Origin of the sequence: Actinoplanes sp. NBRC 103695 (assembly GCF_030269485.1) — a bacterium.
Taxonomy (GTDB): domain Bacteria; phylum Actinomycetota; class Actinomycetes; order Mycobacteriales; family Micromonosporaceae; genus Actinoplanes.
The window spans coordinates 1-57,671 of sequence record NZ_BSTL01000032.1; the positions used below are offsets into that span (position 1 = coordinate 1).

Below are 57,671 nucleotides of genomic sequence, written 5' to 3' on the forward strand. Positions count from 1 at the left end.
CAGCAACACGGAGGAACCCGGCCGAGCGCCGGGCCCTCACCATGCCTACAGAACAGCTAAAAGCACGCGAATCGCATTCATCGAATCATAGCTATGGGCCGACGGCCAAGCGAAAGACTGAGGCTAGGCGGCGTCGAGCTGACCCCCGCAGGCCGACATACCGCCAGGCTAGCGCGGACCTCGGCTTCCAGGAACGCTCCGGTACTCATGGATCCCATCCGGATCAACGCGACAGCCCGGGAAGCCTAAGAGGATCCTTCGTGGGGCCGGGCAACCCATCGTCAGCTGGTGCCGGCGCCGCGTTCGTGCTGCGGGAGCGATCATCAGTCAAGGTGCTCCGCGAGTTCCCCAGTCTCCGCAAATCTGCTTGAGTGCAAGATGCCATGGGAAGCTATCTATCCTCTCGTCGCCCGTGCCAGGCTCGTGAGGTTCCCATTGACCAGGACCGAATACGATGCGGACACCTTCTTCGCGCAGCGCACGTACGGCGTTGCGGAATGGATGCCGTGTGGCCAACGCCGTGTTGACAAAGGGTATGACCACGACGGGTCGACCCCGTCCGATGGCTTCGGCAACAACGTTGAGCGCATAGGTGTCGTTGATTCCAAATGCGAGCTTATTGATGGTGTTGTACGTCGCTGGTGCGACAATGACTGCGTCAGCGGTGCTGGATCGTGGCCCGGACTCACCGGCCGCACGGTAGCCGCTCCGGACTGCCGCGCCTGACTGAGCTGCCAACGCATCGACGTCGACGAAGCCTGCACCGGTGGGCGTGGCGACAAGTCGGACGGTCCATCCATCATGTTGCGCAAGCTCGACCAGGCGACCTACCCGGTCCGCAGGACCGGCACCACAAACGACAATGCAGAGGATTCGCTCGTTCATGCGCTAGTTCTGACCCGGGCGGCATACTGCTGAACTCGGCGACGCAATGCGGCAGGGCTTCGTTGGGCGAGCTCGTCGATAAGCTGATGGACCGCTGGACGGCGGCGAACCTCCTCAGGGGCGTATCGCTCGGCCTGGCGGATTGCGCCGAGCGCGTTGTCTGCCTTCCCCCATTGGGTGTATGCCCGGGCTGTGTCCAGAAGAACCATCGCCTTGCGCTCAGGCAGCTTGAGTGCCGCTAGATCGATCTCTTTAGCGTAGGCCACCGCGCTTCCCGCGTCGCCGAGTTCGACGGCAACGGCTACACGATGCGCCGTCACGTTCGTCGGTCCGAAGGCGGTCCACAGTAGGTTGCCGTCCATACCCAAATGTTCTGCGGTGCCTGCGGCGAAGTTCAGCAATTCGTATGCCTGATCGCGGTCCTCCTCCCGGGCGGCCGCGATGGCTCCGCGCAGCAGGAGAGCGCCGTAGACGGACATGGCCGCTGGCTGGTCCATGTTGACGCTCGCCGAGAGCCTGTCGGCCGCACTAATCGCGAGCCGCACACCTTCTCGCGCGTGCCCGGAGGCCATCAAGCAATGCGTGAAGGCGCGTGCCCCACATGCGATCAAGACTTCGTCGCCTGTGCGCTCGGCGGCGGCGGTGCAACGCTCGGCCGCTACCGCGGCAAGAACTGGTTTGCCTCCCTTGAGAAGGAGGCCACTAGCGACCTGATAGGCCTCTGCTTCCAGCGCGGCCAATCGCCGATCGTTCAACGTCTTTTTCGAAGAACGGATGCCAGCGAATACTGTTGGCAGGGTGGCACTCGCGGCCGCGTATTCACTGTGCTGATATGCCCTACGGCTTTGCGAGACGGCGGCCGCCAGCTCATCGGCTTCTATAGGCCTCTCGGCTGCGTTTGGAGGGTCTCGATCGAAAGGGCTAACCATCACATCGATGAGTGCCGCAATGGCGGGGCTCACAAGGCCAGCAACTACCCGGCGCCGTTTCATCATGAAATCCGAATCCGCGAACCCTAAGTCTCCCACGCGAGGCACGTCCTCGTCCGCAGGCCCGACCGGTAGCTCTCGACTGGCAACATTATGAACGATACGTGTGCGCTGTCGTGGCGGCGCTGAGCTCGTCGGAGTTCGACGTTCGGCGATAAGGCCGATCATAGCGGGATTGTCCACCTGCAGCGCGGTGCAGAGGCTCGCGAGGCGCTCTTCGCACATACCGCCACCGACACGGCCTTGTTCAACTCGGCCGATATAGTTTTCGTCTAGCGGCACATGCTCACAGGCACCCATCACCGGCTGCCCGTTTGCGATGTCGGCTACCTCAGGCCGCGATAGGCCTAAAGCTGCACGCCTCTCCCAGAAAAAGTCGTTGCGCGTGAAGTGCTTCTTGGCCACCGTTGCACACCCCCCGGACCGGCTCGCTCTTGGTAGATCAGCGACGTCATCTTCCCAACACCGTCAGCAACCTTGCAACCTGCGCGTGCCCACCAGGCGGCCGACCTCGACGGCGGCTCTGAGTGCTGGTGCGGGCTCGTACGGAGCACGACGACGGAACCATCGCCCTAATACCGGGCACCTTGGCGTTGATCCGTATGACAAGGCGGGCACTTCGCAGCGCAAACGCGGCGTTGTTCGCAAGCCGCAGCAATACGGCGTCCTCGACTCGAGCATCGACTTTGCAGCGATTCGACGCGTCGCGAGCCACAAAGTTTCTCGGCGAACCGGCCGACGTCACCCATGCAGCTGTCTACTCCGCGTGCTGACGCAACTGGGAGATTCGGCCGAGATCTGCACCATTCGACCTGTACGTGATCTTGTCTGCCATCGGAGCGACACCGAGCTTTTTGTAGAACATCTGCGCTTCGATATTTAGTGCATCGGTTTGCCATTCCACCCGACTGCAACCAGAATCTATCGCAATGGTGTGCAGGCGCGACATGAGGTCGATACCGATCCCGCGGCGCCGATGGGGATCACGTACGTACAGTTCTTTTAGGAACAATGACCGGGAGACGCCAGCGGCCGGCCACAGAAAGTTGTAACTTGCAAGACCTAGCGCCTCGGCCGCTTCCATGGCCAGCAGCACGCGAGCCGCTGGAAACGGGTCGAAGAGCGCTGCTTTGATGTCGCGTTCCCAGTCCTGGCGCGGCGGGAATTCTTCCGTGCCATAGAACCGTTCCACCTCGATCATTAGATCTGCCACCGTTGAAAGGTCGCCGGGTTCGGCGTGGCGAAAAGTGATCACTGAGAGAGCTCCGCACCTGTCGACTTGATCATTTCCAGGAACTCATGGACTTCACGGACCGCTGAAGAGTCTGCGTCAGCGGGCAGGGCCGGACCGACGATCGCCTCGGCTCGCGCGATAACGAGACGGTCGAGTTGCTGAGGGGGAAGCGCGCTGAGGACATTCACCACGTGACGGCTTCCCCCTTTGAGGTCGCCTTCCTGGATCAGACACGCTGCCTGGTCCAGGTAGATCAGCGTCCGGTCCAGATAGTTCGCCGCCGGGTAGAGCTCCAGAGCCCGCTTCTGTGCTGTCCGCGCCGACTCGCTGTCGCCGAGGTGCGTGAACGCGTTCCCTGCGTGGAAGCGCAGTTGCGCCTCGTCGTACCCCAGCGCCGACGCTGCAGTCTCCACGGGGCTCAAAGCGGCTAGCTGTTCCTCAGCACGGCCGAGCGCCGTCCGTGTGCCCGCAGCGTCACCGATCGCCGCTCGTGCTCGAGCTTCTAGCGCCGAGGCCAGCACCGGGCCGACACCGCCCGCCTTGACCTGTTCCTGAGCGCGTTCGGCTGCATCGATCGCGGCGCCCCAGTCGTCGGCGTAGAAGTACCGGTGCGCTTCCTGTGCCCACACCCATGCCTTGGTCGCGGGATCACCGCATCCCGCGGCAGCGATACGCGCGGTTCGACCCCACTGTTGCGCTGCCGCGAACTCGTTGAGTTTGAGCAGCGTCAAGCTCAGCAAGCCGGCCATCTGGGCGGTGATTCGCGTGGCGCGCTGCAGGCTGTGCGCGGTGTGCCGGCGGTACAGCAGTTGCTGGGCGTCATCGGCGTCGACTAGGAGGTCGGCGCACAGCACAGCAGGAGGGCGATAACGCGTCGCCCGTGCGTGCCGGGCGACGACGCCCTCCCAGTCGTCCAGGCTTTCCGGTGCCACGTCGCTGTCGCCTAGGGCGCTTTCGACACGTAGCCGGATCTCCTCGGCCGCAGCAAGCACTGTGGGCGCCTCGTCGTCCCCCGCAGCACGAGACGGCCGGGACAGATCAGCTGCCGAAGGCGCGTCGCCGTAGTCCTGTCTCGGGGCGACTATGCGTGGCTTCCGGCGTCGGGCGGGGCCTGATCGGGTTGGGCGCCGTCGCTCAGCAACCAGCCCGATGTCGGCCGGATCCGCGACGTTCAACACCGCACAGAGGGCCGTCAGTCGCTCGGGGCAAATGCCGCCGCCGATGCGGCCTTGCTCGATCCTGCCGATAAAGTTCTCGGTCATCAGGGTGTGGTCACACGTTCGCATGACGGGCTCGCAGTTGGCCGCCTCCGCCAGCTCGCTCCGTGACAGTTTCAGCCGTTGCCGAGTGTCCGAGAACAGCTCGTTGCTCTCGAAGTCTGTCTTCGCCATCGCCGTGCCCCCGGCCGACTCATCGCTAAAGGACCAGATTGGTCATCATCCCAGCGATCACCGCTACAGCGCAACCGCCCGGACGCCTAACCGGCAGCGCAGGGAACAGCGAAATCGGCTCCGCCTGTGGCCGTACGAGCCGACTGAATTCGCCGTCTGCGCAGCCTGGGGAGCCGTAGTATGGCCAGCCAGTTTCTATTGGGGATGGTCGAAGACACCCGTCCTGATAGCTACCAGGAACTGACCGAACGCGGATGGCGTCAGTTCGAGAACCGGACCAGTGGGATCCTTCGAATCCCTGATCGCCACAGTGCCATCATCAGCCACACCGATTTCAACACAGTTACCCGTCCCCGTGCTCTTGGACGACTTCCGGAACAGCCGGTACACCCGGCCGGAAAAACTGATGTAGGGACTCACGCTGATCTCCTATATTCTGACGACGAAGCTTCAACCTCGGCAACGAGGAAGTCCAGGGTGTCGGACGGACTCAACGCAGCGGATCGTAGCAATTCGTAGCGGTCGCGATACGCTGCCGACTTTGCCGATTCGGTTATGAATAAATCGCTGTCGTCCGTTTCCACCGCCACGACCTGGAATCCCTCGAGTTCAGGATATCGGTATATCGAGAATGATGTTGCCGGCACGGCCTCACCCGGCAACCGGGTCCCTAGGCGAAGGACACGAACGGTCACCGCCGGGGACTGTACAGCGACGTCGATGATGCGGTTGATTTGGTCCTCGATTACCGCTGGGGTGGCCACTCCGCGCCGCAGCACGGCCTCGTCGATAACTACGTCATAGCCGCGGGCTTGCTGGCCCGACAAGACTTTCTGACGGAGGATTCTCGCCTCGACACCCCTTTCCGCCGTGAATCGCTTCGACCAATAGCGGCGGTCCGCGACCGCCCGACCCATGGCGTATTCAGTGGTCTGGAGCAAGCCCGGAAACAGTGTCTGGGTGAATTCGCAAATTTCGGCGCCGGCTTCCAGGTCCGCGTACGTCGCCTGCCGCGAGCCCATCTCAATGCTGTAGCGATCCCACCACCCGCCCCGCTCAGCAGCCGCAGCGGCCTTGAGGAGAGATCGCCGATGATGTGTCGACACCTGCAGATACTTCAGGATCTTGGTGACGTCCTCCGCGTTCGACCTTCGTTCCGCCTTCAGGAGATAGCTGATCTTGCGCGAATCCACATCGGACCTTTGGGCAAGATCCCTGGCGGTACACCCCGAGCGCTTCAAGAGCTCGGCTAGCTCGGCGGCCAGCCAAATACGGCTGGCGAGTGGGCTGATCAATGGAACCTCCGGCGCGGACACTGCCTCGCGGCCCCATGCACGAGACCCCGGTGGCGGCATCGTATCCCGTCCACTCGCGATCCGGATGTCAGGTTTTCGAGTGAAGCTAAATCTCCGCAGGTGGAGCACGTGTGCACCTAAATGTGCACCGTGATGTGCACCTGCAATCAGGTGCACATCGTTCAGTGAGGTGCACACGACGGTGTAGTTCCCCCCGTCTCGGCTTTCCGCGATTGTTTCAACACGCCAGTAAGGACGGACGCGCCGACAAACGTCGTTGACGCCCTCCGTACCGCGTCGTCGCGAACTTCAGGGAGGCGAGCATGGCCGCAACGCGTACCAAAATGACGGCACCATGCTACCGCCTCCGGAACCTTCCGATTCTGACTGCGTCGAAATCACTATTGATTGTTCAGCAACTATGCTTTTTCCGGCTCGAATACGCGTTAGCACTATGCGCGACCAGGCCACTGGAAGACACGATGACGACTCCGGGGCGGGTGCTGCGACTGACTCGCCGCCCGCCTCGGAGTACATCGCGCCCGCGTCACGTACCTCCTGCACGCCGATGCCGGCAGACGCCGCTTACATCGACGCGGCGTCGACACCGAGCGCAAGGGAAGCCGATCCACCCGATACAGCCAGCCGATCAGCTTCCTCTGCACGACGTGCAGGTCCCCGGTGGTGTGCCGGCCCTCATCACCCTCGTGGCCGGCCGGCACACCACCCCAGCTTGGCGTCGTTCCCCTCTTCCTCCTCGCGACGAGAGACCTTCACTCATGCCCTCTTCCCAATCGGCGAGCGTCCTCTCGAGCCCGGCGCGCGTCTACGACCGGCCTCTGTGGATCGCCGGGCAGCAGCTGATGGCCGATCATCTGCCCGTGCCGGCAGACGGGAACCGCTGTCAGAATCCCCGCTGCACTGGCCGGGTCTACCCGTGCACGCCGGCGCGAACAGCCGCGCGGCTGGCCCTAGCGAGCCAGATGCCCTTCCACAAGCGGATGACGGCACTGACGGACGCCCTCACCTGCTCCGTGCCGCCGCCCTCCTACCTCAGCTCAATCGCCTTCCTCGACGCCGACCGCGTCGAACGGTGGCACCTAACGGCTGCGGCAAGCACCGGTACGGTCGCGGAACCCGCGCTGGCCACGGCGGCAGTCGCATGACCGCGGCCCCGGGAATCTCCCCGCCGGCCGGGAGTAAGCGGCGCTGGCTTCGCCTAGCCGACCGTCGGATCCGCACGAAGCTGACATTGCTCGTCGGCCTTCCTGTGGTGCTGGTTCTGCTGCTGGCCGGATATACCGCCTCGACGAGCTTGTCGGCCACCGCGCAGACGGGTACCGCCCGGCAGCTGGTCGACGTCGGCACTGCCGGCGCCGGGCTGACCGGACAGCTGCAGCAGGAACGAGCCGCGGCCGCGTTGGTACTCACCCAGTACAGCCCGGCGAAGGCCGCCGACGCCTACCGGCTACAGAACACCGCAACCGACCATGCCCTCGCCGTGTACTCGGCTGCCCAGGACGGCCTTGACTACGCCAATGGTCTCGCGGCGCCGTTGCGGCGGCTCAACGACCAGCTGGCGGCATTGCCGCTGCTGCGCCAAGACGTCCGCAGCGGTAACGACGCCACCGAAAGCTCGGTCGTCTTCCGCTACAGCGCGCTGATCTCCGCCCTGCTCGGGTTTGGGCAGTCGCTGAGCCAGGCCGACATCGACGCCGACACCGCCGACCAGCTACGCGCCGTCTCGACGCTGTCGCAGGGCATTGAGGCGCTGGGCACCTTGCAGGTCACTGTGGTCCCGGCGATCGCCGCCGACACGTTGACCCCGGCCGCGCAGCAGCAGGTCATCGCGGCAGACGCGGCGTTCGCCAGTAGCCAGGAGAGCTTCCGGCAGCTGGCCCCGGCCTCCTGGCAAGCGCTGATCACCTCGCAGCCCGGCAGCAAGCAGATCCTGACCGGTGAACGGCTGCATTCCACGGTCGTACGGACCGATGCCAACACCGGCCTCGAGCTCGGCGTGAGCCCTACCGGCTGGGTCGCCGCGATGACCGCGCGCATGCGGCAGCTGCACCAGGTCGAAGGCCAGTTCCTCGCCGAGGACCTCGCAGCGGTCACCGTCCAGCGCGACCAGCAGCGCCGCAACACCGTCGTGCTCGGCCTCATCGTGCTGGTGAGCTTGCTCGGGGTCGGAGCGATCGGCTGGTGGGTGACCCGGTCGATGACCGCGCCGCTGGCCCGGCTGGCCGCAGAGGCCACCGAGGTCGCCCAGCGGGTGCTGCCGCGGATGGAAAGTCAGCTCAACAAACGCGGAGTCACCCGTCAGGAACTGGACGAGGCGCTCGAAGCCGCATCGCGGCCGCTGCCGGTGCCCGGCAACGACGAGATCGGCCAGGTCATCGCCGCGTTCAACGACGCGCGCGGCTCAGCCGCCCGCGTCGCCGCAGGGCAGGCGGAGTTCCGCGAGATCGTCGCCGCCGCGTTCAAGACGCAGGCATACGAGCAGGGCAACCGCATCGACGCCATCACCTCGACACTGGATCGCCGCGAACGCGAGGACTTCGACAATCCCCAACGGCTCGACCACTGGTACGAGCTCGACCAGCTCGTCACCACACTGCTGCGCAGCGTCGGCACCATGCAGCTGTTCTCCGGCGGCCGCGTCGGACAGCCCCGCAGCGAGCCGCTACGTCTGCCGGACGTCGTGACCGCGGCCGTCAGCCGGGTCGAGGAGTACCAGCGGGTCGAACAGCACCGCATTCCCCTCGAAGTCATGATCGACGGAGACCTGGTCGACGAACTGATCCACCTGCTCGTCGAACTGCTGACCAACGCCATCCGCATGTCGCAAGGCCCCGTCGAGGTCACCGCGAAACCCACCCGCGAGCGGCTCTACATGGAGATCCGCGACCACGGCCTCGGCCTGAACGAGCAGCAACAACGCGAGATGCAACAGCGCATCGACCACTTCATCCTCGACGAATTCACCGCCCGGCACTACGGCTTGGCCGCCGTCGGGTTGATCGCCACCCGACGCGGCATCAAGGTCGAGCTGGACTCGCTGGCCAAAGACGGCACCAGCGTCAACATCGCCGTGCCGGCAGGCTCGTTCTGGCATCAGCCGGTCCTGCTGCCGCCCATGGACGAGCGGGCCGCGCCGACACCAATGGTGGCCGCGCCCGCGGCGATGCCCGCCCGCCCGGTCACGCCAGCACCTCCCGCCATGCCGGCACCAGCGGCCGTCGACGCGCGGCCCCTGGACACGAGGGCGCTGACCGCGGTTGCCGGCCAGCCACCGGCCGCGGACGCGCTGGACGCCACCGTCGTGCTCCCGGCGCTGACGGGGGTCCGCGCCGGAATGCCGCACGGCCCGCAAGCCGGGCGGCCGTTGCCGATCTACGAAACCGTCGCCGCCAGCCATCCCTTGTTCGACCCGCACGCCGACGTCGAGCAGGTGGTGCAGTCGGTCACCGTCGACTGGGTCCGCGCCGAGCCCGAACAGCCGCACCCCCAACAGGAACTACTCACCGCCAGCGGCCTGCCGGTCCGGGTGCCGGGGCGCATGACCCCGGCCGAGCCCGTCCCGGTCGCACCCCCGGCGGTGCCCCGCCCAAGGGACGCCCGCGCGGGCCGGGCCCAGTGGTCCTCGTTCGGTAAGAGCGGCGCAGCGTTCGTCAGCTCCCGCTGACCCCTCCTCCATGCCCCTTTCACAGATTGGCTGCTCATGACGGCTCCGACCGCACCTGCACTCGGGTTGCGACCCGATCTGTCCTTCCTGCTCACCCAATTCGAGGCCCGCAACCGCGGCGCCGTGCGCACGGTCGCGGTGTCGGCCGACGGGCTGCTGCTGTGCGCCAGCCCGTCGGTCGACAGCCAGCCGCAGGCCGAAACCCTGGCCGCGATCTGTTCCGGCATGACCTCGCTGGTCGTCGGCCTGGCCAAGCAGCTGCGCGCCGGCCCGGAAGCCGACATCGGCATCGTCATGGACATCGGCTCCACCATGATCGCCGGCCCGTTCGGCAACGCCTATCTGATGACCCTCGCCCCGCCGAACGCCGACATGGGCGCCATCAACGAGGCGCTGCTCAAGCTCGGCGAATCCGTTCACGTCCAGCTCAGCCCCACCACGCGCTGACGCCGATCGCCGATCACCGGATCCCTCCATCCGGTCCGGGAACCCGCCGCGACCTATTTCACCCGGGCGCTGTACCCGGCCCGAGCGTCACCACCCTTCACGCACGCTACGCAAGGAGAACCGTGACCACCCGAAACCTGCGCCGACAGCCCACCGGCCGAGCTGTCCGCCTAGCAAGGACCATCGCCGCCACAACCGGCGTCCTGATGCTGACGGCCGCGGCCGGCTGCGCCGGCTCCAGCCTCGACACCACCGCCAACGACACGCCGTCCGGCGACACCATCACCGTCGGGCTGATCCTGCCCAAGACCGGCCCATACCAATCGCTCGGCGAGGACATGGCCGAAGCGTGGGACCTCTACCTGGAACTGCATGGCGGTAAGCTCGGCGGCCACACCATCGTCACCAAAACCGCCGACGAGGGCACCGACGAGGCCACCGCCCGCAAGTCGGCCCTCAAGCTGCTCGACCAGGACCACGCCACGGTACTGGTCGGCTCCGCGTCCGCGGTCCCGTCCGCCGTGATCGCCCCGCTCGCCGCCGCGCGGCACGTGCCGTTCATCGGCACCGGCGGCCGCCCGTCGGACAAGGTGATGCCCGACGTCAGCTACGTGTGGCACACCTCGTGGCAGTCCCGCGAGACCGGCGCCGCCATCGCCCCCTACCTGGCGAAGACCATCAAAGGCAGCGTGTACGCGATCGGGCCGGCGTACACCGGCGGCTACGACCAGCTGGGCGGCTTCACCGACGCGTTCGTCAAGGCCGGCGGGAAACTGGCCAACCCCGAAGGCGGCAACGCCCCCGGCGGCAACGCGTTCGCCGAAACGCCGTTCCCCGGCACCAAGGATTACAAGCCGTACCTGAACAAGGTCCGGGCCTCCGGCGCCAAGGCGGTCTACACGTTCTACGCGGGCGCGGACGCGATCCAGTTCGTCAAGGACTACCGCGACGCCGGCCTGTCCGACGTCCCGCTGTACGCGGCCGGGTTCCTTACCGAGGGCGACGCGCTGGAGTCCGAAGGCGCGAACGCGGACGGCATCTTCACCGTCCTGAACTACTCACCGACCATCTCGAACCAGGCCAACGCCGAACTGGTCCAGGATTTCCAGAAGAAGTTCAACAAGACCCCCACCTTGTACAACGTGACCGCATGGGACGCCGCGCAGGTCCTTGACCTGGCCATCGCCAAAGCCTCCGCCACGCCCGCCGGCAGCCCGTCGTCGGCGCCTGCCACCGGTCCTTCATCGGCGGGCGCGAGCCTGGCCGCGAGCAGCCCTGCCTCGGCAGGGCCCACCGCGAACGGCAGCGGCAGCGCCTCCGCGACCACCTCGGCAGGGTCGGTACCGCCGGTCACCGGGCAGGCCATCAACACCGCCATCGCCGGTCTCGGGCAGATCAACAGCCCGCGCGACACGTTCCGGCTCGACCCGGCCAGTCATGCCCCCATCCAGCCGTTCTACCTGCGCAAAGTCCAATCCGACGGCCGCTCGCGCAGCAACGCCGTCATTGCCACCCTCATCCCCGCGAACTAGAGGACCCTCCCATGCCCACCGCATTGGCTTCCGACGACCGGTACGGCTTCGACAACAGCACCAGCGACGCCCGTGACCAGGTCGGCCACCTCGCCGACTACCTCGACCCGCACACCTTCGCCGTCCTGGAAAGTCTCCGCCTGCCCGTCGCGGGCCGCTACGCCGACATCGGTGCCGGCGCCGGCACCATCGCGCAGTGGATGGCCGAGCATGGCGGCAGGAACGGCAGCACGCTGGTCATCGACCTACAACCGCAACACGTGCCCCCGCACCCGCGCATCGAGATCCTGAACCAGGACATCGCCACCGTGGCGCTGCAACCGGCCAGCTTCGACGCCATCCACGCCCGGCTGCTGTTCATGCACCTGCTGCAACGCGAGCAGATCCTGACCAACCTCGTCGACGCCCTAAAGCCCGGCGGGAAGCTGATCATTTCCGACTGGGCCACCGACCACCTCGACGACATGTTCATCGACGGCCCCGACACCGTCCGGCAGGTGTTCGGCACGTTCCAGCACACGCTGATCAAGGTGCTGGACGGTCATGGCATGGACTCCACCTGGGCACGCCGCGTCCCGGCCGTCATGCGATCCGCCGGCCTGTCCATCCACAGCGGACAGACGTACAACCGGGTCCTGCGCGGCGGCGACCCGGGCATGCTCCTGCACGCCTCCAACAGCCGCCAAAAGGAAAAGGAGCTGCTGGAAGCCGGCATGACCCCACCGCAGCTCACGCTGCTGCGGCAGGCGATGACCAACCCGGACGTGCTGACGCGCAGCTGGCCGATGCACACCACCATCGGCGTCCGCCCCGCCGCCTAACCCAGCCACCCCGTTTGAGGAAGGAACGCGTCGTGGGATCCACATCAGCGACCGTCGCGGTCACCGGGCTCGGCGGCCTCGCGTACGGGCTGCTGCTGTTCGTCGTGGCCGCCGGGCTCAAGCTGATCCTCGGCGTCATGAAGGTCATGAACCTCGCCCACGGCGCTTCCTACCTGGCCGGAACCTGGCTGGCCTACCTGTTCGCCGACGGCACGCTCACCGGCCTCGCCCTCGCTCTGGCCGCCGGCCTGGCCGCCGCCACCGTGGGCGGGGCCGGGCTGGCCGCCCTGCTACGCCCCCTCGCGGGGCACACCGAGCAGGCAGTCGTCACGCTGGGGCTGGGCGGCATCATCGCGTGGCTGTTCAGCCGAATCTCCGGCGGTAGCTCCCTGACCGTGCCCCGCCCGGGCCTGCTCGACGGACACCTGAGCTTCGCCGGGCACGGATACCCGATCTACCACCTGGCCTTCATCGCCGTCGCCGCGTTGATCGCCGTCGCCATGCACCAAGTCCTGCACCGCAGCATGGCCGGGATCGCGCTGCGAGCCGCCATCGACGACCCGCCGATCGCCGCCACCCTCGGCCTGTCCGCCACCCGGATCCGCATCGCCGCCATCACCGTCGGTACCGCCCTCGCCGTCGGTGCCGGAGTCCTCGGGGCGCCGGTTCTCGGACCGGCTCCCGGCGTGGACGCGACCGTGCTGACGCTGTCGCTGATCGTGGTCATCCTCGGCGGCGCCGGCACCAACATCCGGGCGTTGCTGATCGCCGCCTTGGTCGTCGGCATGGTGAACTACGTCGGCGCGGTCGTCGCCCCGGGCCTCGCCTCGTTCAGCCTGTTCCTGGTCGTCATCGCCGTCCTGGTCGTGCGCCGGCAAGGTCTGCGGACGGCGGTCGCCGCATGACCACCACCACTGCCGCGACCGCCTCAGACGCGGCTCGCGAAGACCACACCCCGGCCTCCGCACCATCCGGCCGACGGCGGCTGGCGTGGCGGGTCGGCCGGTGGCCGGCCGCAACCGGCGTGGTCCTGGGGGCCGCCGCGCTGCCCGCGCTGGCCGGCCCGTACGTGGTCGGTCTCGCCAGCAGCGCCGTCGTGCTGGCCCTGCTGGCGATGAGCACCCAGTTGCTCGCCGTCGCCGGACTCCCGTCGTTCGGGCAGACCGCGTTCCTCGGCGTCGGCGCCTACACCGCCGTCGTCCTGGCCGCTTCCGGGATCACCGACGGCCCGGTACAGCTGGCCGCCTCGGCAGCAACCTCCGCGGTCGCGGCCGTAGTGACGGCACCGTTCGTGCTGCGCACCCGCGGCGTGAGCTTCCTGATGGTCACCGTCATGATCCAAGGGCTCGGGTACGCGATCGCCGTGCACTGGACCGGCGTGACCGGCGGCAGCGACGGCCGGCACACCCCGCCGGTCACCCTCGGCAACGGCCATCCGCTGACCAGCACCCCCGGCGTCTACTGGTACGCCATCACCGTGCTCGCCGTGGCCGCAGCGGCCACCGCGGTCCTGCTGCGCTCGCGGCTGGCGTTGATCTGGCGCGGCCACGCCGGCCACGAACCCCGCATGACCGCACTCGGCTACCGGCCGACCGTGAACCTCGGCGCCGCCTACGTGGCGGCCGCCGTCCTCGCCGGTATCGGGGGAGCTTTGACCGTCGCCATCAACACGTTCGTGTCCCCGGCCGACCTGAGCTTCGATGTCGCCGCGGCCGCATTCGCCGCCGCGGCGCTCGGCGCCGCCCTGTTCGGTATCCCGACGATGACCGGAGCGATGGCGGCCACCGTGGCGATCGTGGTCGTGCGGGACTACTTCGGCAGCAACGGCACCGGACCGCTGTACTTCGCGCTGCTCTGCCTCACCGTCCCCTACCTGCGTCCGGCCGCCACCGGCCTTCGCACCTGGTACACCCGCCGGAGGCAAGCATGAACGCCCAGCTGCTGCACGTCGACGGCGTCTCCTACGGCTACGGCGCCGCCATCGTCCTGCACCCCGTCAGCCTCCACATCGCTGCCGGGAGCCGGCACGCCGTCATCGGACCCAACGGCGCCGGCAAATCCACCCTGCTCAACGTGATCGCCGGAAACCTCATCCCCCCGGCTGGCGACATCCGGCTCGGTCAGAGGCCGGTCACCCGGCTGCGCGAGGGCGCCCGGGCCCGGCTCGGCATCGGCCGGACCTTCCAGCACCCCGCCGTCGTCGAGCAGCTCACCGCCGCCGAGAACGTCACGCTGGCCATCCGCCATCGGCGCATGCGTCGCCAGAAGGTGCGGGCCGCGCTCGAGCAGGTCGGCCTCGGCGACTATGCCGGCACCCCGGCCGGGCAGCTACCGTACGGCCAGCGGCGGCTGCTCGAACTCGCCGTCGTGTTCGCCGCCCAGCCCCAGCTGCTGCTGCTCGACGAACCCTCCGCCGGACTCGACCCGAGCGAGATCACCCACGTCGGCACCATCATCCGGCAGCTGCCCGACACCGCCGCAGTCATCATGGTCGACCACCATCTACCCTTGCTCTTCGACCTCGCCACCACCATCACCGTCCTCGCGGCCGGCCAGCACGTCTTCAGCGGCACCGCCGACGAGGTGCGCGAGCATCCGGTCGTCCAAGCGGTCTACCTCAGCCCGGCCACACCGGACACCATCCCCACGAACCAGGCCGACCAGCAGGAGCCCGGCGGTGCGGCTACGGCCGGCAAACCGTCGCGCCTGCGTCGCACACTCACCGCCACAGCCGACACCGCCGCAGTGCAGGAGCCGGCCGTATTGCAGGTCGACAGCCTGCACGCCGCCTACCACGGCGCTACGGTCCTCGACGACATCACCCTCTCGGTGGACGCCGGCAACGTGCAGGCCATCCTCGGCCGCAACGGCGCCGGAAAATCCACCCTGCTCAACACCATCGCCGGCCTGCACCGGCCCCACCGCCATACCCGGATCCGGGTCGCCGGCGTCGAGCTGCGCCCCGCACAACCGGCCGACGCCGGCCGGCACGGCATCGCCCTGGTGCCGCAAGGCCGCCGCTTGTTCGCCAGCCTGACCATCCGCGAGCACCTGGCCCTGGCCACCCGCCACACTCGCCGCCAGCGGCAGGACGCCCGCTGGAGTATCGACGACGTCCTCGACCTGCTGCCCGCCCTGCGCGACAAACTGCGCCGGTACCCGGCGCAGATGTCCGGCGGCGAACAGCAGATGGCCGCAATCGCCCGCGCGCTGCTGACCGGCCCCCGGCTGCTGCTGCTCGACGAACCCACCGAGGGGCTCGCCCCGCAAGTCGTCGACCAGCTCACCGCCACGATCACCCGCATCGCCGGCACCGGGGTCGCGGTCCTGCTGGCCGAACAGAACCAGCGCGCCGCCCTCGCCACCGCCGACCGCATCAGCGTCCTCGACGCCGCCCGCATCGCGTTCTCCACCACCGACATCAACGGCCCGGCCACCCACGCCCGCCTCGCCGGATATCTCGGCGTCAGCACGGCAGGGGCAGCCGCGTGAACCCTGTCAATCCGCGTCCCATGCGCCGCGAACTTGGGGCGCCGCTCAACGACACCTGCACCGACCGATGGCTCAACTCCACCGCCCGCCCCATGCCGGCGGCCGGCATTACTCGTCCCACCGTGGACGACATGCGCCGCGAGTGGCAGCACCACGTCGACCAGCTACGCCGGCGGACCTGGACCGTCGCGGCGGTCGCCGCTGTCCTGATCGCGATCACCGTCGCTGCCGCCGTTGTCCACGGTCGTTCCGCCACCCGCTGCGCGCCGTCGACACCGGCCACACCGATGGCGGTGACGGCATGAGCCTCCCACGCAGCGCCCGGCCGGCGGCCGCCAGCGCCACGTCCGGCAGCGTGAGCACCAGCCCAGCACGCAACGACCGCTGGCCCGCCAGCACCGCGACCGACCGGCCGCACACCTCAGCACCGACCGACCGGGCTCCCTCGCACGATCCGCACGCCGAGCAATGGGCCGGCTTCGTCACCGAGCTGCTCGCCCTCGGCTTCGACCCGGCAGACCTGGTCAGCGTCGCCGCCCAGGCAGCCGCAGACCGCGACTACCCGCACGACGTACGAGACCTGATCTCCCGCCGGGCGTGCCAACTCGCCCAGCACGCCTGCACCCCGACCGCTGCGGCGGCACTGTTCGCGGTACGGACCCGCGCCATCGTGCTCGACGACGCCGGCCACCACCAGCAGGCCGCCGAACTCTGGGGCCAGCTCATCACCCGGCACGAGAACGCGAACCAACCGGGGCCGGCCCAGCAGGCACGGCTGGCCCACGCCACCTGCCTGCACCGCCAAGGCCGGTGTTTCGAGGCCCTCGACCAAGTCCTCCTCGCCTGGCAGACCGCCACCAAAACAGCTGACGAGGACGCGCCGACAGTGGCTACGGTCGTGCGGCTGTACCGGCTGATGCTCGACGCGTGCCACTCCCGCGCCGGGACCACCGTCACGCGTCCTGCTATCCCCGGCATGGCAGAGCAGCCGACCGATGGTGGTGGCACCGTGCCGATCGCCGGAGCCTTCGAGCACCGGCGAGTGTGCGCCTACCAGGCGCGCACGACAAGTAAGGGCCACCGATGACCTCCGCTGAACGGCAGGCCCTGCCGATGACCCTGCCCTTCGCTCGCCTCCTGCTAGCCAACGGCGACCCCGAAGGAGCAGCCCTCCTGCTGAAGCATCACCTGAGCAGCCTCGATCCCGATGATGCCCCCTGCGATCTGCTACTGCTGGAAGCCGCGGCCCTCTACAGCGACATCACCGGCGACCCGGGGTGGACACGCTACGCCGTCCGCGCCCGGCTGCACTTTCCTGCACCGCGGCACTCGGCACCCTCGCCTCGGCCAGCCCAGCCGGACCCCGCCGGCCATCCGACGGAGCCTGGCCTGCACCGCCCATACGCCACCCTGGTCCCGTTGCCGGGTCTGCCGATGAGGCTGCTGCACGACGCGCAGTCCCTGTACTGGCAGGGCCACTGCGGCGAAGCCATCCGCACCGCCACCAAGGCGCTTAACCTGTGGCGCAACCAGCAGCACGACGACGGCGGTACGACACTGCTGCTCTGGCTGGCCGCCATGCTCTGCGCGTGCCGGCGCGACAATGACGCCGAAGCCCAGCTGTTCGCCGACAGCCGGCTCCTGCCCCCACCAGGCAGCCCCGAACGGCACGAGTTCGCCGAGTACGGCATCCGCACATTCGCCAGGGTCTCCGCGACCCACGACCAGGCCTGCGCGCGCTGGCAGCATCCGGCGCTGCTCGCAGACCTCGGCGCGCTCACTCTCGCCGACGCAGCAGCCCAGCCCTGGCCCGAACGCCGCAACCGCTGGTGGCGGCTGCTCCTGAGCCTGCCCGACACGTCATGACCGGCATCGCCCCTCGGTTCCTTCCGCTCCGCCATCACCCACGAGGCAGCTCATGACCCACGACGTACCGCAGATCGACACCAGCGTGGCGCACCCGGCACGCCGCTACGACTACTGGCTCGGCGGCAAGGACAACTTCGCCGCCGACCGCGACTCCGCCGACGCGATCCAAGCCGATTACCCCAGCATTCGCATCGCCGCGCTCGAGAATCGCGGCTTCCTGCGGCGAGCGGTCCGCAAACTGGCAGGAGAGGCGGGAATCCGGCAGTTCCTCGACATCGGCACCGGCCTGCCCACCGCCGACAACACCCACGACGTCGCCCAGCGCATCGCCCCGGACAGCCGCATCGTCTACGTCGACAACGACCCCCTCGTGATGGCTCACGCCCGCGCCCTGCTCACCAGCCACCCCGAAGGACGCACCAACTACATCCAGGCCGACCTACGCGAACCGCAAACCATCCTCGACGACCCGAGACTGCGGGAGATCCTGAACCTCAAGCAGCCCGTCGCCCTGCTGCTCGTCGCGGTGCTGCACTTCGTCCGCGACGACGAGCAGGCGTACACCGTCGTCCGGGACCTGCTCGGACAGCTGGCGCCGGGCAGCTACCTGGTCGCCTCCCACGCCACCGGCGACTTCCTCGACGCACCCACCCGCGACCAGCTGTCCCGGCACGACTTCGTCCTGCGCGACCGTGACCAGTTCGCCCAGTTCTTCACCGGCCTGGAGCTCATCGAGCCGGGCATCAGTCCGATCACCTTGTGGCGACCGGACAGCGACACCATCGTCGCGCCCGAGCAGGCATCGATCTACGGGGCGCTCGCCCGGGTTGCTGGCCCGGCGACCGGACGGCGCGCCGGATGAGTGTCACGCCAGAACCCTCCCACTTCGACAGCGGACCATGGATCGGCAAGCCGGCAAACGGAACGCCCGCAGATCCCGCGCAGCCAACCCAGCCGACCGGCAGCCAGCACGATGACGGCGATCCGGCTTCGCTACCGCAAGAGCTGGCCCACCGTGATCCCGCGAGCACGCCTGCCGATCAGCGGCTCATCGATATCGCCCTGCGCTGGATCGCCGAAACACCGCACCGCGGGCCGACGGTGGCGCGGTGGGCGCAGTACGCCGCCGCGGCCAGCACCCGGCTGCACCCCAGTGGGCATCAGCAACGACAACGCGCCGCCCTGGCCGAGGCCGCCGTGCGTGCCGGCATCCTGCCGCTACTCGACAGCACCTCCCGGGCGGCATCCGCCATCGCGACACTCATCACCGAATCCGGCCACGCCCCCGCCGACGCCGAGGCCATGCTCGACCACCTGCTCGCCTACCTCGCCCTGCACAGCCATGGGATGTGCCTCCTTGCCCACCAGGGGGTACGGCATACTCCGGTGCCTGGCGAGCATGGCGAGCGACCGAGGCCGGCTTTGCTGACGACCGTGATCGTCGCTGTCGCGCTGGCCGGCGCATGCGATCGCGACGACCTCGCCGGCCTCCTGCTCGACGTGCACGCAGAACACCTGGAGCCGCTGGACGCACCCGGGCGTGCCCTGTTCGCCACTCTCGCGCTGGACCTCACCGACCGGATCCGTGACCCGCACCGCAGCGTCTGCACCCAAACCGGCCGCCGGGCGCTGGACCGACATCAATTCTCGGCCCTCCTGCACGGCGAAGCACCCGTTGGCCACCGCAGCCCGGCACCGCCCGACACGTCGCCGCTTCCCGCAGACACGGGTACCGCGGCGATGCGGTACGAGGACAATTTGGACGCCATCTGGTACGGGCTCAACGCCCACACCCAAGCCCTGCACACCCGCCGGCGGCTGCACGCCAAACCGGCCAGCAGCAACGTATGGCTGATCTGCGACACCTGCCGGCTCGCGCTGCGCCTGGGCAGCTCCGTCGTACACGGCGGCCAGCTCGACACACCGACCGTCCCGATCATCGCAGCCGGACAACCCGCCTGGCTCCAGTCCGACGTCAGCCGGGCGACGTGGCGACTACTCGGCGAACACCCCCATCATGACCTGCGCGTCCTCACCGAGGTTTCGCCTGCCTGGCGGAAGTACGTGGCCACCCCCACCTGGCTGATCGGCTCGCCGGGCACCGACCCGGAACCCGACATCGCCCTTGCTGACTACATCGCCGGTGGGTTCGGACCGGCCACGCCCATCGGCTTCGGCGGCACCGGTCCCGCCCCACCGGAGGAACCGGTACCCGAGGAGGTGAGCCTGGTCTGCCTGTCCTGCCGCCTCGAACTGGTTGTGGGTCACAGCACCGGCCATCCCTGCGCCGCCCTCACCATCGGCGGCCGGCCCGCAGCCGATCACGCCGTCGCCACCACCGCCGTGTTCCGGATGCTCACCGACCACGCAAGCCACGACCTGGCCGTACTCGCTGCCGCGGACCTCTGGGACCACTACACCGATTCCGGCGAGTGGAGCTTCACCATCGAACCCGGCGACGACGTGCGCCCGCCACACCTCGGCGACATCACCCACCGGCAGTACATCGACGGCTGGCCCGACGCGCCCACCCGCCCCCACTACCGCGGCGCCGACCCCCTGCACAAACCGTCACCGCCCGGCAGCTCGTCAGGAGCACCATCGTGAGGCCGCCGGTGCCCTGCTCACGCGTCCGACCACCGCACCCAATCACGCGCGGGATTCACCTACGAGGAAACATGAAACAGCCTGAGCCAGCGGCGAAAGCCCGCCCCCGAAGCCACGCGGCAGACGTCGTCTTCACGATCGTGGCCGAGGACGACGCGCATCCCGGAGATCGTCGATGAGCGGCCGGCCCGGCGCCAACCAGATCGCCTTTCACCTCGGCGAGCAGGCCGTGACCGCCCGGTGCGCCCTGCACCTCGACTTCGCCGAGTCCTACCCGTACGGCGACGACCGGCAGGTCCCAGCCACGTGGTTTGTCCGCGTCCTGGCCGACCACCTCGGCGACCATCCGGCCGGAGCACCGGATGCTCCCGCTGTCGAGAAGCCCGCGGCCGAAGCGTCACCGCTTGACGAGTTCGGACGCGAAGTCGCCGTCCGCTGCCGCTGGGCCATGACCGTCAACGACGGAGATCCCGATGACAGCTGGCCAGACCGGTACCGCATCGCGGTAGCGCTGGTACTCGGCAACCTCACATATCTACGCGACATGGGACCCGGTCCCGGGTACACCCCCGAGCAGGCAGCGGTACTGCTCATCCGTGGCATGACACGCCCGCCGGCGAACCTCGAAACCTGGATCGGCGCCATCCGCGACGACATCAAACCCCCGCCACGCGACGGTCAACGCGGGCTATGGCTCCCACCTACGCAGCCACGAACCGGCCCATGACCCAACCGGCGAACCGGACCCGCTGGACGCATCGCCGACCCCTCATCGCCGCCGGAAAGACCCCTCTTCCCACGCGCCGATGACTGCGCGGACGCTGCCGGCCTGCACCCAGGCCGGTCCAACCCTCAACCTGAGAAGGACGCGACATTGACGTCAGCTACCCGGACCGGCGGGTTCATCACCGCCGCCGTGACCATCACCAGTCTGACGACTCCCGCGGATCTACCGGTGTCCGCGGCAGGACCGCCGCAGAGCACGGCGCAGGCCCTGCCGGCCACGTCGGAGAGCCCGGATAGGCCCCACAGCGAGCAGATGTAGCACCCAGTTTTCACCGCTACCTGAAAGGATCCCGCCCCCTGTGGCAAGCACCACCTTCCCCACCACTCCAGCAAGGGCCTCGAGTGCTGCCAGGCCACGTAAACGGACCGCTGTCGAGCTCGTCGCCGTCGGGGTGGTCACCGACCATCAGACGCCCCGGCCCGGCAGCGGGCCCGACACCGTGAGCCCTAGGACTGCGGCGCACGCGGTCGTGGCTGCTGCCCGGCACCTGCGGCTGCGGCAGGTCGTCACCTACCATCGGCTGGCCGCCGATTCCGTCGCGTTCGCCCAGATCCTTGACGACCCCACCGCACGGCCAGCCGTCCCCGTCAGGGCGTACCACGTCACCGGTGCCCGCCACGGCAACACCTCGCTGCCGGCGGTCCTGCGGACGATCACCAGCAGCCCACCCCAGGGGCTCACCGTCTTCTCGACCGCGATCCGCCGCGCCGCCCTCACCGACGTGCCCGCAGACGCTGTCATGGTTGCGCAGCCGCTGCTCTCCATCGCCACCGCCCGGCAGGCGATCACCGCCGCCCGCAACAACAGCAGCAATCCGCTGACCGTGCTCGCCCCCGTCGCATTACCCGCCGACCCACAGACGATGCCCGTCTACAGCGCCGTCGCCGCGGTCGCCTACGCCGCACAGGCCATCCGCGGGATCGACGGTCGCCTCGACGCCGCGCTCGACCACTGCCTGGCCCGGCACGCGGCCGGCTGGCCCGCCGGCCTGCCCGCCACGATGCGGCTGCTGCTGCCCACCGAACGCGACAGCGACCAGCTCCGCGGCCGCATCGCCGGGCTCATCCTGCAACAGACCGCGACACCGTGGTCGACCAGGTACGCGGCGCTGACCGTCTTCCACACCCAGCACGGCCACACGCGGATCCCCGCCGGGCACCGGCCCGCCGGCGCCGACCTGGCCGGATGGGTCGGCAAACAGCAGCAACTGCTCGACACCGGCCGCCAGCCCGCCGGCAAAGCCGCGGCCCTCCGCCTGGTCGGCATCGTGCCCTCGACCGCGACCGCCGGGACCTGCGCCAGGGAGCTGACCGCCTGCCGCGCCTACGCCGGCACCCACGGCCATCTCCGCCCGCCCGGCCCCGCCACCGTCGCCGGTATCCGGGTGGACACCTGGCTACGGGAATGCCGCCGGCAACTGCAGACCACGACACTGCCCGGTGCTATCGGGCAGGCCCTGGAAACCATCGACGCAGGCTGGGCCGCAGGCGCCTCCCGGGACGCGGTCCTCGACACCGCCTGCCGCTTCTACCAGCTCCACGGGCACCTGCGCGTACCGGACGGCACCACGATCGACGGCGTCGATCTCTCAGCCGCACTCGCCCAGCTGCGACGCGAGCGAGAAGGCGGGACGCTGGCCGCCAGCGAGATCGCTGTATGGGACGCCCTGTTGCTCGACTGGGGACCACCCGGCCGAGCTCCGAGGCCAGGCGCTGTCACGTTCCGCACGATAGGGACCGTCGCATGACCGGGCGGCATCGATGAGACACAAGCGCCCGAAAAGCCACGGACGCGTCTCCCCGCGTAAGGGACCGGCCGGACCGCTCTGCGACCGGCCATACCTGCGCAGCGCGACGGACCCGGCGTCCACTGCAACTCGCCAGCGCTGGACCAGTCCGGAACTCAATCTCAATCAACTTAATCACCGCACACCCCCATTCAAAGGAAAGCGATGCAAACTGATCAGCAGCCCAGCGGTACCCTCGATCAGACCGCGCCGACCGCGCATCGGTTCGCCTGGCTGAACTTCCAGAGCGGCGGCGCACGGACTTCCGGCAAGCTGGACTACGACTTCACCCGGCTGCACCGCCTGGTCGCACCACTCGTCGAGCCGGCGCTGAGCCCAGCGGCGTCAGTACCGGTGGCCGTGTTCGCTCTGTGCGAGGCCAAAGGATGGGCAGCGGACGCCAACCACGGCCTGTACGCGGCAGCAGAGGCGCTCTCCGCGACGCTCGGACGCCCCTACGCCGCCAAGATGCAACCGTTCGACCGCGGCCCCATCGGACCGGCCCTGTTCTACGACCCCACGCTGGTCTGCCCTGTCGCCTGGCACGACAGCAGCGGCTACCCCGACTTCGACGACAAGGCCGGCGTCGTCCGCTTCCGCACCGTGCACACCGACCATCACTTCGTCGTCATCGTCCGGCACTGGAACCCCCGATCACCGCAAATCCGCCTCGAGGAGGCCCGGCTGCTCGGCAGCTACGGTGACGGCTTCCCGGACCCGGTGTTCGTCATGGGCGATCTCAACGCGACGGCAGGCGGATCGCACTGGCCGCTGCGCGACTGGACGAAGGCCCCCTACATCGCCCGCGACGCGAAGGCCGTCCTCACACCAGACGGCTCCTGGGTGGACGCCACCGACGCGATTCACCACCTCATCGGCCGATGGGAGTGGGACGAGTCCGGCCAACATGGCAGGCGTACCGACGGCTGCGGCTTCTGGGCCATGCCCGAGGTTGCGTACGCCACCGGAACACCAGCCGGCGAAGCATTCGAGGCGACCGTCAACCGCGGCATCGACGCCGGCGGCGGTCAGATCATCGACCACTGCCTCATCACACGACCCGAGCACTACGTTCGCGGCAGCTACCACATCCACGTGCCCAGACAGCAACACGAAGGCCGCTGGGACAGCGATCACCGCCTCGGTGAAGCCACCTTCGACCTGACCACCGGACGCGACCTGGTGCCCTACAGCGATGCCGATTTAGCCACTCGTTACCGGCTGGCCCCGCCCAGTCCCGGCTACCGGACCGCCGCAGCATGATCCCCGCGGCGCCTGGCCGATTGTCCACCGCACCGCCGTGGCGCCAGCGCTCGGCAACACGGACTACCTACGCGACATGAGACCTGGACCCGGCGACCGCCGCGACCCGGCCAAAGTGCTGCTCATGCGCAGCATGACGCACTCTCCGGCTCGCGGCTCACCATGACCCAGCGCCTCTCGCTTGAGCTCGATCGCACAGATCTGATGTACGAAAACGGACCCTATGGAGAGACCAACCCATGTCTGACGATGTCCAGCAGCGGCGCTCGGTCCGGCGGCACCGCTTCGCTTACACGGACACCTTCCGCTCTCTCAACGGCAGCGACCGCGAGACGGAACTGGCGCTCTTGAAGAAACTCTACGAGAAAGAACGGTTGACGATCCGGCAGATAGCCAGTCTGGTGGCAGCCTCGTACGGCTTCATGCAGAAGCGACTCTGCGACGCCGGCACGAACACCAACATCGCCAGACGAACGAGACCTTCCGTCTCGGCAGAGGCGACCGCCACCATCGCCGCGCTACCCTCTCGCCGGGCCCGTTCTTGAAGCGGGTGATCGGTGTCGACGCGTACCCCCTTGGCTGGGTGGCCGTCGAATTGGATGACGGCGCCTTCACCCGAGCCATGCTCGCCCCCACCCTCTACGAGGTCATCACGAAGTGCTCCGGCGTCGCCGGGATCGCCGTCGACGTCCCCCTCGGGACGGCACCCGACCGGTGGCGAGCCGCGGACAGTCTCGTCGCCGAGCAACTCGGCCCACGCCGCGGCAGCATCTTCCGGGTCCCTCCAGGACCGGTGTGGGCCGAGAACGACTTCGCCGCCGCCAGCAAACGGTGCCACGAACTCACCGGGGAAAGGCTCGGCCGGCAAGCCTGGGCCATGCGCCCCAAAGTCCTCGAGGCGAACAACCTCGCAAGACGACACCCCGCACTACTGCTCGAAGCCCACCCGGAGCTGTCCTTCCGCACCATGAACGGCATCCCTCTGGAGCACGCCAAGAAGACCTGGGCCGGACAAATCCAACGCCATCAGTTACTGACCCGCAACGGCATCCTCGTCCCGGACGATCTCGGACCGGTCGGCCAAGCCCCGCCAGACGACATCCTCGATGCAGCTGCGATTGCCTGGACCGCACACCGCAAGGTGACCGGTGCGGCTCACAGCAACCCGAGCCCGCCAGAGGACGACGGCAACGGCCTCCCCTTGGCGATCTGGGCCTGAACCATGGCCATCACTGAAGGTGACCGGTGCCACGCCATCCACCCGCGTCCTGCCGTTCGAACGCAGGCAATGCGAAACGGCTTCTTTGATGACCGCCGCGTAACCAGCCACCACCGCAGCAAACGACAACACCCGTTGTCACGACAGAAAGGCACGCATGGACATGATCAGGGAACGAAATATCGTCGGGCCGCTGGCCGGTTCGGCGGCGATGGTGATCGCCGTCGGCGGCGCCACACAGCTCGATCAACAAGCCGCAGCCTGGTTGGTGGTGGTGGCCGCCGTGGCCGCGATCGCGGCAGTGGCCGTGCCGCTGCGCCCGTGGTGGCGCTCGCCGGTGACGGCCGCCGAACGGCGGGCGGCGCTGGAACACCTGCCGGCCGCGCTGGTGGAGCGGGGCCGGCGGATGTCGGCCGCGCTGGTGTGGTCAACGTGGGCGCTACTCGCGGTTCGTCTGGCCACCGTGCCGCTGCTGATCGTGGCCGGAACACCGGTCGCGGACTGGGTCAGCGATCCCGGTCAGCCGTGGTACCTGCGGGCCGGCCTGGCAACCCTGGTCCTGGCCGGGACGGTCGCCGTCCTGGAAGCGACGCCGATCTGGTGGGACACCCGGTCCCGGGGCACAGCCAGCACCAAGGTCGCCGGCCCCGCGGGCCTGAACACCGCGATCGGGGTGCTCGCCAGCACCGTGTTCTGGACGGTCAAGATCCTCGGCCTGACCTGGGCGATGCACCTCTGGCCGTCCTGGTGGTGGCTGGCGCTGATCGCGGCCTACGCCGCAGCCCGGCTGGCAGCACGGGCGCTGCTCGAGCCCGGCACCGTGCAGTCGGCCGCCGCGGGCGGTAAACCCGTCACCAGCGACCGGCTTCGGCAGCGCGTGGCCGCCGCCGCGGCCGGCGCTGGACTGCGGTCCCCGAAGATCCTGGTCGTCGAGAAACCCGGTCCGCTCAACGCGGTCGTCGGCGGCGTAGGCCGCCAGAAGATCACCGTGTTCGGGCCGGGCCTGGCCGAAACCACCGACGACGAGACAGCGCGGCCGGCGACCGGCGTGGAGGACGAGGCCGTCGCCATCGCCACGCACGAGGTGGCACACATCCGCTACGGCGACGGGTGGCTGCGAATGTTGACCGGCACCGCCCAGGCCGGGTTCACACTTGCCGTGCTGGTCCTGGCCGGCACCACGCCGGCCCTGGTGCACGCGGCCGGCGCGGAGTCGCTGGCCGACCCGCACGCCGTCGGGCTGATCCTGGCGGTCCTGACCGTGCCCCGGCTGATCGCGGTACCGGTGCAGATGTGGCTGAACCGGGCCCAGGAACGACGCGCAGATCAATACGCCCTGCACACCACCGGCGACCCGCAAGCGGTGGCCGCCTCTTGGCAACGCGCTCTCCGCGAGGTCGGCGGAGACCCGAACCCCGGACCGACGTACCTGGTGTGGCCCAAGCCGGCCAGCCACCCCGTCCTAGCCGAACGGCTGGCCACCGCACTGGCCTTCGACCCGCCGACCGCCCGGCCCGCAACGGCAATGGCCGGCGCGCCGACGACCGCACCCGTGCCTGCCGCAGACGCCGACATCGCGAGCCCGGCGTAGACGCTCGCAACCACATCTGACAGGCAGACCCGGCGCCAGGGAGCGCCGCACGCCGGCCACCGTGATCAAACCCTCGATCACCCTGTCCAAACCCCGTCGGCCCCCCGCCGCGCATGGCGGGCCGAGCCCACCAGACTCCGCTGCCCGGTTGGGCGGCGGACGACCGACGCCCCAACCGGGACGCGGAAGAGATAACGAGGAATGGTTTTGTCCATGACCATCACCGTGGAGCCCACCGCCACCGAAACTGGCAATCCGGGTATCCGCCGAGGCCGCCTGCTCGAACGGCGGCTGGGTCGACGCACCCTTAAGCAGTGGCTGCTCGTCGTCATGTTGATCGCCCTCTAGCCACCATCCGCGCCGTCCGGGCGACCATCGCCCGGGCGGCACCGAAGCATCCTCGGCCGAGTCCCATGCCGGCCGCATCGAGCGGCGCATCGCTGGTCAGGTGGCAACGTTCATCCCCGGCCCGCTATGGCTGCAGAGGCCGAAGTCGACACCGCGATCGAAGGCCCGTTCTTCCGACAGCGCCACCGTGACCGGCTGCACAGATCCGTCTCACCTGTACCTCTGCGCTTCGACCCGGACAATCTGGCGGGCGTGACCGGCGAGGTCCGCTCAAGATGACCGGCACTCGGAAGCATCCGGCGATCGGCCAAGAACGGTCGCTCCTGCGGTTCTGCCGCACCAAGCACCGCCCGTGCCACGCAGGGGCGGCACGGGCCGATGAACACCGGCCAACCCGTCACGAGATGATGGGGTGATGGGCCGTGTGGAGTGGACTCGCCTCGAGGGTAACGACGTCGAGGCCGTGGTCGCCATGTTCGTCAACCGGGAACGACCGAACTCCGTACGCATCTCAACCTCGCGGGGTGACGGCGGCATCGACATCCTGGAGCGCGGGGCCGGCCCCGCCGGCGGTGACGATGTTCACCAGGTCAAGTGCTACTGCGGGCCGTTGACGGCGCGGCAGAAGGAGGAGGTTAAGAAGTCCCTGGCCAGGCTCACCACCGATCCCCGATGGAAGAGCTTGAAGGTCGAGCGCTGGTACCTGGTCACTCCATGGGATCCGACCCCGGAGGCCGAGGCATGGCTGCAGGAGCTCGCGGCCGGCTACGAGTTCACGGCGGTCTGGCACGGACTCGCGTACGTCGAGCAGCTCGCTGCGAAGTACCCCGACGTCGTCGACTACTACCTGCATGGCGGTAAGACCGCCATCGAGGACGCTTACCAGGCGGTGGCCGCCATGTTCGCTCTCGGCGGCAACCCGCAGCAGACGATGGACATCCCGTCGGTCACCGCCCGGGTCCAAGCGGCGTTACCGGTACTCGATACCGACCCCCACTACCGCTACGAGTTGCACTTCGGCAGCGACCAACCCCCACCGCCAGCCGACCGCCCACGGCTGGTCATGAGCTGGCTGAGCAGCCGCCGCGGCGGCGGCCCCTGGGTGGCCGTGGACGTGATCGCCCGCTGCGCCGCCTCCACCGACGAACGCCCCATCACGATCACCGGACAACTCGCCGCGGACAACGACAGCACGTTCGCCGAGGATCTACGCGACTCCGCTGCCTTCGGCACACCGTTCACCAGCCCCGCCGGCGCCTTCACCGGCGAGATCGACGCGCCCGGCGGACTCGGCGGCCCGCTCGCCAACGCGCAGATCATGTCCCTCCCGATCGACGACCTCGGCGCCAACCCGCAGCTCCACGTCCAGATCATCGACCCGGCCGGGACGGTCCTGTCCACCGCCGACCTCGACCGGACCGACCGCAGCCAGGGCACCGACGGCGTACGCGTCGTGCTCCAAGAGGTCCACCACGTCTTCCAGGTCGAAGACCGCTACCGGCTCCCGGCCGCGAGCCTGAAGCGCACCTTCCGCCTCGCCGACCCCGCCAACCTCGTCGGCGAACCCCCCGCCGCCGTGCTGGCCGCCCTGCAATTCCTCAACGTCTGCCGGACCCCGAACACCGCACGGGCCAGCGTCCGCCACACGCCGCCGGAACGCGGCACCATCGACCGGGCCTGGATCCTCGACCTCCCCGACGAGTGGCAGAAAAAGATCGACTTCCTGACCGAGGCGATCGGCGCGCTCGCGACCATCCAGCAGCACACCAGCACGCCGATCCGGGTGCCGGACCTCACCCTGGTCACCTTCGAACAGCACCGACGCTGGATCCTTGCCGCCCACCTCCTGGCCGGCAAGGAAGTCCTGACGACCTACCCGGACGGCCAATGCCTGGTGCTCGAGCTCGGCTCCGACGTCGACGTGCCGAACGGCGGAACCATCGGCATGGCAGTGCCACTGAACGTCGTCATCGACGGTGCGACCATCGAGCTGGGCGGGATGGAGATCTGGCTCAACGAGGCGACGCTGGTCCGCCGCGAGCAACGCGGAGATCGGACATACCACCTGTTCACCACGCCGGGCCGCCGCTACCGCTGCCTGCCGGCACCCGAAGAGAACGACTGACCGCGGATGCCGTTGCATGACGTCCCGCGCCCGCGAGCGTGCCGGAGGGCCGGAAGGAGTCAGGTGGATCTGCAGCGGCAAGCCGAGCCGCACCCGAGATTAGCTGAGGACGCTCTGGTGGACTACGTACGCGCGTTCGCCGAATTGGCCGAAGCCCATCACCGTCTCCCGGACGGCTGGCGACACCTCACACCATCACACCTGCTCCTCGCCGAAGGCAGACTTTTCAACCTTGCCCTGCGGCCCGCAAATATGAGCAAGATGCCAGACCAGTTCTGCTACGCCAACGCCGCCGCCCTCGCCCGCACCCACGACCTGCTCTACACCGAGGGCATCGCCGCGATCTCCCACAACCGGCAAACCCTCTGTCTACCGCACGCGTGGTGCACCGACACCGATGGCACCGCCATCGACGCAACCTGGGCCAGCGGCACGGGCATCGCGTATCTGGGGATCGCCTTCACCGACCGCAGCCTGTGGCCCGAGGACAACCGCGGCACCCTCGACCACCACCAGAAGGCCGAGCCGCTGCTCCGCGACGGTCTCACCGCGGACCAGGTTGCTGCCGTCGGCAGGCCGCTGGCGCCGCCGCGCTGAACAATCCGGCAGGCGCTGCCGGCCACCTCCGGCTCGCCACCCAGTTCAGGGCCTACGCAACAAGTCGGTCGTGTAGGGCAGCCACCACTGCTCGACCCGGAGGCCGCGCAGCAGCCGTCCACACAGGCGTTGAACGATCACGTCGGTCTGATCGACCAACTGCGCGGTGGTGGCCGTCGTGACCTGTTCGTAGGCATCCTCGTCGTACCTGTCGTAGGCGAACAGGTCAGGGTCGAGTCTGGCCTCCTGGGGAACTGAGCCATATAGACCGGTGAGTCGCATGCCGATATCCCAGACTCCCTGGTAACCGCTGTGCCGGTCCCCGATCAGCCCGGCCAGCAGCAAGGTCGAATGGGTCGTCCCCAGCAGGCGATGCGTCCAGATCCGAAGGCTCGGTTGGCCGTCGGCGTCGTAGAACATCGCGGAGTCGCGATCCGTGATCTTGGCGGAGATCAGCGTCAGGGTCCCGTCCTCTTGTAGGACGAGGTCCTCGAGGTTGCGCTCGGTTCGGGCGCCGTTGTCGAACAGGCCGAGGCCGAACATCGCACCACGCCCGATCCGGCGCCCGGTGTCCGCGCGAGGCAGGCGGTCGGTGGTCACCGTCTGCCGGACATGCTCGAGCAGCGGAAGCAGGTTCTGCTGCAGTGTTTTGCGGTCGAGCAGGGCGACGAGTGCGTCTTCGGCCCCGGTGCTCGGACGCACGACGAGATACAGGTGGGCCTGTTGCCTGGCGGCCGCCGGGATGGGGTCTCGGTGCTCAAGCTGTGAGAGGAGGTCCGCGACGTCGGTGGCGTGCTGCCGACGGCCGTCCATGATGCGGCGCACGTCCGCGTCAGTGAGGCGCCGGTTGCCGCGATCGCCGCGGCCCCAGTAATAACCGTCCACCATGTGCGGCGCGACCGGGCTTGGCGGGACCTCGATCAGCAAGCAGCCCATGCCGGGCCTGCCCGGGTCGGGAATCGCAGTGCAGCGGACCGCGGCAGAGGGGCTGGGGCCGTTGCGGGCGATCAGGTCGACCCGGTCGGCTAGGCCGTCGATAGGCACCCCGAGAACTTCGCCAGCGCGGCTGTTGTCGTCGGTGATGCCGATGATCAGGACCCCTCCGTCGACGGCCATCGCCGCGATGTCCTTGGCCAGTTCCCGGTTATGGCGTTCACGGGCACCGGCGGCCGGGAGCTCCTTCTTCAGGTCAAGCCACGGGGACTCGTCGAGCATCCCGGCCGTCGCGGCAGCGATCAGGTCCGCCCAGGAGCGTGGCAGCCATCTGCCGTGTGCGGGGCCGAGATAAACGGAGGCTGGCGGTTCGGTCACCTCTCTGTCTTACTCCGGTCCGCAACTCGGTTCTTCCGCGAACTCGACCAAACCGGGCTCAGCAATTCCGTGTGGTAACGAGACTTCGGCCCGGTCCTGCGTCAGACCGCGATCTTGAAGCCAAAGATGGCGAGGTGAGGGATGGTCGTTCAACGGTTGCGCAGCCTGTCGAGGTGCTCGGCGAAGGTCGCTTAGGCGTTCGCGGTCAGCACGAGTGGTCGGGAAACGGCAATGGGTCGGTCGCCTCCAGGAAGGTTCCGTCTCGTCCCCGCCGCCAGGCGATGCCGGCTTGGTCTCTGAACTGGATCCACGACACGAGTTGATTGTTGGCGAAGTCGCCGTCACGCCGACAGGTCGATGAGCCTTCGCCGATGTATGACCGAACCGGCAGCCTGATCCTGGTCACGCCGGGCGGGATGACGCCGATGCCACGATCGACGAATTCCTGCGGGCTGTCGGGAACGTAGGCGATGCCCTCGTAGGCGCAGCTGTCACTGTTGTTCACGACGACCAGGTTGCCGAAGTCGTACCCTCAGGCTTCGCCGTAGTGGAACGAGCCTCCATCCACCGGGGCGCGCATTCGGGAAGGCTGGAGCTCGTCGTCTTTGCGCTCGTCGTACGCACCCCGGCTCGGCTCCAGGTAGTACGTGATCCGCTCGGCCTGAGCGCGCCTCTCGCGCTCCAGCGCGGCGTGGTGTTCGCGGGCCGCCTTGCGCTTGTCAGATCGGAACGCCACCAGAACCGAAGCAACGGCGGCGAGGCTTCCCACGCCGGCGATCCAGTCGGGAACACTGCCCGAATCAAGTGCCATGGACCTATTGTGTCTATTGCCGCAAATGAGAGTTTGGTTCGCTTAAGGGTACAGTCTCAAGATGACCAGTCGGCGGGTTCGCGATGACGGCGCTGGCCTTCTGTTCGTGGGCGCGGCGGTGGGCGACGAGGGCGGAGATCGCGTTTGGGCAGAAACGCCGGCTGAGCACCCGGCGGCGGACCTCGTCGTCGGGGATCTTCAGGTGGATGACCGCGTGGAGTCGACGAGGCCGACGAAAGCCATGTCGATCATCTGGAAAAGGCGTTGAAGGCTCTCTCCTCGACCCGGGCCGCGTCGAGCCCGAATACGTCGCGGAGCGCGCCGACGATCATGGTGGCCAGTTGGGTGGCGGTGCGGCCGGACAGCGGCCAGGGCTCGGTCCGCGCCCAGTTCTGGTCCCCGTGCGCCGGAGGCTGCCAGCCCAGGTCCCCCAGCTGCTGCTCCTGTGCGGCGGTGAGCTGGGCGTCGGCCGGAAGGCTGTCGCCGGCCGCGGCCTCGATCCGGATGGAGGCCGGGCCTTGCCCCAATTGGGTGTAGAACGGGCCCGATTGCAGGATGATGGAGTCGCCGTCACCCAGCCATGGCAGCCGCGCTGCCAGCGACTCGGTCAACTGCTCCCACGAACTCTGAGTCACCATGTCCCCGTTCTTATGCAAATGCATCGCAGTAATCCTCGTGCTCGTTGATCGCTTCTCGACATTCGCTCCGCGGCCGCAGGTGAGTCAGCATGTGCACGGTCTTGCCATATGTCGAGCTCGGATGCGCTCACATCGCCATGAACGGCTGCCGCCGACGCATCCGCCCGGAATCCGACTTGTGAATGAGTTTTGTCAGGTGATGATGGCCGACTTACGTCGGAGGCGGCGCGACGATGCGCGTCGGCGGTCGCTACGCCGGCGCGCCGCTGCTTGCTCTCGCCGATAGAGTCGGCGGGACGTCCGATCTAGGTAGATCCCTGGGAACTGCTCCGGGGCGGCGCCGTTGGGCGCCGGCGGCGGAAGAAGCTGCAGAGCCTCCTTCACCGGTACGAACGTTCGGGTGCGCGGGCACCGCGCCAGTACCGCTGCGGCTTGACCCAGCGACTCGAAGATCACGGTCAAGCTCGACAGGATAAGCACGACGGGAATAACAGTGAACAGCGCGGCCATGAACAGGCCAGTGCGAGGTGCGCCGTTGGTCCACCACGCCGCGACCAGAGTCCACGCCATCGCCAGCACCAGCGCCAGCAGGACTACTAGCCAGCCAAAATCTTTGGCCGTTAGCGGGGTACACGGCCGGGTCGGGCACCACCATCGGATCGGTGCGTCGCACAGCGCCAGATATGCCCACTGGTTCAATGCGACCAGGCTGCCGTTGTCACGCATGATGAACAGGGCCACGCGCTGGTCGCTGCGTTCGGCCCACGCCTTTGCCGCGGCCGTATAGCCGTGCGAGGCGAAGAATAAGCACGTCTGCCCCGGTTCGGCGGCGCCGGCGAGGCGCTGCACGTCCCGGATGCCGACCGGCTTCGTACGCCACCGCTTCACCTGAGCTACGGCCCCGGCGGACCTCACGTCGATGCCGTTATCGTGGCCCGCCGCGGTCAATACGGCATCGGTGTACCCGAGACGGTGCAGCCACCGGCCTGCCGTGTTCTCCGCGTCCCGATCGGAACGGATCAAAGTTGCGTACGCATCCGGACCCAGTTGCGGGTCGCATGTGTCATACCAGCCGGTCATCCGGAGAATGTAACGGCCCGGTACGACGTTCTTGCCCTGCGTGACGGTCGGTAGCCAGACTTGACCCGCGCCCACCCTCAGTTCTCGTCTCGCGCCCAACCCCTGCTGCTGCGACGGTCCGGAACCGGATGGCCGGTGTCTGCCGTCTGATCTCTGAGGACGGCCCCTTTCTGACGTGCACGGATCAGCCCGATCAATCGATTCCAGACAGGCCGGCCCACGCGGGTCGTAGACCCGGCCGCTTGCTATGCCGCCGGTCTGGGGACGTGGCACGGTCCCGGCCGGTTTCGACGTCGTCAAGCCACGGCCCGGCGGACGCCCCGCGTCGTCGCCGGGTCGTCATCGCCGCCGGCCGTTGAACAACGGTCGATCGTCGTTGCGGAAAGCGGGGCGCCGGGCGGGCTTGACACCGCCTGCACCGGGCCGGGTCATGTCGTTGCCGTCCCTGCCCGGACGGCATCTCACCGCGCCGCCGGGCCTCTGCCTTTCTGGAGGTTCCATGACGCCGCCGACCGGTAAACGACAGGCCTTCTACGTCGACGCCACGTTGCAGACTGAGCACGGATTCATTCCTTCCGTCGTCACCGAAGGCGAGCCGGGCCATACCCCCATGCTCGGCAACGGAGCGCTGGCATCGCCGTGGTACTGGGGTAACGACCTCGCGACCGCTCGCCGGATCGCCGCTCGGTCCAATGCTGCTCTCGGCCTCACCGAGAGCGACGTCCGTGACGTTGTCGCGTCGTCGTTTCGGGCTTCCGAAGCGATCGCTGAAGCCGGGCGGATCATCCACTCGATAGTCGCCGACGCCATTTCCTACGACGTAGCCGACGGCGACGGCTGGTTCTTGCGGCGGGTGAACTTGGCCGACGGCAGCGTCATCGACCAGGACGACTCGACCCTGGCGATCATGGACAGCGCGATCGCGCCCTACCTGTCCCAGATCGACTGGGGAGCACGGGGCGACCAAGATGCGGACACTGTGCTGCGCGTCGATGTGCGCACCGGCCGCTGGCTGCGAGAATCGTGAACGCTGCGCGGCCGCCGGCCAGCGGCCCTGACAACCGCCAGCATCGAGATCGCAGAGGATCCACGACCGCCGGGGCCGCGACGTCTGATCATCTGCCCCTTTGGCCGGTCGACACGCCAGCCACCTCAGCTCGGACGACCCGGCTTCTGACACAGAGCAATCGCCGGCTCAAGGACCTCGGTGTGTGGACGTGGAGCCTGCCAGCGTGGGCTGGGCGGCTTCCGGATGGCCGTACTTACAACACCTGCCCGTCGGCGGGTGTCTGTAGGCAGGTTTGCTACGCCTTACACGGCACCTATCTCTGGCCGGTTGTCCGCAACCGGCAGGAGGCGAACCTGCGTTTCGTGCTTGATGACCTGCCGGGCTGGCAGCAGGCGATGATCGCTGAACTGCAGACGCCCAGATCCGCGGGCCGATGGGTCAGAATCCACGACTCGGGTGACTTCTTTTCCGACGAGTATCTTCGCGCTTGGACGGACGTCTGCCGAGCATGTCCGAGCGTCCATTTCTATTGCTATACCAAGGAAGTCGACCGGTTCCGGCACTGGTAGAGCCAGATCCGCCCGACAATCTGCATTGGGTGTTCTCCTACGGCGGCGTCCAGGATCGTTTGTTGAATCCGGGGGTGGACCGAGTCGCCGATGTGTTCCCCGATGAGGACGCTGTCGGCCGGTCCGGTTGGTCATCTCAGCGCGCCTCCGACCTTCTCGCAGTGCTGGGCCCGCCGTTGGTGGGGATGTCGGCCAATCGCATTCCGGCGTTCCTGAAGCGGCTTGCCGGCCGTCGGTTCAGCACGTGGCAGGCCGGGGAGACTGCGGCCCGGGCCGCACGGCGCGACGCAACTGTCGACCGGTGAGCGCTACTGCGACGGCAGCGCGCGCCGCTGCGGTTGGAGGCTGACGGCGTCGCTGGCCAGGCACGGTGGCACGGCCCGGGTCGGACGCAAGGCGGTCCAAGAACATCTTGGCCTTCGGCCAGAGATCTTCTCGTTCCTGATGCCTTGCCGTCCACCACTCCGGGCCGTGCCCCGGGCCTGCGGGGCCAGCACGCGCTCGTCGCCTCGTCGACATCGAGGGCCGAACCAGCGTGACGCGGGCGGCGGTCGTATCCGCCTCCGCGGGGGTGATCGCCGTTGCCGGAGACGGTCAGGCAGTAGGCCATCGCCGCTTGGCGCCTGTGTCTCTGCCGTCCGCGGTGATCGGCCCTCTGGGCTGCTTCGGTGGGCGGCTCTACCGTGAAGGGACAGTTCTTCATGCGCAAGACTGTGGTTGCCGGCCTTGCCGTAACGACGCTAATCGGCGGACTTGCCGGTCGGCTCAGCGCAACGCCGACCATCCGCCATCTCCGTCGGCAGAACGACGAACTGGCGGAGCAGGTCCGCAGCGATCGGCTCACAGGAGTGTTGAGCCGGGCCGGGCTCGAGCAGGCGTACACCGCGAGCAACGACCGCGGGCGTTTCGTGATCGTCGTGGATCTCGACACCTTCAAGGCCGTGAATGATGAACACGGTCATCCCGCCGGGGACAGGGTGCTCAGCGCGCTTGGCGCGCGCCTTGCCGACCTCGCGGCACGGCACCAGGGGTGGGCGGGCCGACTCGGTGGGGACGAATTCGCGCTGATCCTGGCCGACTGCACGGCATCGGAGGCGCTGCAGATCGCGACGCACGCGGTGGCCGCCATCATCACCGAGAACCGCACCGGATCGGTGCAGGTCGGCGGCAGCGCGGGGATCGCCTACGCGACGAGGACCACCTCGTGGTCGGACGCCTTGACCGACGCCGACATCGCGCTCTACCAGGCGAAGCAGCGCGGCACCGTCACGCTGTTCGAGCCGGGAATGACCTACCCCCAGCCTCCTGCTCCTCGTCGGCGAGCCCGTGATCTGCGTGCGACGAACTAGCTGCCCCGTCACCGGCTGAGTGTCGTACGTGGCCGTCCTCGGGACGGCTGATCTCGGCAGCTCAGCCTCCGATCGTCGCCGGGACCGGCCACACCGCGAGGCCGTGTGCCACTCGATGCCCGCGCAGACCAGCGCGGTTGATCTGCCACCCCATGCCCCTACCTCGGACGGAGGTCAGCCGATGATGGTCCACGTCACCGTTTACCACAACACCGACGGCCGATTCACCGCCTTCCGCCGCGAACACCGGCTCCTTGCGGCCTTCGCCTTCTCCCGGGCTCTGCCACAGGACGCCACGGCCGAGCAGCTCGCAGAGTGGACGTTCTGCCTCTGCAACGCGGACCTGAAGATGCTGGTGGACAGGCACCCGACGATCGATACCGCATCGACGTTCCTGCTCGCGTGCCGTTATCGGCTTCAGCGGGTGCGATCGCTGTCGGTGGGTGACGTCGTGCGGATCAGTACCCCGGCAGCCGTGTACTGGCTGGCCTGCGATGGTCTCGGTTGGACCGCCATCACGCCGCCGCCGAACGTGGCCGCCAGCCAGGTCCGCAAGACCAGCACGAACTGCGGCAGTGATCGGCAGCCCACAGAGTCGCAGCGGTAAGGGCGGCCACGGCCGAAAGGGCGCCATCACGCGGGTGGTCCGCGCGCTGGTGCAGCGCGCGGCGCTGCCACCTCAGGCGACCCCCTCTGGACCCCTCTTGCCTTCCACGCAGCCGTTGCGGCTGCGCAACACCAGCCTCACCCTCCTGCCTGTGGCCACACCTGGCCGCAGGCAGTTACGTCTGCGTCCACGAAGGGACACCTCCATGACCGACCTCGACATCTCCTCAACGACGTCATCCGCAGACGAGGCGGACCGGATCGCCCGTACCGCCTTGACCCTGCTGACCGAGCCCTGCCACCCGACGCTGTGGTCCATGACCCAACAGGACGGAGCGCAGGCGACACTCGACCGACTGCTCACCGGCGACATCCCGGACGCGAAACTGCGCACGGCGGTAACGGTCGCCACCCGGCGGGGTGACGTGCGCCGTCTCGCCCACGCCGTGTGGCGTCATGCGCAGCGGCTCGGCGCGCGGCTGGTGGTGCCCGGCGACAGCGAGTGGCCTGGGCAGATCAACGACCTCACCCAGCTCAAACCCGCTGCCGAGAGGCCGACCGCTATCAATACCGCGCCGCCGCTGTGTCTGTGGGTTCGTGGTGAACGGCTGCTGAGCGAGGCGTTCAGCCAGTCGGTGGCGATCGTGGGAGCTCGATCGGCCACCGCGTACGGCCTTCAGGTCAGCGCCGATGTAGCTTCCGGGCTCGCGGCCCGCGGTTGGAGCATCGTGTCCGGCGGGGCCTTCGGCGTCGAAGCGGCCGCGCATCGAGGGGCCTTGGCCGCCCGTGGCCTGACCATCTCCGTGCTGGCCTGCGGAATCGACCGCCCCTTCCCTGTCGGTAACTCCGCCATGTTCGACCGGATCATCGCGGACGGTCTGCTGGTCAGCCCCTGGCCGCTCGGCGCCGAGCCGCTCCGCCACCGCTTCGCTATCCGCAACCGGCTCCTCGCGACCGCTGCCGGCACCGTGCTGGTCGAGGCCGCGGCCCGCAGCGGCGCCGTGCAGACGGTCAGCCGAGCCCTCGACCTGGGTCGCGCCGCGATGGTCGTACCGGGGCCCGTGACCTCGGCCCTGTCGACGGGCTGTCACCACTTTCTCCGCGCACACGCCGGTGCACGTGTGGTCACGTCCGCCGCTGACGTGATCACGGAGCTGAGCCGGACCAGCAGATGAACCGAACCGTACGACGTACGCGGCACCCAGTGCCGGCGGTCGTGTTGAGCGGGTGAGTCGCGGCGATCGGCGCGGGCAGCCGGTGGCCGTCGCTGCCCGTAAGCGCTTGTACCGGCCCCGTCCCGGGCCGGTCAGGGCGCTGCACCCGGCACGCCCACGATCGATGTCTCAGCAGGCTGAGGTACGGCTTCGGGTGGGCGTGCCGGTCTGGTCCCTGGCCTGCCTCGGGCCGTCATGGCCGGTCCGCGCCCTGGGTCAGCGCGACCCCCGCGTGCCCGCCGTCCGGCCGGTCCACCGCGATCGATGGCCTCTCCCGATCGCGGTACCGGTAGGGCCGTACAGCAGCTCGGAGTCGCGACATCTGCCACGCCCAGGGAGTGTGATTGCCGTGCTTGACCCCGCACCGTCAGTCGTTCGCGGTCCGGCCGACCTGCTCACCACCATTCCATACCTGCTGGGATACCACCCGACGGACAGCGTCGTCGTCATGTTCGTGGCCGGCGACGGGCGCCTCGTCTGCGGTCTGAGTGTCGGCCGGGAAGCACCGGATGAGTTCATCATTACCAAGAGCAGCATCGCCGCCGCCCGCGCGGACTGCAGCCATGCCTTCGTCGTCGGTTATGGGCCGCTGTCGGACCGCGAACGGATCGGCGGAATCGTCGACGCGCTGAACCTGGCTGTCACCGTCGCAGCGCGGCTGCTTGTCGACGCCGGCAGGTACTACTGCCTCACCGACGGCTGCCCCTGCACACCCGAGCACGGCGCCGTCCTGGACCCCTCCAGCAATGTCATCGCCGCCGAGATGACCCTGCGCGGCAATGTGGCGCTGCCCTCGCGCGACGACTTCGCCGCCTTCGTCGAGCCCGACCCCGACGCTCAAGCCCGCACCGCCGCCGCCCTGAAACTAATGTCGGCCCATCTGCCGGATGCGGTAGCAGTCGTGAACGCCAGCTTGGACATCGCGTCCGCGGGAGGTCGGCTCAGCGACGAACAGGCGGCCCGTCTGGCGGTCGCCCTCATCGACGACGACGGCCGCAGCACGGCATGGCGGGCAACCACGGGCGAGGACTGGCAGCACGACCTGTGGCTCGACATGGCCCGCCGCGTGCCCTGCGACTACGTGGCGACGCCGGCGAACCTGGCCGCTTGGAGTGCCTGGCGGCGCCGCGAGCCGGCGCTGGCCGGGGCCGCCCTGTCCCATGCCGTGCACGCCGAGCCGGACAACACCATGTCGCACCTGATCGACGTCGTGCTCACGTCCGGGATCAATCCGGCGACGCTGCCCTGGCCACTGAAGGACGGCTCTGACCTCGAGGGCCTCCTGCCGTAAGTCCGTCGGCGGTGTCCCGGCGCCGCACGGTGCCGGGACACCTGCCGCCAGCCTGCTGCCGCACATCGCGGCCGGCGCCGCGCTGCAAATTGCTGCCGCCCGCCTGCAGGACGACGCCGGCATCGCGCTCTTTCACCGGCCGCGCCCCCGCCGCCCCGCGCGCCGCGGCCGGGCCATGCCCCTTTCTCACTGAGCAAGGAGATATCTCGTGGGCAACCTCCCACCTGCGGACACTGCGGAACACCACTCAACCGTCGCCCCCGTCACCGCTGAGCCTGTCTCGGTCGACACGCTGGCGTACCCGATCTCGCCGGAATACGTGAAGTCGTGGACCCCCGTGCGGGCGCTGTGCGAGCTGATCGCCAACGCCCTCGACGAAGACCCCGGCGCCCACGTCGGGTGGGCCGACGGAGTCCTGACCATCAGCGACGACGGCCCTGGCATCCCCGAAGAGGGACTCGTCCTGGGGTACTCGACGAAAACCGACGCGCAGATCGGCCAGTTCGGCGAAGGCAAGAAACTTGCCTGTCTCGTCCTGGCCCGCAGCCCGGAGGTCGGTCAGGTGCGCTACGACACCGTCGGCTACGGGTTCACCCCGTCGGTCGAGCGCCGCCGGCTGCTCGACGGCATCGTGCCGTCACGATCCGCCGACGGCACCGAAGTCCTCGTCTACCACCTGCACCGCAGCGACCGCAACCGCGGCACGCTCATCACCGTCGCCTGTCCGAAGGACCTCGCCGACGAGGCCATCAGCCGGTTCCGGTCGCTGAGCGAGCCCGGCTACCAGCCGTCGCAGGGCAACGGGACCTGTGTGCTCACCGGCCGGCCCGGGCGGGTATGGATCGGCGGCGTCCTGGTCACCACCACGCCCGGTCTGCTCGCCTCCTACGACCTGCCCTTGGACGCCAAAGGCCTGCAGAACCGCGACCGCACCGTCATCGAAGCCGGCGCCCTGCGCGACGCGGTCCGCGCCATCCTCGCCGGCAGCGTAGACCAGCAGATCATCGGCCGGTTCGCCCAGCACGTCCTGGACGGCGGGAAACTCCGCGAACAGGAGCAATACTTCGCCGACATCCGCCTGCCGCGGGCCCGGGCCGCATGGCGGACATGGGCGCGCACCCACCTGCCCACGCTGACGTTCTTCACCCTCTCGGGCAACGAGGAAGCCAAGCTCGACCTGGCCGACAAGGGCTACACCGAACTCACCGCCGAGGGCTTGCCCCAGGAGCAACTGTGGGCGTTCATGGAACGACTGGGTGTCGAGGTCGCCCGGACCCGCCGGGTGCGGCACTACGAACGCACCCGGGACAAAACGACGTGGGTTCCTCTGCAACAGCTCACCGCCGCTGAACGCGAGGTGCTGGACGAGACCGTGCAGCTCGTGCGCCGGGCGATCGGCCCCTTCGCTCTGGGCCGGGTCCGGGTGTACTCCGACAGCGAGGAGTCGCCATGCTCCGACGGCTTCTACCACCCACGCACCGACGACGTCGCCGTTCACCGCGCTGTTCTGAGCAGCCGGCATCAGGCACGACACGTGCTGCTGCACGAGGCGGCGCACCGCGTGGGGCGCCGCGGCGGCGGCCGGTGGCGGCCCGTGCGCGACTATCACGACCGCAGCCGCGGCTTCGAGCGGATGCTCGGCGACTTCGCCGCGGTGTTGCTGGACTATCTCGCGGCCGGTGACGCTCTTCCCGAGCTGTCCGATGAGGCGCTGGCGGCGGGGTCCCGTGTCCTGCGTCTGGCTCCGGCCGACGATCCGGCGGTGCCGGGAGTACGCCGCGAGCTGGCGCACCTGCTGATCGACCAGTTGCCGCACGCCCTTACCGCCGGCGGTTTCACCGGCGAGAAGGACTTGGTCGCCTCCACCGGGGTCCATCCGGATTACTGGCGGACGCTGACGCATCCGAAGGTCGCCGGCCACCGGCAGCAACGCGGGGGCCGAGCGTGGGACTACGACAAAGTTGCCCTGCTCGCCGAGGCCGCCGGTGTGCATCCGCCGGTCGTGTGGCTCGGATACCACCTGTGTGAAGGCCCGATCTACGGCCGCCCCCGTCACCGCGGGTTCCGGCCTGACCCGAATGATGTCCGCGGCCGGGCCGGGTACCGCACGCCTGATCACGACGGCGGCCTCAACGGACGGCTGCAACCGCACTCCGCGAGCCGTTCGAGCGTCGCGTGGACCAAGAAGATGCGCGAGGCCACTCTGCGGGCCTGCGCCGACTTGCAGGCCCTTGGCGGGATCTACGCCGAGCAGATCCCCGCGCTGCACGACCTGATCGACGGCAAGACGACCGCGGTCATGGGTGATGACCGCTGGCATGCCCCAGCGCGGACGTTGCTCGCTATCGAACGCCAGCGCCTGCGGCTCGACGCCACTCCGGCATAGCGGCGCGGCTCCGCAGCATCGCCCACCTGCAGAGAAACCGTCCTGGCGCTCCGACCAGTCACGCCTAAGGCGCCACCGTGCGCGGCGCGGAACCACATCACCCGACCGAATCCTTCACCGCAGCAGGGAGAAAGCATGCTGATCAGACTGGAACGCGTCCAGGCGCAACACGACGTCACAGTCCTCGACGCAGCACAGACATTCGCCGTTTCTAAAGACGTTGACGAGCCCGATCCCGACGGCACGTATTCGATCATCACGGTCAACGGTGAGGACGGGATCCAGGTCGCCGGCTCCGAACAACAGCTGCACGGCTGGTTGAACCGCGCCCGCGCGCAGTTGAGGGCCGCGACCGGGGGTCCGCGCATCATGAACGTGCTCGACCTGTCCACCAACCACCTCCCCGAGCAGGTCTGCGCTCACCTGAGCGATTACTACGGAGTCACCGCCCACGACACCCTCTACGGCTGGCTTGTGGTTGTGCCCGGTGATCTTTCTGTGCACCGCGTGCACCACCCCGACACCGTGCCTGACGTGGTGTGGGCGCTGTGGGAATACGCGCACCGTTTCGGCGCCGAATACCTGAAACTCGATGCCAATGCCGATCAGGTGGACGGCCTCGCTTCGTGGGACTGGTGACCGGCATGACATCGCCGATCCCCTTCGGTCTCGACGTGCCGTAGGCCGCCCCGGGCGGCGTCCTGTTCCGGTAGCCGCGGACGCGGGCGCCTGCCCTGGATGGGACGGGGCACGGTCCCGCCCGCGCGCGCCGTCGTCAAGCCACCGGCCATCGACCGATACAAGACATCACTCCGAGGATCAACATCTGCTGCGACGCGGTCAAACCGCAGGGCCGGGGCTGGACACCGGCACCACGACGGGTGGGCCGGTTCGTGCCGTCCCTCCCGGCAGACCCCGCAACACCTCGGCGGCCGGGACCCGTACTGGCTCTGGAGGTCGTCCTTGTCCAGCATCAAAAACCATGCCCATGCTCTACTCGCGGGTCAGCCGGTTTCCCGCAAGTCTGCGGTACCCGCGTGCCGACGCAGCCCGGCGGCGACATGTCACAGGGTTCGACCGGTGGGGTGGCCGGCATGACGGCGCTGAGCGTGGCGACGGTGACCGCAGACGGCGGCCAGTGCCGGGAAGCGATCGTGCAGGTGAGCGCTTTGACCGGAGGGCGCAGCCTGGTCGCGGTCGGCCCGGAAGGGGCCTCCCGTCCCGAGCTGAGCGACCGTGTGTACGCCGGCATCCGCAACACCGGACTGACGTGGCCGGATCGCAACATCGTCATCTCCTTCGCCCCGGCGGGCACCTGGCCGGTGCCTCCCAGCGCCGATCTGGCCGTCACCGTGGGAGTGCTGGCCGCTATGGGGCACGTTCCGTTCACTGCGCTGAGCGAGACGATGTTCTTCGGCGAGGTCGGGCTCGACGGAGCAGTACGCCCGGTCCGCGACACGCTCGCCCTGGTCGCCGCAGCCGCCGACCTGGGATACGACACGGTCGTGGTGCCGGCGGCCAACGCCCGGCAGGCGATGCTGGTCCCCGGCGCGCACGTGATCGCCGTCAACTCCCTGAGGGAGTTGGTCACCTGGGCCACCACCGGCACCGAACCACCACTACCTGCGCTGCCCGGCGACATCGCGACGGCAGATAAAGGTTCCGCTGAGGCGGACCTGATGCACCTTCCGGCGTGGATGACGCCGGCGGCGTTCGCCCTCGAGGTCGCCGCTGCGGGGCGACATCACCTCGGGGTCAGCGCCGCACCGGAGTTTCCCGTGGCGCTGATCGGCGAACAGCTCCGATCTCTGCTGCCGGATCTTGACGATCGCCAGGCCGTTCAAGTCAGCGGGTTGCACGCCGCCGCTGGTTACCCGGTGGACGCGCTGATCCGGCGCCCGCCGCTCATGGTCCCAGGGATCACGATCTCAGTGTCCAGCATGATCGGCGGCCGGCGGCCGGGTGTGGTGAGCTTGGCGCACCGTGGCGTCCTGCTGCTGCGCGACGCCGCAGACTTCGCGCCGGAGGTCCTGCACGCCCTGCGTCAGCCGCTCGACCGCCGCATCGTCCAGCTGGCTCACGCACGAGGCACTACCACGTTCCCGGCCGACATTCAGCTGATCGCCACGTCCAGGCCATGTCTCTGCTCGACCGGTCACAGCGCGAGCCACGAGTGCAGCCCTCCGGCAGGCCGGAGTTCCCGCAGTCAATTGCGCGCGATCTCTGATCGCCTGGACATCGCCGTCACCATCGCGGCGACATCCGGGGCAGCCACCGCCGGTGAGCCGATCGCAACGGTCGCGGCGCGCGTCGCCGCAGCTCGGACAGCGGCCGCCGCGCGGTGGACGCAGAAGGGCTTCTCCGCCAATGCGGAAGTCACGAAGGACGTCTTGTGGCGACCTACGTTCCGCATCCCCGCGTCGGCAACGGAGGGACTCCGGCGGCTGCTCGATGCCGGCCAGATGAGCGCGAGGGCCTACGGCCGGGTGCTGCGGCTCGCCTGGACGGTCAGCGACCTGCGCGGTGCCGGCCGCCCCGACCGGGATGCCGTTGACACCGCCGTCGAGCTGCATCACCCACAGCGTCACACGAGCTGATCCCTCGCCGCCCTCGGCCCCGGCGAAGGTGATCACTCCAATCCGCTATTCGCTAATCGGGGCGCCCACCGGTGCGGTGGGCGCCCCGAGTCGATGCTCAGGAGCAACGCATGTTCCTCATAGACCTCGTCCGCGCAACGCTGGCACGGTGCCTCGCCAAGGACCGGACGGCGGGCTCAGCCAGTCTTGGACCGGCCATCTGGGCTGACCTGGCCCGGCTGGATGAACTGATGGCCGGCGAAACCGATGATCTACCGGTCGTGTTCACGCTGATGGACCCCGGCGGTCGTGACTTCGGCACGGACGTCGCGGCGTTCATCGACCACTGCTGCGAACAGCAGGTCCTGCACGTCGCGGCGCCGGTCGCCGCCGTCGGTATCGAGGCAACCGTCGGCGGTGACTACCGCGACGGCGGCTTCCTGGTCATGGTCACCATCGCCGACCGGATCACCGTGGCCTCGGGCCAGCTGCTCCCGGAGGTGTTCCGTGGCGCCGACGATCTGCCACGGTGGGTGCTCGCCGTGGTCATAGATGTTGCCGACCAGGTCTATCGCGAGTTGGTGCGCACTGCGGCCGATCTCACCGGGAGCGCATCATGACCGTCCGCAACGCTCTCCGCCCTGCCCGGGCACGCCGGGTATCGGCCGCGATCGGTGCGCCATCGCATCGAGACGACCACGATGCCGCCGCTGCCGGAGCGGGTCGCCGTGGCTGAGCATCCGTGCCACCGCCACCGTCGGGGGCAGCACACCACGGCCTGCCTGACCGGCACATGCGGATTCTGCGACACGGACCTGGGCGTGATCGCTTCCGGCGAGTGCCGCAGCTGCCTGCGGATTGTGTGCGAGAGCTGCGACGCCGGCTACGACACCGAACGCGGGCCGACCTGCCGGCCCTGCAACGACGCCGGCCACCCGAGCACTAACACTGGCCGGCCGGAGGCTGGCCCCCGCGAGCAGCATCGGCGCTGCGTATTCGAGCTCGACCTGTCCTGCGGCCACACCGTCACCTATGCCGTGACCGGCTGGTACCCGGTGTCCGTGTCATGCTGCGACCGGCTCGGCGGCACCGTCGCACGCGGAGAGTACGTCGCCTTCGCGTCCGACGTCGACTTCGCCCGCCTGATGTCAGAGTCCTACATCGACTGCCCGGCAGGCACCGCACCTCGCCCGAGCAGAGTGCTACGCCGGCGCTCACGGACCGATGATCCCTCACCACAGTGGTATCGGGGTCACCCCGCCAGCAGCGGCCGATACCCGGCACGCGTCGGCGCCACCTGGATCCTTGACGCACCACCATCGCGTCGGTCCTGACTCGGGCACCGGGCACTCACAGGCTCAGGCAGCCGGTGGTGCGCAGGTGAACCGCCGTCTCGCGCACGTGGTCACGGCCTATCGGACGTGGCGGGGCCGTGCCCCATCGATGTGGGGCCGCCCGTGCAGAACCGAGACGCGGAGCCCTCGTCAGCCGACCCCGTGTATGGGCGGGGGCGGCGGTGCTGGCCGGGCACGGTGGCCGACCCGGCACCGGGCGCAAGGCGGTCCGAGAACATCTTGGCCTTCGGCCAGAGATCTCCTCGTCCTGGCCGCCTTGCCGCTCCGGCCGGCCGGGCACGGCCCCGGCACCGGGGGCCAGCACGCGCTCGCCCCGGCCGACTACGGACTGCGGCGGGCGTACCCGCCCGGCCGCCACCGTCATCGTGGCTGCCCACCTGGAAGGCACCCTCTATGGCCCAGCCCACGCTCACCGTGGCACCGAACCGCCACATCGGCCTGAACCGCTTGATCAGCACGCTCAGAGATCAACATGCCCGGTCGGTGGACGTCTACGCCAGCGCCGCGACCATGCACTCCGACGGCGGACGGCTGATCATCGCCCGCACCGCTCCCATTCTGACCTCGACCGGCGTGGACCTGACCGCCGGGCAGTTCAGCCTCTCGGACGTCGCGCTGGGCGGTATCGCGGCGAAGCTCGACATCCCCGTGCCCTACCTGCGCCGGATGGCGCGTGAGAACGTGCCGCTGCTGGACGACAACGTCAACAGCTGGCTGCAACGCGACGACCGCCGGTTCCTGGTGCGCTGCCTGCGCCGCACCCCGGACAGCGGTGACGGCACCGCACGGGCGTTCCTGTCCGACCGGTATCTGCGGATCGACAACCTCGATGTGCTGATGGCCGCGATCGAGGGCATCAAGAAGGCCGGCGTCGCGGTGGACATCGCGTCATGCGATTTGACCGACCGCCGCATGTACGTGCGATTCGTGTCCCCCGACGTGCAGGTCATCGCCCCGGAGCTCCTGCGTAACTACCGCAGCCCGTTCGACGGGCGCCGCGGCAGCGACCTGCCGGTCATCTCGGGCGGGTTCCTGCTGCAGAACTCCGAGACCGGAGAGGGCCGGTACTCCCTGGCCCCATGGTTGCGCATCGAGGTGTGCCGCAACGGCCAGACCGTCGAGCGCGGCGCCGTGGGGCGCACCCACATCGGTGCCCGCATCACCGACGAGGACGGCATCGTCGACCCGTCCGCCGAGACGATGCGAACGTTGCTGCAGCTCATCACCACACAGACCGTCGACACGATCCGCGCCTACCTCAACGTCGACTTCGTCGCCCGCGCGGTCGCCGATCTGGAACGCGCGGCCGGTGTCGTGGTCCGCAAGCCGGAAGCCACGATCAAGGTCGTCTCACAACAGTTGCACTACACCAAGGACCAGCAGGACGCCATCTTGGCGCACTTCATCGCCGGGGCCGACCTCAGCGCCGGCGGCATCATGCAGGCCGTCACCTCCGTGGCCCGCAGCATCGGCGACGCCGACGCGGCCTACCGGATGGAAACCACCGCGTCGAAGGCGCTGCACCTGGCCGCCGCAGCCGCCTGACGTAGACCCGCCGTCCGGTCACTCCTCGCTCACGTTGCAGGGCGCCCACCGTGCTGGTGGGCGCCCTGCCTTGCATTCCGGAGGTCTTCCTTGCCACCCCAACGGCACACCACCACGGCAGAGCCCCTCGCCGTACGGGCAACGCCGAGCCTCACCATGCCCGACGGCGTCGGCCAGTCCCACCCCTCAAACACCCCGATGCCGCGGTTCGTGTGCGGCACCTGCGGCAGTCCGCTCGATCGGTACGCAGAGCTGCCCTCCGGTCTCGTGTCCTACCAGCATCCGATCTGGAAGGACGCCGACCACCCGCCCGTGCCGGTGGCCGCCGACACGGTCGAGGCCACCTATGTCTGCGACTTCTGCACCGACCCCAAGATCTTGTTCGTCTACGCGACGACCCAACGGATCCTCATCCAGGTCGACACTGCGCACGGCGCCGTCGTACGGGACTACGGCAGACGCTGGTCGGCCTGCGTCGGGTGCGCCGCCCTGGTCGAAGCCCGCAACCTGGCCGGGCTGCTGGACCGGATCCTGACGCACGGTATGGCCTTCGCCGCCGAGGTAGTGGCGCACCTGGCCGACATGCTCCGACAGGTTCTCACCAGGCTGCGGCCCGGCCGGGCCCTGACCGCCGACGGGCAATGGGATGCGCTGCCGCTGCCGGCGACAACGCTGCCGAAAGTCCGCGACCGGCTGGCCGCACTGATTGCCGGGGAAATTCGGTTGCCGTTCGGGCTCAGCCACGACCCGGTCCGCACATCGCTGGCGGCCGGCCTGGCGTACTCCCGCCTGTACTGGATCGACAACCAGTTCACCGTCCTCACCCGCAACGCCGCCCGGGTCCTGCCGCGCATGGGATTCGTGCCAGGTGACCTGCCGGCCGCGCACGGCTTCGTCGCCTGGGCGCAGCCGGTCGACGCCCGCCGGCGCTGCGTGGCCGCATCGTGGAACAGCCACGGCGACGCGGTGCAACTCGTCGGGTACCGCAGCATCGGCGACGGACTCGCACCCGGGCCGTTGCAGCAGCTGCGCGGCGAGGTCGGCTGGCTGATCCCCGCGTTCGCCGTCACGCTGCGCCCCGGGCAACCCGTCACCGCCACCCACCCGGCGGCTGCGCTGCTGACGACCTGGCGGCTCATCCGCCAGCGCCTCGCCGAAACAACCCCGGCGAAGGTCGACAGGTCGATCAGCCGGGCCTACCGGCGCACCCGGCGACCGGAACCCGAAGTAGCGCTGCTGCGCATCCGCGGTACTCGATCGACCTCTATCTCCACCCGGCACGCCAGCACCAGCGGCGGGACCGAACACGAATACCGCTGGTGGGTGACCCCGCACTGGCGCCATCAGTGGGTTGGGCAAGGGCGGGCGCTGCGCGACTGGATCGTCGTCCGACCCCACCTGAGAGGTCCACGGGACAAGCCGATCAGGGCGACCACCACCGTGCGGGTGCTCGGCGCACTCCCGCCAAGGCCGGACGCCCCTGGGCAGGCATCTGCCGACGGGCAGTAGCCGGTGCCCCGGGTCCGAGCCGGGGAGCGCCATCGACGTAGCGCGCCAGGAGAACGCCCGCCCAGACCCGGCCGTCGGTTCAAGGCTGACGCCCCTGCGTGACCCGGCGAACTCGCAAGATCCAGCGCCTTCCTACGCCCACCTTCGCTGCCGGCCTGCCGTACGCCCGGCCCTGCCCTCTGCTGGAAGGCATTTACGATCATGATTGACCCTTCATCTGAGACCATCGTCCGCAACCCACAGGATCTGCTCGGCGCCGTGCCGTACCTGCTGGGCTATCACCCCGGCGGCGAGATCGTCGCGGTGTACCTCGGCGCAGGTCAGCGCATCCTTGGGGTGGCCGCCGAACCGGTGCGGTTCTCGGCCGACGCGCTGAGCGGGCACCTGCTGCTGCGGGCCCCGGCCGAGCCGTGCGCCGAGATCGCGCTCATCGGCTACGGTCCGCCCCCGTCGCGGCCCGTCCTGGCAGCGATCGGCCGCAGTCTTGATCTGTTCTGGCCGCTGCACGCACTGCTGTGGGTCACCGGCTCGAGGTGCGTGTGTCTGCTTGACGGCTGTTCATGCCCGGCCAGCCGCGGGATGGATATCGACCCGACCCCCAGCCCGATAGCCACCCGGCTCGCCGTCGCCGGCAAGGTGGCCTTGCCGTCGCGGCAGGCCCTGGACACGCTGGTCGCCCCCGACCTCGTTGCACAGGCAGAGGCCGAGGGAGCATTGGCGGCCCTCGCCCCGGATGGTGACGTCCCCGAGCTGTTCGAAGACGTGCTGGCCACGGTGCTGCGGGGGCACCGCCTCACCGCCGGTCAGCTGGCACCGCTGTCCCTCGCCCTGACCCACCCTGAGGTTCTCGAAACGGCGTGGGACGCCATGTGCGCGTGCATGTGGCAACGCGATCTGTGGCTGGATGTGACACGCCGCGTTCCGGACCGCTACGTCTGCGGCCCGGCGACGCTGGCCGCCTGGTGCGCGTGGCTACGCGGCGAACACGCGCTGGCCACCGTGGCGTGCAACCGCGCCGTCCGTGAAGGACCCGGTGGCCGGCTGACCCGGCTGGTGACCAGCGTCATGCGCACGCATGCGCCCGCGCACCGGCTGCGCCGCCCTACCAGCCACTGACGTCTGCCGCCGCTAAAGCGTGCCTCGCCAGCCCGCTGGAGCGACCAAGAACCGCGCCGCGGTTTCCCACGGCGGTTGTCTCGTCAGCTCGCACGTCGGTCGGGTGCCGGCGGTGCTAGCCGCTGATCCTGGCCGCCCGCGGCGCGCCCCCGCAAGCCCACCCCTACCAGCCGCCGCCTCATCGAGGTCACCGCGGGGGTGGGCCCTGCGGGCTCACTCCGATCGGCCGGCCCCGGCGGATCAGGCCAGCCCCACTCGGGCGCCCGCCCGAGCGCAGGCCATCACTGCTCTATGTGGAGGTTTTCCATCGTGACCACCGTCGCCAACAACACGACCATCACCGAAACCGCTACGGACAACGACGTTGCCGAGCCCGACCAGGCCACCACCGAAGCCGGCACCGAGCTGGTTCCGGCTGAGCCCGCTCTGATCGGCGAGGTGATCGAGGGGCCCGTGCACCTCAACACCGGCGAGGACGGCAACCCGTTGCCGTTCCGCGCCGGGCTGCTCGACGCCCGCTTCGTGCACGAACCGCAGGGCTTCAAGCGCACCCACCTGGGCGACCTGGACGATCTGATCGCCTCCGTGCGCCTGATCGGCGTCCGCGCCCCGCTGGTCGTGCGCTCCCTCGGCCTTTTCCCGGCTACCGACGCCAACGGCGAGCCGGACGAGGACGCCGAACCCGTCGAGCATTTCGCCGTCGTCGACGGGCTGCGGCGCCGCCAGGCGGCCATCGAAGCCGGACGCTTCGAACTGCCGTGCTTCATCGCCGGCACCGACGACGACATCCAGCTCATCCTGCACTTCCTGGAACTCAACGACCACCGCAAGGACCTGGAGGGCATCGAGCAGGCCGAGGCCTACCAGATGCTGCTCGACCTCGGTCTCAGCGAACAGCAGATCGCCGACGCCCGCCGCACCGACGTGGCCCAGGTCTGCACCGCCATCAAGGCCCGGTCCCTGCCGAGCACCGCGCAGCGTGCACTCAACGCCGGAACCCTCACCCTCGACCAGGCGCTCGCGCTGGAGGAGTTCGCCGACGACGAGGACGCCCAGAGCAAGCTGCTGGACAAGCTCAAGAACGAGTACGACTTTAAGCACGAGCTGTCACGGCTGCGCGACAAGCGCACCTACGCCCGCAACCGGGAGGTGGCCAAGGCGCACCTGGTCCTCGAGAACGTCGACGTGACACCCAAACCGCGCGGCATCGGCTACGACGGCACCGCCGTCCGCGCGGACCTGCTCCTGGACGCCGACGGTCAGCCGGTCGACGTCGACGCGGTCAAGACCCAGCCCGGCTTCCACGCCTACGTGGAGAAGGACGGCGGTCAGGCCCGAACCGTCGTTTACTGCGACGACCCGGCACAACACGGCTACACCCGCCGCAAGGAGGTCGCGGCGGCGTACCGCGGGCTGAGCCCGGAGGAGCTTGCCGCTAAGGAACTCGCCGAGCAGCAGGAGCAGGAGCGACTCGAGCGGCTCACGCTGGCCGCGACGGTGCGCCGCGAGTTCATCGTCGCGAAGTTCGGCACCGCCAAGGGCGCCCGCGCCCTGTTCGTGCCGGCGCTGCGGGCGGCCACCCTCGGCAAGACGATGGGCCGCTCCGACGACCTCGACGAGTTGTACCGCGCTCTCGGCGGCTCCGACAACGGCACCCTCGCCAGCGCTGGGGAGGACCGGCTGCGCCGCAGCCTGGTCGCCAAGTACATCTGCGCGCTCGAGTACAACCTGAGCGGCACCACCCAGCCGCACAGGATGTGGATCTACAAGGAACTGGCCGTCGCCTGGTACGACGAGCTGCGCCAGCGCAACTACCCGCTGACCGACGACGAGCAGGATCTCTACCTCAGCTGGACGGCAACAACCGCCGCAGAGGACGACGAAGATGCCGAGATCGACGAGGACGACGACACCGATGGCGAGGGCCAGGACGCGGACGAGGTAAGCGCAGACAGCACAGTGGTCTCCGGCGTCGAGGAGGCAGCCCCGTCCGGCGAGCACGACGAGCACGACGATGTGCTCGCGGAAGGCGGGGATGAGGCGGATGGCGTGGTGATCGAGGCACCGTTCGACCGCCACGAGGTAACGGCCGACAACACCGATGAGCTGCACAGCCCCGCCGGAGTCTCCAACGCTGCCTGATGCTCACGTGTGCTGTGTCCCTCGCCAGGTCGGGGGACACAGCACGCTGCGCACAGACCGCGTCAGGTGCGGTCGAACCAACCGCCGCTCCCGCCGCCATCGGTGACACACCGCCAGAGGTCCACGCTGGCCAAGGGCGGAGCTCGGAGTCGTGAGTCGGGTGCGGTCACCCGCCGTGTTGGTACCCATCGTCAGACGGGTCAGGGCCCGGACGACCGCCGATCTGCTCGGCGACAGCATCCGTGGCGGCCCTGCACCGTGGCGGCGCACCGACCAGCTCTTGTCATCCACCACCTCGGCGCGCCGCATTGGCGGGCCGAGGCGTCTTCCAGTTTCGGAGTTACGCCATGAAGCCATGGTTCACTGCTACCACGCCGCCGTCGAACGTCTACACCGTTCGGCGACCTCTATCAGATACCGAGCTGCAGAACGTTCGTGAGCGGATCCATGGTGATGCCAGTGGCCCGCACGAGCTGGTCGAGGCTGTTGTCACCGCGGTGTTCGACGCTCTCCTGTCCGGGCACGGACGGACCTACCGTGACCACCGCGACGACCCGCTGTTCGACCGCAACAGGTACGCGATTCCGATCAGTCAGTGGACCGCCATCGTCACCACGATCGTCGACCGGGCCTACACGTGGGGCGCGGCTACCTCCACCGGCATGAACCTCGCCGCGCTGCTGCCGGCCGGTTACGACGACCCTGCCGTACCCACCCCGCTGCTCAATCCCATCGAGGACCAACCTCATCTGGTGCGGCTGGACATCAGCCGTGACGCCGCCGCCACCGTCGCCGCCTGCCAGCAGCACCTGGTCGAGCTCGCCGACGCGTACGGCACCGAAAGCGACCACTACCGCAACGCCGCAGCGAGCTGGTCGCTGCAGCTCACCCACCTCATCAGCGTTCCGCCAGGCGCGCATCGGGTGCTGCACCCCGACGGACCGCTCTCGCTGTATGTCAGCACCAACGATGCGAGCCATTACGGCGTCGCCTTCGAGCCGATCGCGCGGCATTGCATCGTCGCGGGCTGCCATGCGGTTGCCGTAGCGGACGGCCAGTGGCAGCCCAGTCGTCCTGATGCCACCGTGCTCGATCACGAGCACCAGCCCAGCTACCCTGCCGACGGACCGCAGCCCGGCCGTTGGACAACCCGGCCCTGACCACCCGGCCTGACCACCCGCACGCATGCCGGCCGATGTCGGCCGGCATGCCGCAACCCTCGCGGCCGCCGGCACCCACACCAGAGCCCAGCTTTCCAGCGGGTGTGAACACGACGGTGCTGTTGCCCTGCTTGCAATACCGATCACCGCGGGGCCGTGTTCCGCGACCGCGGAACGCGGCCCCGCATACCGCGGTGACCGCCGCCGTTCACCGCGACCAACCCGGGCTCCACCACTTCCCACTTACGGCTGTCCACGACGCCGATCAGTAGACCCAGTCGGCCTGCTCATCTGCGCGGTCGTGCAGCACCGCCATCATCCAAGGAGCCGTTGTGCCTCACCCCTCTCGTCTCGCACGCAGACCTGGCATCTGTGATCCGCGTTCGGCGCCGGCGCCGCGGTCTGGTCACCGTTGCCCCGCCGCGCTCTACGGCTGCGTCGTGTCTCACATACGCCTCGTCGACCGGTCCCAGCGAACCGGGCGTTCGACACCGCGCCTGCTGATCGCGGTTCGTCGGCCTTCCGACCGTGGCAACGCCTCTGGGCGAACTCTGCACGTGTGCCCCGCGGCCCGTCAGTGCCAGCGCTGTGCAGGTGAACGGTGAACGCCTCCTGGCCGACCAATCCGATCGACCGGATCGAACCAGGGCCGCCGGTTACGACGGCAGACCTGGTGGCCGCCGCGATCGGCTACGCCGCAGCGGGTATCGCGGTGCTGCCGTTGCACACCCCGGGAGCGGATGGTGCCTGCAGTTGCCGAGCCGGTAAGGCCTGTGGCTCACCGGGCAAGCATCCCCGCGTTCGTCGCGGCCTGCACGATGCCTCCCGGCAGCCGGAGGCCATCCGGGCGTGGTGGGCGCGGTGGCCGCACGCGAACATCGGCCTGATCACCGGAACGGTGCTGGACGTCTGCGACATCGACACCAGCAGCGGACTGCACATCGTTCTCGACCTGCTCGACGTGATCCGCCCGCCCGGACCGCTGATCCGTACCGGCTCCGGCTGGCACTTGTGGTACGCCGCCAGCGACCTGGCCAGCCGCGTCACGATCGCACCCGGGGTCGACTGGCGCGGTCGCGGCGGCCTGGTCGTCGCCCCGCCGTCGCTGCACCACAGCGGAACCCGGTACACATTCCAGCAGCCCTGGCAGCACGCCGACCTGCCGGTCTGCCCGCCGCAACTGCGCGCCCTGATCCTTCCCGCACCGCCGCCGGTCAGCGCACCGGCGGTCCCGATCGCGGATCTGGACCGCTACGTGCAGGCGGCGCTCGACGGGGAAGCCGATCGCGTGCGTCGTGCCCCGCGGCCGGTGATCAGCGGCGGCCGGCGCATCAGCGGCGGCGGCCGCAACGACGCGCTGAACCGGGCCGCGTTCCGGCTCGGGCAACTGGCCGCGTACACCCCCATGGACGAGGCAGCCGTGCGCCGCGAACTCACCGAGGCTGCCCTGAGCGCAGGGTTGAGCCGCGCCGAGATCCAGCGCACCCTGTCGTCCGGGTGGCGAGCCGGGTTGCGTCATCCCCGGCGCCTCGATACCCGGCAGAATGCCGTCGCACGTCGTGTCAGGAAAGTACCGGTTCAGACCTGGCCGGGACCACACAGCTGACGCCAGCGGGGCCGTCACCCACCGCACTTCCCCAGCTCGACCCCGCCCAACGGCAGGACGGCGCCCGCTCACTATGTCGCGGCGCGACGACCCCCACGCGACCCGCATGCCGAACCTGCATTGCGTGGCCCGAGCCAGCGCAGGCGGGCCGGTCCCCACGGGAGGGCAACGACGGCTGCTCCGAGACGTGCACACGTGACGGTCCCGTCATCCCGGCTGGGGCGGTCCGAGGACGTCGATTGGTTCCGCTGCTGAGGGACCCGAAGGTCAGCCCACCCAGGCCAGGGGCAGCAAGCCCCGGCAGAACATCTTGGCCAACATCGCCTCGCTTCGCTCGACGCCAAGATCTTCTGACTCGAACGGGGCCTGCGCCCCTCGGCCTATGTGCGGGCTCTGACCGGCCCCGTCAGCGCGGCACCGCGGCGCCCGGATCACCCGATCCGAGCAGCTTCGCGGACCGCATCGCACCACGTGAACGGGAGCTAAGTACATGTCGGAGTTCAGCTTCTCCTTCGAGGGCAACCTCGCCTTCAAGCCCGAGCTCGAGATCACGAAAAGCGGGCAGATGCTGTGCCGGCTGCGGGTCGCCCACAATCGTCGCCGCAAGGTCGGAGGCGACTGGGTCGACACGGCCCCCATGTGGGCGCAGGTCACCGTCTGGGGTGAGCTCGCCGAACGGTGTGCCGAGTTGAGTAAGGGCGACACCGTGGTCGTCAGGGCCCGCGACGACTTGAACGTGTGGGCCTTCACCCGACCGGACGGCACCCCCGGTGGCCTCCTCGAGGTCACCGCCGAGAACGTGTCGGTGTCCATGCGCTTCACCGGAGCCCTCCCGGTGCCCAGCGACCGCCCCGCCGGCGACGCGTGGGATCCCGCCACCGCCGAGCCCGAGGCCGAGCGCGAGTTGCAGGCCGCCTGACCGCCAGCCCGGGGCCGGTCATCCGGCCGGCCCCGGCCTCCTTGCCGACCAGTTCGAACCACCTCCGGGGAGTTGTCGTCATGAGCCAGGGACCGTCGAAGCAGATCTTCTCCAGTCTGATCCAGGGCACCGTTCGGGGCCGCTACGAGCAGGGACACACCAGCGGCGGGCGAGCCTTCGTCAAGTTCCGCATCGTGCACCGCACCGGCTACCGCAGAGACGGCAAGTGGGTGCCCACCACGCCGATGGAGTTCGAGGTGACCTGCTGGGACGAAGATCAGATGCTGCTCGCCCGCTCCCTGCGGCCCGGCGCCGAAGTCCTCGTCACGGTCAAGAAGTTCTTCGCCTACCTGGACCAGAGCGACGAGCCGGTCATCAACATCACACCCGCCGACATCGTGGTCCTGCCGGGCAGCACGCCCGCCCCGACCGCGCCGCGCCGGCAGCGCAGCGGCGACCTGGTCGTCAGCCCTCACGGCGAGAACATCGCCGCCGCCAGCTGGCCTGACGTCGTGACCGACCCGCAGCTCGTGCATCACCGCTAACCCGATCGCATCCAGGCCGGCCCGCGTGTGCGGGCCGGCCTTTCGTCGTTCAGGAGGTCCGCTGCTTGACAGCATTGCCCAACCCCTGCGGCGCCGCCCTATCCGGTACGCCGATCCGGCTCACGCCGATCCAGGTGCGAGTGGTCACCTGTTGCCGCGGCTGGTACTTCGAGCACAGCGCCGAGTGCCGGACGCCGCACGTGGCTCGGCCGTGCAGCGACTGCTACGCCGACCCCGGCACTCCACACATCTACCCGTGCTGCTCGTGGTTCGACGCCGAACCGGTCGACGGCCCGGATGAGACGGCGCCGTGGCCCGATGCTGCCCGCTGGCCGGGCCATCCTCTCGCCGACTAACGCCCGCCTCGCCCACGACGAGCACCTGTTCGGCTTCACTCCTCGGCGGAGCGCCGCCGGTTGCATGACATCAACGCCACCCGATACACCTGGCGCCCGGTGTCATAGACGAATTCCACTGCATACGTGCGTCAGCACGACCGAACCCGGCGGGTAACAGTCTCCGCCGCCAGAAACACCTGAGTAGAGGAGACGGAGGGCCGTGCCGAACAAGGCACCGGCGCGGCGCAGGCGGCCCGGTGCTCACCGGGTGTGTCAGCCCGGCGAACCGGTCGGCGCAGCCGGCCCGGCGAACGCGGTGGCGACACCCGGCCGCCGCGTTCGCCAGTCCTCAGTGATGACCGGCCCGGCAACAGTCAGGCAAGCCGGCAAAACATCTTGGAAGCGCAGCACTAACCCTCACGAACGCCTCCCGTGCTGCGCTCCCAAGATCTTTTGACCCGAGTGCTGGCTTGCCAGCCGCCGCCGTGCCGTTCCCCCGATGGCCTGTCAGCGCGGCAACCCCGGTGCCAACCGGGCAGACGCCGCACCCTCCGCTACCCGGAAGGCAGCGCCATGAACGACAACACCGAGGCCACCACCACCGAGCCGACCGCCCCAGCCACCGACCGCCGG

The 57,671-nt window shown here is 68.9% G+C and carries 52 protein-coding genes and 1 pseudogene (1 of these 53 running past the window's edge); 42 read left to right on the plus strand and 11 right to left on the minus strand.

The window, feature by feature from the left end; genetic code table 11:
* Window positions 1–327: 327 nt before the first annotated feature.
* From QSK31_RS39720 to QSK31_RS39745, 6 genes are all read right to left on the minus strand, one after another.
* Entirely contained in the window at window positions 328–885 is a 558-nt protein-coding gene (locus tag QSK31_RS39720; RefSeq protein ID WP_285689921.1) for a flavoprotein, read from the minus strand.
* Complete coding sequence (locus QSK31_RS39725) at window positions 882–2,279, minus strand: hypothetical protein (protein ID WP_285689922.1); 1,398 nt, start codon at window positions 2,277–2,279, stop codon at window positions 882–884. The genes QSK31_RS39720 and QSK31_RS39725 overlap by 4 nt, the downstream gene beginning before the upstream one ends.
* A gap of 352 nt (window positions 2,280–2,631) precedes the next feature.
* A complete protein-coding gene (locus tag QSK31_RS39730) occupies window positions 2,632–3,129 on the minus strand; it encodes a GNAT family N-acetyltransferase (RefSeq protein ID WP_285689923.1) in 498 nt (165 codons plus the stop codon).
* On the minus strand, window positions 3,126–4,499 hold the full coding sequence (locus tag QSK31_RS39735) for an NsdA family TPR-like regulatory protein (RefSeq protein ID WP_285689924.1): 1,374 nt from the start codon (window positions 4,497–4,499) through the stop codon (window positions 3,126–3,128). The genes QSK31_RS39730 and QSK31_RS39735 overlap by 4 nt, the downstream gene beginning before the upstream one ends.
* 195 nt (window positions 4,500–4,694) lie before the next feature.
* Window positions 4,695–4,919, minus strand: a complete 225-nt coding sequence (locus QSK31_RS39740; protein ID WP_285689926.1) for a DUF397 domain-containing protein — start codon at window positions 4,917–4,919, stop codon at window positions 4,695–4,697.
* Window positions 4,916–5,854: a DUF5753 domain-containing protein gene (locus QSK31_RS39745; RefSeq protein ID WP_352244544.1), complete on the minus strand. Its 939-nt coding sequence runs from the start codon at window positions 5,852–5,854 to the stop codon at window positions 4,916–4,918. The genes QSK31_RS39740 and QSK31_RS39745 overlap by 4 nt, the downstream gene beginning before the upstream one ends.
* 1,213 nt (window positions 5,855–7,067) lie before the next feature.
* Here QSK31_RS39745 and QSK31_RS39750 point away from each other — a divergent pair.
* From QSK31_RS39750 to QSK31_RS39850, 21 genes are all read left to right on the plus strand, one after another.
* Window positions 7,068–9,479, plus strand: a complete 2,412-nt coding sequence (locus tag QSK31_RS39750; RefSeq protein WP_285689928.1) for a sensor histidine kinase — start codon at window positions 7,068–7,070, stop codon at window positions 9,477–9,479.
* 36 nt (window positions 9,480–9,515) lie between these two features.
* Window positions 9,516–9,926, plus strand: a complete 411-nt coding sequence (locus QSK31_RS39755) for a roadblock/LC7 domain-containing protein (RefSeq protein WP_285689929.1) — start codon at window positions 9,516–9,518, stop codon at window positions 9,924–9,926.
* 122 nt (window positions 9,927–10,048) lie between these two features.
* Window positions 10,049–11,458 (plus strand): ABC transporter substrate-binding protein, encoded by a 1,410-nt coding sequence (locus tag QSK31_RS39760; RefSeq protein WP_285689931.1) that lies wholly within the window; start codon window positions 10,049–10,051, stop codon window positions 11,456–11,458.
* An 11-nt stretch (window positions 11,459–11,469) separates the two neighbouring features.
* The gene (locus tag QSK31_RS39765) at window positions 11,470–12,279 is read left to right on the plus strand and encodes a class I SAM-dependent methyltransferase (RefSeq protein WP_285689932.1); all 810 of its coding nucleotides are present in this window, start codon (window positions 11,470–11,472) and stop codon (window positions 12,277–12,279) included.
* A 32-nt stretch (window positions 12,280–12,311) separates the two neighbouring features.
* Entirely contained in the window at window positions 12,312–13,184 is an 873-nt protein-coding gene (locus QSK31_RS39770) for a branched-chain amino acid ABC transporter permease (RefSeq protein ID WP_285689934.1), read from the plus strand.
* The gene (locus QSK31_RS39775; protein ID WP_285689935.1) at window positions 13,181–14,209 is read left to right on the plus strand and encodes a branched-chain amino acid ABC transporter permease; all 1,029 of its coding nucleotides are present in this window, start codon (window positions 13,181–13,183) and stop codon (window positions 14,207–14,209) included. The genes QSK31_RS39770 and QSK31_RS39775 overlap by 4 nt, the downstream gene beginning before the upstream one ends.
* Window positions 14,206–15,771: an ATP-binding cassette domain-containing protein gene (locus QSK31_RS39780; protein WP_285689936.1), complete on the plus strand. Its 1,566-nt coding sequence runs from the start codon at window positions 14,206–14,208 to the stop codon at window positions 15,769–15,771. The genes QSK31_RS39775 and QSK31_RS39780 overlap by 4 nt, the downstream gene beginning before the upstream one ends.
* Window positions 15,772–15,791: 20 nt before the next feature.
* Window positions 15,792–16,076 (plus strand): hypothetical protein, encoded by a 285-nt coding sequence (locus QSK31_RS39785; protein WP_285689937.1) that lies wholly within the window; start codon window positions 15,792–15,794, stop codon window positions 16,074–16,076.
* The gene (locus QSK31_RS39790) at window positions 16,073–16,858 is read left to right on the plus strand and encodes a hypothetical protein (RefSeq protein ID WP_285689938.1); all 786 of its coding nucleotides are present in this window, start codon (window positions 16,073–16,075) and stop codon (window positions 16,856–16,858) included. Before QSK31_RS39785 ends, QSK31_RS39790 begins: the two co-directional genes overlap by 4 nt.
* Window positions 16,855–17,637, plus strand: a complete 783-nt coding sequence (locus tag QSK31_RS39795) for a hypothetical protein (protein WP_285689939.1) — start codon at window positions 16,855–16,857, stop codon at window positions 17,635–17,637. Before QSK31_RS39790 ends, QSK31_RS39795 begins: the two co-directional genes overlap by 4 nt.
* Window positions 17,638–17,689: 52 nt before the next feature.
* Window positions 17,690–18,502, plus strand: coding sequence for an SAM-dependent methyltransferase (locus QSK31_RS39800; RefSeq protein WP_285689940.1), 813 nt, complete (start codon window positions 17,690–17,692; stop codon window positions 18,500–18,502).
* Window positions 18,499–20,247, plus strand: a complete 1,749-nt coding sequence (locus tag QSK31_RS39805; protein ID WP_285689941.1) for a hypothetical protein — start codon at window positions 18,499–18,501, stop codon at window positions 20,245–20,247. The genes QSK31_RS39800 and QSK31_RS39805 overlap by 4 nt, the downstream gene beginning before the upstream one ends.
* Window positions 20,248–20,422: 175 nt before the next feature.
* Window positions 20,423–20,974, plus strand: a complete 552-nt coding sequence (locus QSK31_RS39810) for a hypothetical protein (RefSeq protein ID WP_285689943.1) — start codon at window positions 20,423–20,425, stop codon at window positions 20,972–20,974.
* Between the two features lie 529 nt (window positions 20,975–21,503).
* The gene (locus QSK31_RS39815; protein WP_285689944.1) at window positions 21,504–22,781 is read left to right on the plus strand and encodes a helicase associated domain-containing protein; all 1,278 of its coding nucleotides are present in this window, start codon (window positions 21,504–21,506) and stop codon (window positions 22,779–22,781) included.
* 204 nt (window positions 22,782–22,985) lie between these two features.
* The gene (locus QSK31_RS39820) at window positions 22,986–24,083 is read left to right on the plus strand and encodes an endonuclease/exonuclease/phosphatase family protein (RefSeq protein ID WP_285689945.1); all 1,098 of its coding nucleotides are present in this window, start codon (window positions 22,986–22,988) and stop codon (window positions 24,081–24,083) included.
* A 239-nt stretch (window positions 24,084–24,322) separates the two neighbouring features.
* Window positions 24,323–24,628 carry a helix-turn-helix domain-containing protein gene (locus QSK31_RS39825; RefSeq protein WP_285689946.1) on the plus strand — a complete coding sequence of 102 codons (306 nt, stop codon included), beginning with the start codon at window positions 24,323–24,325 and terminating at the stop codon, window positions 24,626–24,628.
* A gap of 5 nt (window positions 24,629–24,633) precedes the next feature.
* Window positions 24,634–25,302: a DUF429 domain-containing protein gene (locus QSK31_RS39830; RefSeq protein ID WP_285689947.1), complete on the plus strand. Its 669-nt coding sequence runs from the start codon at window positions 24,634–24,636 to the stop codon at window positions 25,300–25,302.
* A 157-nt stretch (window positions 25,303–25,459) separates the two neighbouring features.
* The gene (locus QSK31_RS39835) at window positions 25,460–26,893 is read left to right on the plus strand and encodes a M48 family metalloprotease (RefSeq protein WP_285689948.1); all 1,434 of its coding nucleotides are present in this window, start codon (window positions 25,460–25,462) and stop codon (window positions 26,891–26,893) included.
* Window positions 26,894–27,106: 213 nt separating this feature from the next.
* Window positions 27,107–27,241, plus strand: coding sequence for a hypothetical protein (locus tag QSK31_RS39840; protein WP_285689949.1), 135 nt, complete (start codon window positions 27,107–27,109; stop codon window positions 27,239–27,241).
* 415 nt (window positions 27,242–27,656) lie between these two features.
* Window positions 27,657–29,366, plus strand: a complete 1,710-nt coding sequence (locus tag QSK31_RS39845; protein WP_285689950.1) for a hypothetical protein — start codon at window positions 27,657–27,659, stop codon at window positions 29,364–29,366.
* Window positions 29,367–29,429: 63 nt separating this feature from the next.
* Entirely contained in the window at window positions 29,430–29,963 is a 534-nt protein-coding gene (locus QSK31_RS39850; protein WP_285689951.1) for a hypothetical protein, read from the plus strand.
* A gap of 45 nt (window positions 29,964–30,008) precedes the next feature.
* On the opposite strand, the gene QSK31_RS39855 is transcribed toward QSK31_RS39850, so the two are convergent.
* The 3 genes from QSK31_RS39855 to QSK31_RS39865 all read right to left on the minus strand — a co-directional run bounded on the left by QSK31_RS39855 (window position 30,009) and on the right by QSK31_RS39865 (window position 32,085).
* Window positions 30,009–31,274 (minus strand): AlbA family DNA-binding domain-containing protein, encoded by a 1,266-nt coding sequence (locus tag QSK31_RS39855; RefSeq protein ID WP_285689952.1) that lies wholly within the window; start codon window positions 31,272–31,274, stop codon window positions 30,009–30,011.
* A gap of 205 nt (window positions 31,275–31,479) precedes the next feature.
* Window positions 31,480–31,779: a hypothetical protein gene (locus QSK31_RS39860; RefSeq protein WP_285689953.1), complete on the minus strand. Its 300-nt coding sequence runs from the start codon at window positions 31,777–31,779 to the stop codon at window positions 31,480–31,482.
* Between the two features lie 27 nt (window positions 31,780–31,806).
* A complete protein-coding gene (locus QSK31_RS39865; RefSeq protein ID WP_285689954.1) occupies window positions 31,807–32,085 on the minus strand; it encodes a hypothetical protein in 279 nt (92 codons plus the stop codon).
* Window positions 32,086–32,146: 61 nt separating this feature from the next.
* Here QSK31_RS39865 and QSK31_RS39870 point away from each other — a divergent pair, with 61 nt between their 5' ends.
* Window positions 32,147–32,353, plus strand: coding sequence for a hypothetical protein (locus QSK31_RS39870; protein ID WP_285689955.1), 207 nt, complete (start codon window positions 32,147–32,149; stop codon window positions 32,351–32,353).
* Here the strand turns inward: QSK31_RS39870 and QSK31_RS39875 are convergent.
* The gene (locus QSK31_RS39875) at window positions 32,334–32,723 is read right to left on the minus strand and encodes a TY-Chap domain-containing protein (RefSeq protein ID WP_285689956.1); all 390 of its coding nucleotides are present in this window, start codon (window positions 32,721–32,723) and stop codon (window positions 32,334–32,336) included. The genes QSK31_RS39870 and QSK31_RS39875 overlap by 20 nt on opposite strands.
* A 192-nt stretch (window positions 32,724–32,915) precedes the next feature.
* On the minus strand, window positions 32,916–33,803 hold the full coding sequence (locus QSK31_RS39880) for a restriction endonuclease (RefSeq protein ID WP_285689957.1): 888 nt from the start codon (window positions 33,801–33,803) through the stop codon (window positions 32,916–32,918).
* Window positions 33,804–34,302: 499 nt separating this feature from the next.
* On the opposite strand from QSK31_RS39880, the gene QSK31_RS39885 reads away from it, so the two are divergent.
* The 20 genes and pseudogenes from QSK31_RS39885 to QSK31_RS39980 all read left to right on the plus strand — a co-directional run.
* On the plus strand, window positions 34,303–34,830 hold the full coding sequence (locus QSK31_RS39885; protein WP_285689958.1) for a hypothetical protein: 528 nt from the start codon (window positions 34,303–34,305) through the stop codon (window positions 34,828–34,830).
* A 92-nt stretch (window positions 34,831–34,922) separates the two neighbouring features.
* Window positions 34,923–35,686: pseudogene (locus tag QSK31_RS39890) on the plus strand (GP88 family protein).
* 396 nt (window positions 35,687–36,082) lie between these two features.
* Window positions 36,083–36,730, plus strand: a complete 648-nt coding sequence (locus tag QSK31_RS39895) for a GGDEF domain-containing protein (protein ID WP_285689959.1) — start codon at window positions 36,083–36,085, stop codon at window positions 36,728–36,730.
* A 181-nt stretch (window positions 36,731–36,911) separates the two neighbouring features.
* Window positions 36,912–37,337 (plus strand): hypothetical protein, encoded by a 426-nt coding sequence (locus QSK31_RS39900; protein ID WP_285689961.1) that lies wholly within the window; start codon window positions 36,912–36,914, stop codon window positions 37,335–37,337.
* A 34-nt stretch (window positions 37,338–37,371) separates the two neighbouring features.
* Window positions 37,372–38,511 (plus strand): DNA-processing protein DprA, encoded by a 1,140-nt coding sequence (locus QSK31_RS39905; RefSeq protein WP_285689962.1) that lies wholly within the window; start codon window positions 37,372–37,374, stop codon window positions 38,509–38,511.
* Window positions 38,512–38,899: 388 nt separating this feature from the next.
* On the plus strand, window positions 38,900–39,841 hold the full coding sequence (locus QSK31_RS39910; RefSeq protein WP_285689963.1) for a DUF4192 domain-containing protein: 942 nt from the start codon (window positions 38,900–38,902) through the stop codon (window positions 39,839–39,841).
* A 208-nt stretch (window positions 39,842–40,049) separates the two neighbouring features.
* Complete coding sequence (locus QSK31_RS39915; protein WP_285689964.1) at window positions 40,050–42,227, plus strand: ATP-binding protein; 2,178 nt, start codon at window positions 40,050–40,052, stop codon at window positions 42,225–42,227.
* Window positions 42,228–42,362: 135 nt separating this feature from the next.
* Window positions 42,363–42,866 (plus strand): DUF5983 family protein, encoded by a 504-nt coding sequence (locus QSK31_RS39920; RefSeq protein ID WP_285689965.1) that lies wholly within the window; start codon window positions 42,363–42,365, stop codon window positions 42,864–42,866.
* Between the two features lie 398 nt (window positions 42,867–43,264).
* Window positions 43,265–44,824, plus strand: a complete 1,560-nt coding sequence (locus QSK31_RS39925) for an ATP-binding protein (protein WP_285689966.1) — start codon at window positions 43,265–43,267, stop codon at window positions 44,822–44,824.
* Window positions 44,825–44,934: 110 nt separating this feature from the next.
* The gene (locus QSK31_RS39930; protein ID WP_285689967.1) at window positions 44,935–45,423 is read left to right on the plus strand and encodes a hypothetical protein; all 489 of its coding nucleotides are present in this window, start codon (window positions 44,935–44,937) and stop codon (window positions 45,421–45,423) included.
* A gap of 1,218 nt (window positions 45,424–46,641) precedes the next feature.
* Window positions 46,642–47,703: a DUF932 domain-containing protein gene (locus tag QSK31_RS39935; RefSeq protein WP_285689968.1), complete on the plus strand. Its 1,062-nt coding sequence runs from the start codon at window positions 46,642–46,644 to the stop codon at window positions 47,701–47,703.
* A gap of 267 nt (window positions 47,704–47,970) precedes the next feature.
* Window positions 47,971–49,212, plus strand: coding sequence for a hypothetical protein (locus QSK31_RS39940; protein ID WP_285689970.1), 1,242 nt, complete (start codon window positions 47,971–47,973; stop codon window positions 49,210–49,212).
* 201 nt (window positions 49,213–49,413) lie between these two features.
* Window positions 49,414–50,328 carry a DUF4192 domain-containing protein gene (locus QSK31_RS39945; protein ID WP_285689971.1) on the plus strand — a complete coding sequence of 305 codons (915 nt, stop codon included), beginning with the start codon at window positions 49,414–49,416 and terminating at the stop codon, window positions 50,326–50,328.
* Window positions 50,329–50,637: 309 nt separating this feature from the next.
* A complete protein-coding gene (locus QSK31_RS39950; protein ID WP_285689972.1) occupies window positions 50,638–52,470 on the plus strand; it encodes a ParB/RepB/Spo0J family partition protein in 1,833 nt (610 codons plus the stop codon).
* A 242-nt stretch (window positions 52,471–52,712) separates the two neighbouring features.
* On the plus strand, window positions 52,713–53,630 hold the full coding sequence (locus tag QSK31_RS39955) for a hypothetical protein (protein WP_285689973.1): 918 nt from the start codon (window positions 52,713–52,715) through the stop codon (window positions 53,628–53,630).
* Between the two features lie 601 nt (window positions 53,631–54,231).
* On the plus strand, window positions 54,232–55,236 hold the full coding sequence (locus QSK31_RS39960) for a bifunctional DNA primase/polymerase (protein ID WP_285689974.1): 1,005 nt from the start codon (window positions 54,232–54,234) through the stop codon (window positions 55,234–55,236).
* 490 nt (window positions 55,237–55,726) lie between these two features.
* Window positions 55,727–56,155 carry a single-stranded DNA-binding protein gene (locus QSK31_RS39965; RefSeq protein ID WP_285689975.1) on the plus strand — a complete coding sequence of 143 codons (429 nt, stop codon included), beginning with the start codon at window positions 55,727–55,729 and terminating at the stop codon, window positions 56,153–56,155.
* An 80-nt stretch (window positions 56,156–56,235) separates the two neighbouring features.
* Window positions 56,236–56,700, plus strand: coding sequence for a hypothetical protein (locus tag QSK31_RS39970; RefSeq protein ID WP_285689976.1), 465 nt, complete (start codon window positions 56,236–56,238; stop codon window positions 56,698–56,700).
* A 65-nt stretch (window positions 56,701–56,765) separates the two neighbouring features.
* The gene (locus QSK31_RS39975) at window positions 56,766–57,056 is read left to right on the plus strand and encodes a hypothetical protein (protein ID WP_285689978.1); all 291 of its coding nucleotides are present in this window, start codon (window positions 56,766–56,768) and stop codon (window positions 57,054–57,056) included.
* Window positions 57,057–57,611: 555 nt separating this feature from the next.
* Window positions 57,612–57,671 carry the start of a hypothetical protein gene (locus tag QSK31_RS39980; RefSeq protein WP_285689979.1) on the plus strand. Its footprint extends 129 nt past the window's final position, so only the first 60 of its 189 coding nucleotides appear in the window; the start codon lies at window positions 57,612–57,614; its stop codon lies beyond the right edge, outside the window.

Bases quoted from the DNA above. Each gene is read 5' to 3' on its own strand.
- QSK31_RS39720 (WP_285689921.1), bottom strand. From the start codon at position 885: ATGAACGAGCGAATCCTCTGCATTGTCGTTTGTGGTGCCGGTCCTGCG.
- QSK31_RS39735 (WP_285689924.1), bottom strand. From the start codon at position 4,499: ATGGCGAAGACAGACTTCGAGAGCAACGAGCTGTTCTCGGACACTCGG.
- QSK31_RS39745 (WP_352244544.1), bottom strand. From the start codon at position 5,854: ATGCCGCCACCGGGGTCTCGTGCATGGGGCCGCGAGGCAGTGTCCGCG.
- QSK31_RS39755 (WP_285689929.1), top strand. From the start codon at position 9,516: ATGACGGCTCCGACCGCACCTGCACTCGGGTTGCGACCCGATCTGTCC.
- QSK31_RS39765 (WP_285689932.1), top strand. From the start codon at position 11,470: ATGCCCACCGCATTGGCTTCCGACGACCGGTACGGCTTCGACAACAGC.
- QSK31_RS39775 (WP_285689935.1), top strand. From the start codon at position 13,181: ATGACCACCACCACTGCCGCGACCGCCTCAGACGCGGCTCGCGAAGAC.
- QSK31_RS39780 (WP_285689936.1), top strand. From the start codon at position 14,206: ATGAACGCCCAGCTGCTGCACGTCGACGGCGTCTCCTACGGCTACGGC.
- QSK31_RS39785 (WP_285689937.1), top strand. From the start codon at position 15,792: ATGCGCCGCGAACTTGGGGCGCCGCTCAACGACACCTGCACCGACCGA.
- QSK31_RS39790 (WP_285689938.1), top strand. From the start codon at position 16,073: ATGAGCCTCCCACGCAGCGCCCGGCCGGCGGCCGCCAGCGCCACGTCC.
- QSK31_RS39795 (WP_285689939.1), top strand. From the start codon at position 16,855: ATGACCTCCGCTGAACGGCAGGCCCTGCCGATGACCCTGCCCTTCGCT.
- QSK31_RS39800 (WP_285689940.1), top strand. From the start codon at position 17,690: ATGACCCACGACGTACCGCAGATCGACACCAGCGTGGCGCACCCGGCA.
- QSK31_RS39805 (WP_285689941.1), top strand. From the start codon at position 18,499: ATGAGTGTCACGCCAGAACCCTCCCACTTCGACAGCGGACCATGGATC.
- QSK31_RS39810 (WP_285689943.1), top strand. From the start codon at position 20,423: ATGAGCGGCCGGCCCGGCGCCAACCAGATCGCCTTTCACCTCGGCGAG.
- QSK31_RS39820 (WP_285689945.1), top strand. From the start codon at position 22,986: ATGCAAACTGATCAGCAGCCCAGCGGTACCCTCGATCAGACCGCGCCG.
- QSK31_RS39825 (WP_285689946.1), top strand. From the start codon at position 24,323: ATGTCTGACGATGTCCAGCAGCGGCGCTCGGTCCGGCGGCACCGCTTC.
- QSK31_RS39835 (WP_285689948.1), top strand. From the start codon at position 25,460: ATGGACATGATCAGGGAACGAAATATCGTCGGGCCGCTGGCCGGTTCG.
- QSK31_RS39840 (WP_285689949.1), top strand. From the start codon at position 27,107: ATGACCATCACCGTGGAGCCCACCGCCACCGAAACTGGCAATCCGGGT.
- QSK31_RS39845 (WP_285689950.1), top strand. From the start codon at position 27,657: ATGGGCCGTGTGGAGTGGACTCGCCTCGAGGGTAACGACGTCGAGGCC.
- QSK31_RS39865 (WP_285689954.1), bottom strand. From the start codon at position 32,085: ATGGCACTTGATTCGGGCAGTGTTCCCGACTGGATCGCCGGCGTGGGA.
- QSK31_RS39870 (WP_285689955.1), top strand. From the start codon at position 32,147: ATGACCAGTCGGCGGGTTCGCGATGACGGCGCTGGCCTTCTGTTCGTG.
- QSK31_RS39875 (WP_285689956.1), bottom strand. From the start codon at position 32,723: ATGGTGACTCAGAGTTCGTGGGAGCAGTTGACCGAGTCGCTGGCAGCG.
- QSK31_RS39880 (WP_285689957.1), bottom strand. From the start codon at position 33,803: ATGACCGGCTGGTATGACACATGCGACCCGCAACTGGGTCCGGATGCG.
- QSK31_RS39885 (WP_285689958.1), top strand. From the start codon at position 34,303: ATGACGCCGCCGACCGGTAAACGACAGGCCTTCTACGTCGACGCCACG.
- QSK31_RS39895 (WP_285689959.1), top strand. From the start codon at position 36,083: ATGCGCAAGACTGTGGTTGCCGGCCTTGCCGTAACGACGCTAATCGGC.
- QSK31_RS39900 (WP_285689961.1), top strand. From the start codon at position 36,912: ATGATGGTCCACGTCACCGTTTACCACAACACCGACGGCCGATTCACC.
- QSK31_RS39920 (WP_285689965.1), top strand. From the start codon at position 42,363: ATGCTGATCAGACTGGAACGCGTCCAGGCGCAACACGACGTCACAGTC.
- QSK31_RS39930 (WP_285689967.1), top strand. From the start codon at position 44,935: ATGTTCCTCATAGACCTCGTCCGCGCAACGCTGGCACGGTGCCTCGCC.
- QSK31_RS39945 (WP_285689971.1), top strand. From the start codon at position 49,414: ATGATTGACCCTTCATCTGAGACCATCGTCCGCAACCCACAGGATCTG.
- QSK31_RS39965 (WP_285689975.1), top strand. From the start codon at position 55,727: ATGTCGGAGTTCAGCTTCTCCTTCGAGGGCAACCTCGCCTTCAAGCCC.
- QSK31_RS39970 (WP_285689976.1), top strand. From the start codon at position 56,236: ATGAGCCAGGGACCGTCGAAGCAGATCTTCTCCAGTCTGATCCAGGGC.